Source organism: Streptomyces sp. NPDC054842, assembly GCF_053611025.1.
The window spans coordinates 55,387-111,231 of record NZ_JBSGZN010000020.1 but is presented as its reverse complement, the minus strand read 5'-3'; the positions used below and the strand labels follow the sequence as shown (position 1 = coordinate 111,231).

Below are 55,845 nucleotides of genomic sequence, written 5' to 3'. Positions count from 1 at the left end.
CGGGCGGGTTGACGCCGCAATTCGCAGGCACACGAAGGGATCTGTATCGCCCATGTACACAGCATCGTCCTCCGTGTCCGCTCCGCCCCGGTCGCTCCACTCCCGCCCGGCGGGCAGCGGCCCCTACCTCGACCCCGCGCGCCAGGCGGCGGCCCCCGTGCTCGGCGCCGGCAGGACGCGGCGTGTTCCGGGGCTCGGTGCCCAACCGCTCAGCGGGAGACTCGACTTGTCCGGCCCCCAGGGCGCGCAGCTGCGCACGGCGATCGCGTCGGTGCACCGGATCTGCCCGGAGTTCGCTCCGGTGCAGGTACTGCGCCGCAGCGGACGCTCCGTGCTCCTGGTCGGCACCACCGGCCGCAGCACCGCCGTCGCCAAGTGTTTACTGGACCACTCCCCCATCTGGGCGGAGCGGATCCGGCACGAAATAGCTGCCTACCGCTCGTTCGTCCGGCACCGGCCGCCGGTCCGGGTGCCCCGGCTGATCGCGGCGGACCCGGACAACTGCACCCTGGTCATCGAGCGGATGCCGGGACGGGTCGCCGCGCTCCAGCGGCACCCGGTCGAGACGCCGCCGCGCGCGGACATCCGGGCGGCCCTCAGCGCGATCTGCCGGCTGAACGCGTGGCGGCCGCCGGCGGGGACCTTCCATGCCCCGCTGGACTACGCGGAGCGGATCTCCCGCTTCCACGAGCTGGGTATGCTCACGGACCGGGACATGGGTGACCTGCAGAAGCTCGTGCACGGCATCGCGCATTCCACGGGCCGTCAGGGCATGGGCCAGTTCTGCCACGGCGACGCCCTCCTGTCGAACATCCTGCTCTCACCGGCCGGTCCGGTTCTGGTGGACTGGGAGCACGCGGGCTGGTACCTGCCGGGCTACGACCTGGCGACGCTGTGGGCGGTCCTCGGCGACGCTCCCATGGCGCGGCGCCAGATCAGCCAGCTCGCCCAGGCCGCGGGACCGGCGGCGCGCGACGCCTTCCTGGTCAACCTGATGCTGGTTCTGACCCGCGAGATCCGTACCTACGAGACGGCCGTGCAGCGTTCGATGCACGACACGGCCCCGGCGGCACCGGGACCGGCCCAACCGGGTGCCGCGCCGTCCGGCGAGGAACAGCGGCTGCTGCTGAGGCGGCTGCACGACGACTGCCAGATGGCCCGCAAGGCCGTCCGAGCGGCGGTCGGCACTCGCTGACGGGGGACGGCGGTCCGCGGTGCGCCCAGGACAGAGGCGTACCGCGGACCTTCGTCATGTCCGCGCGCGACCGGGTCCAATGGTCCACGCCACTGACGCCCCGCAGGCCGCCACGCCGCCGCCACGAAACTCCCTTCGACCGCCTCTGACATGGGAAAGAGGCCACTCCTGGGCATGATTGACGGATCGTCGGAGAGCGGGTACCACTGACCCACGTCGGGCCCGCCCCACCCACCGCGCTCGACCGTCCCAGGAGGCCGCATTGCGAGAATCCGCCACCTACCCCAGCGCCCCCGGCCCGTCCGGACGCGTACGCAGGACGGCGGTCGCGGTCGCCTCGGCGGCGCTGCTGCTGCCCCTGCTCGGCGCCGCCCCCTCCGGCACCTCCCCGTCCGGCACCGCGGCGCGGGAGCCCTCCGGGAGCCTGCGGGGCGCCTTCGCCGCCGCGTCGGCCGAGTACCGGGTGCCGCAGAGCGTGCTGCTGGGCGTCTCCTATCTCCAGTCCCGCTGGGACACGCACGGCGGAGCGCCGAGCGTCTCGGGCGGCTACGGGCCGATGCACCTCACCGACGCCCGCACCGCGCTCGCCGAGAGCGGGGCACGCCACCACTCCGAGGGCACGGAGGACGCCCGCGGCGACAGCTCCCGCGCTCCCCTGCTGCCCGAGGCGCGGGTGCCGCGGAACGCGGAACTGCCCGCGCGGCTGACGACGTTGCGGAAGGCGTCCGAGCTGACCGGCCTTGCGCCCGAGCGGCTGCGCACGGACGCCGCCGCCAACGTGGCGGGCGGCGCCGCGCTGCTCGCCGCCGCCCAGCGGCAGCTGGGTGAACCGCTGAGCGGCGACCCCGCCGACTGGTACGGGGCGGTGGCCCGCTTCTCGGCCGCGGACGACAGCGCCACCGCGGCGACGTACGCCGACGACGTGTACGACGTCATCCGCCGGGGCGAGCGGCGCACCACCGACACGGGAGAGCGGGTGGCGCTCGCCGCGCGGCCCGCGCTGCGGCCGGACACCGCGCAGCTGCGCGGCGCCGGTCTGCGCGAGGTCTCCGCCGAGGGCACCGAATGCCCGGCGAACGTGTCCTGCGAGTGGATCCCGGCGCCCTACGAGGAGTTCGGCGACGGCGACTACGGCAACCACGACCTGGGCGACCGGCCCGCGGCACAGCGCATCGAGTACATCGTCGTCCACGACACCGAAGGCGCCTGGGAGGGTGTCCTGAACATGGTCCAGGACCCGACCTACGTGTCCTGGAACTACACGCTGCGCTCGACCGACGGCCACATCGCGCAGCACGTGAAGGCCAAGGACGTCGCCTGGCACGCGGGCAACTGGTACGTGAACGCCAAGTCGGTCGGACTGGAGCACGAGGGCTTCCTCGCCTCCCCCGACGCCTGGTACACGGAGGCGATGTACCGCTCGTCGGCGCGGCTGGTGACCTACCTGGCCAAGAAGTACGACATCCCGCTGGACCGCCAGCACATCCTCGGGCACGACAACGTGCCGGGCCCGACCGCGTCGACCGTCCCCGGCATGCACACGGACCCGGGTCCCTACTGGGACTGGCAGCACTACTTCGCGCTGATGGGCCGTCCCTTCCACCGCACGGCCAAGGCCGGCGGCGGGCTGGTGACGGTACTGCCGAAGTACGCCGAGAACCAGCCGGTCTACACGGGCTGTGTCACCAAGGGCGAGCCCTGCGCGGCCCACGGTTCCAGCGAGGTGCGCCTGTACAGCCTGCCCGACGAGAGCTCGCCACTGATCAAGGACATCGGGCTGCGGCCCTCCGGGGGCGACTCGACGACCGACGTGAACGACATCGGCTCACGCGTCTCCACCGGCCAGCGGTACGCGGTGGCGGAGCGTGACGGCGACTGGACGGCGATCTGGTACCTGGGCCAGAAGGCCTGGTTCAGGAACCCGGTGAAGCAGCCCACGGCGGTGGACGCCTCGGGGCAGGTGGCGACTCCGAAGGCGGGCCTCACCGAGGTCCCGGTGTACGGACGCGCGTACCCCGAGAAGGAGGCGTATCCGGCGGGTGTGCCGGTGCAGGCCGTCTCCCCGCTGCCGTACAAGCTCCTGGCGGGCCAGCGCTACGCGGTCGGCGCCTCGGTGGCCGGCGAGTACTTCTACGCGCCGACCTTCGACACGGCCCCGCACAAGGTCGTGATCGGCAAGGACCGGTACTACGAGATCCAGTTCGGCCACCGGGTGGCCTTCGTCCGGGCCGCCGACGTGGAGCTCGTCGGCTCCGCCTCGTAGCGCGGTCACGCACGGAGAAGGGCCGGGTCCGCGTCGCCGCGGGCCCGGCCCTGTCATGTCCGGGGGTGCCTGCGCCCGGGCGCCGGGAGTCCCGGCCCGGGGGGTCAGCCCTGCTGGAACAGCTCCGCCGGCAGCGGCTTCAGCAGCGCGTACAGGTCGTCGGTGATGGGGCGGTCCCAGGCGGCGATGGTCACCAGGACGTTGTCACTGCGGTCGAACTGGACGCACGAGATCCGGCTCTCGGAGAGCTTCAGGCGGCGCACGATCAGCAGGTTGTCGCCCTGCATCACCGGCATGTCCTCGGCTCCGACGACCGTGACCTCCTCGTCGTTCTCCAGCGCGAGGAGGAGCTGCGCCACCTCGAAGGGAACCTCGTCCTCGCCGATGTCACGGGCCGGGGAGCCCTCCGGCAGATTGCCGATGATCATCGCGGGGCCGCGTCCGCCGAACAGGTCGTAGCGCAGGAAGACGCCCTGGCAGCTGCCGTCGGGGGCGGGAAGCAGGCCGGCGCCGAGATTGCCCGGCCAGTCGCCCGGGTCCATGGCCAGCACGTCGAAGTCGGGGCCGGCGGGTGTGGCGCTGCGGCGGCGGAGGAAGGACATGCCGCCATGGTACGTGCCCGGGCGGGTGCGGGGCCCTGGGGGCGCCGGGGCGGGCGGCCGGGAACACGGCCGGGGCGTCACCCAGGCCCACGGCGCACCACCCGTCACCGCGGTCCAGTCGGCGCGCACCCCCGGCCCCGGGACCCCTCGGCGTACGCGCCCCGGTCGCTCGCCGGCGGGCAGGACGGCAGCGGCGGGCGCCGCCCACCGCGGTCGGCGGCGGTGGCGCCGGGCAGGCGGGCGTACGCGGGGCCGCCGACCCCCTCCCCGCGGTGGGAAGGGGTGGCGGCGCCGGGCTCTCGGACATGAGGTCCGGGCTGGCGGGCGTGCGGTCCGGGCGGTCAGGTGAGGTCGAACTCGCCTTCGCGTGCCCCCGACACGAACGCGCCCCACTCCGCGGGCGTGAAGATCAGCGAAGGGCCCTGCGGGCGGCCGCTGTTGCGCATGGCGATGAAGCCCTCGACAAAGGCGATCTGGACGTCTCCCCGTCCTCGGCTGCTGGACTGCCACTCGGCGTTGCTGAGATCCAGCTCCGGCTTGTCCCAGCCCGCGAGCGGGTGCTGCTCGATGGTGCTTTCGGCCACGTCCGTGCTCCTCCCGGTTCGTCGTCCGCCGCCAGCCTAGCGATCGGTGCGGGTGGCGGACAGGCCACGTGAGGGGGACGGGTTCAGGAGGGCGGCGGCGCGGCGCCGACCAGCCACATGGAGAAGAACTGGGATCCGCCGCCGTAGGCGTGCCCCAGCACCCGGCGGGCCCCGTCCACCTGGTGCTCTCCCGCCTGTCCGCGCACCTGGAGCGCGGCCTCCGCGAAGCGGATCATGCCGGAGGCCCCGATCGGATTGGTGGAGAGGACCCCGCCCGACATGTTGACGGGCAGGTCGCCGTCCAGCTCCGTCACGCCGGACTCGGTGAGCTTCCAGCCCTCGCCCTCGGCGGCGAAGCCGAGGTTCTCCAGCCACATCGGCTCGTACCAGGAGAAGGGGACGTACATCTCGACGGCGTCGATCTCCCGGCGCGGGTCCGCGATGCCCGCCTGCCGGTAGACGTCGGCGGCGCAGTCCTTGCCGGCCTGCGGCGACACGAAGTCCTTGCCGGCGAAGAGCGTCGGCTCGCTGCGCATCGCCCCGCCGTGCAGCCAGGCCGGCGGCCTCGGTGAACGGGCCGCGCCCGCACGGTCGGTGAGGACCATCGCGCACGCCCCGTCCGAGGACGGGCAGGTCTCCGAGTAGCGGACCGGGTCCCACAGCATGGGCGAGGCCTGCACCTTCTCCAGTGTGATGTCGTGCTCGTGGAGGTGCGCGTACGGGTTCTTGAGCGCGTTGCGGCGGTCCTTGTACGCGACCAGCGAGCCGACGGTGTCGGGGGCGCCGGTCCGCCGCATGTAGGCACGTATGTGCGGGGCGAAGAAGCCGCCCGCGCCGGCCAGCAGGGGCTGCTGGAAGGGGACCGGCAGGGACAGGCCCCACATGGCGTTCGACTCCGACTGCTTCTCGAAGGCCAGGGTCAGGACCGTGCCGTGGACCCGGCCGGCGATCAGGTTGGAGGCGACGAGCGCGGTCGAGCCGCCGACGGAACCGGCCGTGTGGACGCGGAGCATCGGCTTGCCGACCGCGCCGAGGGCGTCGGCGAGATACAGCTCGGGCATCATGACGCCCTCGAAGAAGTCGGGCGCCTTGCCGATCACGACGGCGTCGACGTCGGCCCACGTCAGCTCGGCGTCGTCGAGGGCCCGCCGGGCGGCCTCGCGGACCAGGCCCGCGACGGAGACGTCGTGCCGGGCGGCCACGTGCTTGGTCTGGCCGATGCCTACGACGGCCACGGGCTCCTTGCTCATCGGGGGTCCCCTTCGAGTACGGCGACCAGGTTCTGCTGGAGGCAGGGCCCGGACGTGGCGTGGGCGAGCGCGCGGTCCGACTCCCCGCGGTGGACGCGGGCGGCGGCCTCACCGATGCGGATGAGCCCCGCGGCCATGACGGGGTGGGCGGCGAGCGGGCCCCCGGACGGGTTGACCCGGACGTCCGCGCCGAGCCGCAGCGCCTTGCGCAGGACCACCTCCTGCGAGGTGAACGGGGCGTGCAACTCCGCTGTGTCGACGGGCCGTTCGAAGGCGCCGGCCTTCTCGGCGGCGAGCCGCGCGGAGGGCGAGTCCGTCAGGTCGCGCACTCCGAGGGAGTGCGCCTCGATGCGGTGGTCGATGCCCCGGATCCAGGCGGGCCGTGCGCACAGCTCGCGGGCGCGGTCGCCGGCCGCGAGGACGACCGCCGCGGCCCCGTCCCCGACGGGCGGGCAGTCGCCGGTCCGCAGCGGGCGTACGGCGTAGTCGCCCTGCGGCACCGAACTTCGCAGCTGGGCATGAGGGTTGCCGGCCGCCGCGGCGCGGCAGCGGGACGCGACGGCGGCGAGCGCGCCCTCGTCGGTCTCACCGGCGTCGATGAGCGCCTGCGCCTGGAGGGCGGCGAGCGCGACCGAGTCCGGCCACAGCGGCGCCACGTAGTACGGGTCGAGCTGGCGGGTCAGGACGTCCCGTACGGAGCCGGGTGACGACTTGCCGTAGCCGTACACGAGGGCGGTGTCGGCGTCGCCGGTCAGCAGCTTGGTCCACGCCTCGTACAGCGCCCACGCGCCGTCCATCTCGACGTGGGACTCGGAGATCGGCGGCCAGGCGCCCACCCCGTCGAGCGCCATGGTGAAGGAGAAGGCGCGGCCCGCGAGGTAGTCCGAGGAACCGGAGCACGTGAAGTCGATGCCGCTGGTCCTCAGGCCGGTGCGGTCGAGGACCTCGTGCAGCACCGGGAGGAGCATCTCCACCTCGGAGAGCTCGTCGCTGGTGCGCCGGTGGTCGGTCTGCCCGAAGGCGACGACGGCGATCTCCCGCATCACAGCAGCTCCTTGTACGCCTCGTAGTCCGCGTCGGGTTCACCGGTGGGCCGGTAGTGGTCGGGGTACCGGCCCCCTTCCGTCCATACCGGTTCGACCCGCAGCCCCATGCGCACCTGGTCGTAGGGGATGCCCGCGATGCGGCCGTGCAGGGCGAGGTCGGCGCCGTCGAGGGCGATGTGCCCGTAGACGTAGGGCACGTCGATGTCGAGGTTCCGGGCCTTGATGTTGACGACGCAGTAGGTGGTGAGCGTGCCGCGCGGGCCGACCTCGACCTGCTCCGAGGTGGCGACCCCGCAGGTCGGGCACGCTCCCCGGGGCGGGACGTACACCTTGCGGCAGGACGGGCAGCGTTCACCGACCGTCCGCCGGCCGGCGAGGGCGTTGATGTAGGCGGTCTGGGCGCGGCCGGGCGAGTACACGTAGTCGAGGCGGGCGGGGGCGACGATGCCGGTCACCATGTCGTCGAACCGGCCGTCGTGGGCGGCCGGCCGGGCCGCGTCGGCCCGCCCGGACGTCCGGGTGCCGGTGCCGGGCCGCTCGTCGTGCGGTTGGAAGCAGGCGATGTCGGTGATGGCGCCGGAGCGTTCCGCCGCCCAGCGGACACGGACGCGCATGCCGGTGCGGACGGCCTCCGGTCCGGGGGCGTCGAGGGCGTGCAGCAGAGCGGTGTCGGCTCCGTCGAGCCGGACGAGCACCCAGGCGAAGGGAGTACTGAGGGGCTGGCCGCGCCGTGGCGCGTGGTTCCAGGCCCAGGTGGTGACGGTGCCGGTGGGGGCGACCTCGACGAGGTCGCGTATCTCCTCGGCGGTCACGGGGTCGTACTCGACGGGCGGGACGAGCGTCCTGCCGTCGGTGGTCCGCACCCCGAGCACGACCCGCTCGCGCAGGCCGGTGAGGAAGGCGCTCTGGACGGGTCCGAGCGAGCGGGTGAAGGGGAATTCGAGGACCAGGGGGGCTTTGAGGACTTCGGTCATCCCGGGTGGCTCCTTCGGGGGTCGAGCGCCGCGTCTCCTGCCGGAGGTCAGGCGCGCCGGAAGACGGGCGGGCGCTTCTCGGCGAAGGCCCGGGAGCCCTCCTTGGCGTCCGCGGTGCCGAAGACCGGCCAGCCGCGCTCCAGTTCGGCGGCCAGGGCGTCGGTCTCGCTCAGGCCGGCGCTCGCGTACACGGACGCCTTCACGGCCTCGACGGCCAGCGGGCCGCAGGCATTGACGCGTTCGGCGATCTCCAGTGCCTCGGTGAGCGCGGTGCCGTCGGGGACGACCCGGCCGATCAGCCCGACGGCGGCGGCCTCGGCGGCGGTGTACGGGCGTCCGGTGAGCAGCATCTCCAGGGCGTGGGTGTGCGGGATCTGCCGCGGGAGGCGGACCGTGGACCCGCCGATGGGGAACAGGCCGCGCCTGACCTCGAAGAGCCCGAAGGTCGCCGACTCCCCGGCCACGCGGATGTCGGTGCCCTGGAGGATCTCCGTGCCGCCCGCGACGCAGTGGCCCTCGACGGCGGCGATCACCGGCTTGCGGGGCCGGTGGTGGCGCAGCATGGCTTTCCAGTGCAGGTCCGGGTCCTTCTCCAGCCGGTCCCGGTACTGGTCCCCGTCCATCCCGCCGCCCGCCAGCGCCTTGAGGTCCATCCCGGCGCAGAACGTGCCGGCCGCCCCGGTGAGGACGACCGAGCGGACGGTGTCGTCCTCGTCGGCCTCGGTCCAGCCGTCGTACAGGCCGACCAGCATCGGCAGCGAGAGCGCGTTCTTGGCCTCGGGCCTGTTGAGCGTGAGCACCAGTGTGGCGCCTTCGCGCTGCACGGTGAGGTGTTCCGTCCCACCCATTGCCGTCCTCCCGTCTCAGGAACGAGAACAGGTTGCAGGAGGCGCCGGGCCAGTACAAGGGTTTCCTGACAGACAGTCAGATTTCTTCGGCCGGGGCCCTTCCCTGTTGGGTCCCGCTTTGCTCTGATGACCGACGAGCCGAGGGATACCGGGCACGCCCGGGGTCAGGAGGAGCGGTGGAGTACAACCTTGCCGACCTGTTCGAGTCGGTCGTCGACGTGGTCCCCGACCGCGAGGCACTCGTGTACATCGACCACCCCGGCACCGGCGCCGAACGCCGCCTGACCTACGCCGAGCTCGACGCGGCGGCGAACCGCGTCGCCCACCACCTGACGGACGCCGGCGTCCGTCCCGGCGAGCACCTCGGACTCCACCTCTACAACGGGGTCGAGTACGTGCAGACCGTGCTGGCCTGCCTGAAGGCGCGGATCGTGCCGGTCAACGTCAACTACCGCTATGTCGAGGACGAGTTGGTCCACCTCTACCGGGACGCGGACCTGGTGGGCCTGGTCTACGACGCCGAGTTCGCCGACCGTGTGGCGGCGGTGCTGCCGCGGACTCCCGCACTGCGGCACCTCGTCCGCGTCGGGACCCCCGCACCCGGCGCCGTCGCTCCTCCGGGGGTGGACTACACGGACGCCGAGGCGGCGGGCTCTCCCGCACGGGGGTTCCCGCCGCGGTCGGCGGACGACCAGTTCATCATCTACACGGGCGGCACGACCGGGATGCCCAAGGGCGTGATGTGGCGCCAGGAGGACCTGTTCTTCTCCGGACTGGGCGGCGGCGCGCCGACCGGGGAGCCGGTCCGCCGCCCGGAGGAGCTCGCCGAGCGCGTCACGGCGGGCGGCGACGGCATCACCTTCTTCCCCACTCCCCCGCTGATGCACGGCACCTCCACGCTCACCGCGTTCATCGGGTTCAACTTCGGCCAACGCGTCGTGATCCACCGCAAGTTCGTGCCCGAGGAGGTGCTGCGCACCATCGAGCGGGAGCGGGTCACCAGCGTGTCCCTGGTCGGCGACGCGATGCTGCGGCCCCTGATCGACGCGCTCGGCGGACCCCTCAAGGGCACCGACTGCTCCTCGCTGTTCAGCGTGTCCTCGTCCGGGGCGATCATGTCGGAGACGGTCCGCGAGCAGTTCCAGGCGCTCGTCCCGAACGTCATGCTGCTGAACAACTTCGGCTCCTCGGAGTCCGGCTTCAACGGCACGGCGACACCGGACTCGGGGCCGGACAGAGGCTTCCGGGTGCGCGTCAACGCCCGTACCCAGGTGGTCGATCCGGCCACCCACGAACCGGTCGCGATCGGCGAGCCCGGGCGCATCGCGCAGCGCGGTCACGTCCCCCTCGGCTACTACAACGACCCGGCGAAGACGGCCGAGACCTTCTTCCACAAGGGCGGTGAGCGGTGGGTGCTCCTCGGTGACATGGCGACGGTCGACGAGGAGGGCGTCGTCACCGTCCTCGGCCGGGGCTCCCAGTGCATCAACACCGGGGGAGAGAAGGTGTATCCGGAGGAGGTCGAGCAGGCGCTCAAGGCCCACCCGGACGTCTACGACGCGCTGGTCGCCGGGGTGCCGGACGCGACGTGGGGCAATCACGTGGCGGCCGTGGTCCAGTTGCGCCGGGGAGCGGCCGAACCGTCCCTGGAGGACATCCAGACGCACTGCCGCTCCCGCCTCGCGGGATACAAGGTGCCGCGCCAGCTCGTGATCACGGACAGCATCCGGCGGTCGCCGAGCGGGAAGGCCGACTACCGGTGGGCGCGCGGCGTAGCGGTGCGGGCGGACATCTAGGCCCGTGCGTACGGAGGGCGGCCGCCGGGACCCGGCGTAGTCTTTGCGCGCGGTTGACCGTGCGGATTGAACTGCGGGTGAAGGCGGGCCGTACGGAGGGTGGCGGTCCCGGCCTCGGGGCGGTTCCGCCGCGTCAGCACGGGCTTCGTACGGAAGGACCTTCGCGTGTCGCACATCACGCGCTCGCCGCAGCAGCCGGACACCGGTGGGGAGGCCGCCGACGCCGGCCCCGGCACGACGGCGGACGCCGCCCCCGGACCGGACACCCCGGCGGACGCCGGCGGGGGCGGCTCCCGGCGGTCGGCCGGACGTGACGGCCGGCCCGGCGCACAGGAGCCGGACGGCGGTGCCGGAGACGTCGACTCGGCACCGGAACCGGCCGACGACACGCAGGCGCCCGGCCCCGACGAGCCCGCCGGAGGCGGCGCGACCGACGGCGCCGTCTCGCCCGGAGAACCGCAGGCCGCACCGGACTCCGACGGCCACGGCCCCGCCGGCCCCCCGGACACCGGGACGGGCGACGACACCCCGGACGCCCGTGAACCCGCCGAGGGCGACGCGCCCGTGGAGTCCGCCGATGCCGGGGAGGGGGACGGCGCTCCCGTCCGGGCCGGCTGGTGGGGCTGGCGGCGCAGGTACCCGCGGGCGGCCCGGACCGTGACCGTCGGCACCACCGTCCTCGCCGGCGCCCTGGTGCTGTTCGCCCTCCTCGTGCCGAACCACCTCGACCGCCTCACGTTCGGCGCCTTCCTCCGCATCCCGGCCGAGGGCGTGCTCCTCGCCGGGCTGCTGCTCGTGCTGCCGCCGCGGGCGAGGCGGATCACCGCGTGGTGCGCGGGGACCGGCCTCGGTCTGCTGACCGTCCTGAAGTTCATCGACATGGGCTTCTACTCGGTGCTCGACCGGCCCTTCGACCTGGTCCTGGACTGGATCCTGTTCGACGACGCCGCGGAGTTCCTCAAGGAGTCCGTCGGCCGGACCGGCGCGCTGCTCGCCGTGGTCGCGGTCGTCGCCCTCGTCGTGGCCCTGCTCGTCCTGGTGGCCCTCGCCGTCGTCCGGATGAGCACCCTGATGGCCGGGCACCGCACGGTCGCCGCCCGGACCACCCTCGTCCTCGGCACCGCGTGGATCACCTGCGTGACGCTCGGCGTGCAGTTCACCGACGTCCCGGTGGCCGCCAAGCTCAACGCCAACCTGCTGGAGAACCGGGCGCACCAGGTCCGGGCCGGGATCCGTGACGGCCGGGTGTTCGCCGAGCAGGCCCGCGTCGACGCCTTCGCCGACACCCCGCCCGACCAGCTGCTGACCGGACTGCGCGGCAAGGACGTCCTGTTCACGTTCATCGAGAGCTACGGACGTTCCGCGATCGAGGACCCGGCGATGGCCGACCAGGTCGACGCCGTGCTGAAGGACGGCACCGCGTCGCTGGAGGCCGCCGGGTTCTCCTCGCGCAGCGGCTGGCTGAAGTCGCCGATCGCCGGTGCGGGCAGCTGGCTGGCCCACTCCACCTTCCTGTCCGGCCTCTGGATCAAGAACCAGCAGCGCTACCGGAATCTCACCTCCAGCGACCGCGCGACACTGACCGGCTACTTCCAGAAGACCGGCGCCTGGCGCACGGTCGGCATCGTGCCCGGGGTGCGCCGCGCCTGGCCCGAGGGCAAGTTCTTCGGCCTCGACCACATCTACGACTCCGAGCACCTCGGCTACGAGGGCCCGTACTTCAGCTGGACCCCGGTACCCGACCAGTTCAGCCTGGAGGCCTTCGAGCGGCTGGAGCACGGCAAGAAGGACCGGAAACCGATGATGGCGGAGATCATCCTGGCCTCCAGCCACAACCCGTGGGCGCCGATCGCCCGCATGGTGGACTGGGACGACCTCGGCGACGGATCGGTCTTCGAGCAGATCGAGAAGGAGGGCAAGGACCCCAAGGAGGTCTGGAAGAACCCGGAGGACGTGCGCACCGAGTACCGGCGGGCCATCGAGTACTCGCTGCACAGCCTGATCGAGTACATGGAGCGCTACGGCGACGAGAACACCGTGCTCGTCTTCCTCGGCGACCACCAGCCGAACCCGACGGTCACCGGCAGCGGCGCGAGCAAGGACGTGCCCGTCACGGTCGTCGCGCACGACCCGAAGGTGCTGGAGAAGATCTCCGGGTGGAACTGGACGGAGGGCCTCAAGCCCGCCGAGGACGCGCCGAGGTGGGGCATGGACAAGTTCCGCGACCGGTTCATGACGGCGTACGGCCCCCATCCCGGCTCCGCCGCCCCGGCCCCGACGCCCTGACCGGCGCACGCGTGCCGGGGCCGGCCCCGCACACCCCTTGACGATCCGCCCGGGCCCCTGAATTACTGATCCCGAACAGCACGACCGAATGATCGGTCGCCCGTAATGACGCGGTTGTCGAGGGAGATGTCCCATGGCGGATTCCACGGACTCCAGGCTCGCGGCGGACCCCGGGGGCCCGCTGGACGAGGCCGAGCGGCTCGACCTCCCGGCACTCCGGGCCCTGCAACTGGAGCGTCTGCGGGCGTCGCTGCGGCACGCGTACGAGAACGTGCCCTTCTACCGTGAGTCCTTCGACAAGGCGGGCCTGCACCCCGAGGACTGCCGCTCCCTCGCCGATCTGGCCCGTTTCCCGTTCACCACGAAGGCGGACCTGCGTGAGCACTACCCGTACGGCATGTTCGCCGTGCCGCGGGAGCGGGTCCGCCGGCTCCACGCGTCGAGCGGCACGACCGGGCGCCCCACGGTCGTGGGCTACACGGAGAACGACCTGTCCATGTGGGCCGACATGGTGGCCCGTTCACTGCGGGCCGCGGGCGCCCGTCCCGGGGACGTCGTGCATGTGGCGTACGGCTACGGCCTGTTCACCGGCGGACTCGGCGCGCACTACGGCGCCGAGCGGCTCGGCTGCACGGTGATCCCCGCGTCCGGTGGCATGACGGCACGTCAGGTCCAGCTGATCCAGGACCTGGAGCCGCGGATCATCATGGTGACCCCCTCGTACATGCTGACCCTGCTCGACGAGTTCGAGCGCCAGGGCGTCGATCCGCGCGGCACCTCGCTCCGGGTGGGCGTGTTCGGCGCCGAGCCGTGGACCGAGGAGATGCGGCGCGAGATCGAGGAGCGGTTCGCCATCGACGCGGTCGACATCTACGGCCTGTCGGAGGTGATCGGCCCGGGGGTCGCCCAGGAGTGCGTGGAGACCAAGGACGGCCTGCACGTGTGGGAGGACCACTTCTATCCCGAGGTCGTCGATCCGCTGACGGGCGAGGTGCTGCCGGACGGCGAGGAGGGCGAGCTGGTGTTCACCTCGCTCACCAAGGAGGCCATGCCCGTGATCCGTTACCGGACGCGGGACCTGACCCGGCTGCTGCCCGGCACCGCGCGGGTCTTCCGCCGCATGGAGAAGATCACGGGGCGCAGCGACGACATGGTGATCCTGCGCGGGGTCAACCTCTTCCCCACGCAGATCGAGGAGATCGTGCTGCGGACGCCGGGCGTCGCACCGCACTTCCAGCTGCGCCTCACCCGCGAGGGCCGCCTCGACGCGCTGACGGTGCGCGCCGAGGCCCGGTCCGGCGCCTCAACCGAGGCACGCGAGGACGCGGCCCGGGCCATCACGAGGGCGGTGAAGGACGGCATCGGGGTCTCGGTGACGGTGGAGATCGTCGAACCGGAGTCCCTGGAGCGGTCGGTGGGGAAGATCAGGCGGATCGTCGATCTGCGTCCCCGCTGACCGCGGTCACGATCCGGCAACGCCCCTCTCGCGAGGACGACGGAGGCGAACGTCCGGCGCGCCCGGCACGTCGAAGTGGTGTTCCGGGGGTTCCTGCGCGCAGGCCCCGCCCGTCCCGTCGCCCCTGGGGGGATCCATGCCTGCGTACACCCGGCGCACCGTCGACCTGTTCCTCTTGCTGGCCCTGAGCGCCGGCACGGCCGGTGTCCTGGCCGGCTGCGGCGACGAACGGCAGGCCGGCTCCCACCGGGCGCGGGCGTCGCAGGACCGCGCCCGTGAGGTCGCCGAGGCGTGGGACGGGTCGGAGGAGGCGCGGGCGTGGCGGACGGGGTACCACCCGGTCGGAGACCTCGTCCGACTGCCCGACCACGCCTTCCGCAGCGACGCCGACAAGCGCGCGTACGTCGCCGGAGTCTTCGTGCTGGCGGGCGAACTGCCGCCCGCGCCGCGCAGGCCGGGGCAGGTGCGGTGGCGGAACGGCGACTCGCTCACGCTGCCGCTCCTCGACGCGCGCGAGACCTACGGGCAGGTGGCACGCGGCGGCGACCAGGGGCCGCACCTCACGGTGACCGGGGCGGAGCTGGGCGAGATGACGGTGGACACCAGCCGGGGCCCGGCCACCGTCCCGGCCTGGCTGTTCACCCTGAAGGGGTACGACACCCCGCTCGGGCGGGTGGCCCTGGACTCCTCGAAGACGCCCCGTCCCCCGATCGGCCCGGCCGGCGGGACCCCGACCGACGACCTGGCTCCGCTCCTCGGCCTGGCCGGTACGGCCGGGGACGGGCGGTCCGTCACCGTGATGGCCGGCCACGGCTCCTGCGACGACGGCCCCGCCGTGGACGTCCTGGAGACGAAGGGCAGCGTGGTGCTGTCCGCGTACGTCGTCGGGGCGGACGACGGCCCCTGCACGTCGGACCTGCGGTCCAAGGAGGTGACGGTGAAGCTGGACCGGCCGCTGGGCGACCGGCTGCTGCTCGACGCGTTCACGGGCCGCCCGGTGCCCCGCGAAGAACGCAAGGGGACCGCGGCGAGCGGGAGTTGAGCGTCAGGATTCGCCGAACCGGTCGCGCAGCTCCCGCTTGAGGATCTTGCCGCTGGCGTTGCGCGGCAGCCCGTCCACGAACAGCACGCGCTTGGGCGCCTTGAAGTGGGCGAGCTTCTCCCGCGCGTGGGCGAGGAGTTCGCCCTCGGTGACCTCGCCGCGCGGGACGACGACCGCGGTGACGGCCTCGATCCAGCGCTCGTCGGGCAGGCCGATCACCGCGACCTCGGCGACCCCCTCGTGCGTGTAGAGCGCGTCCTCCACCTGGCGCGAGGCGACCAGCACGCCCCCGGAGTTGATGACGTCCTTCACGCGGTCGACCACCGTGAAGTACCCGTGGGCGTCCCGCACGGCCAGGTCCCCGGAGTGGAACCAGCCGTCCCGGAAGGCGTCCGCCGTCTCCTCCGGCTTGTCCCAGTACCCCTCGCACAACTGGGGTGAGCGGTACACCACTTCGCCCGCCTCGCCGTCGGGGGCGTCCTTGCCGGACTCGTCCACGACGCGCGCCTCGACGAAGAGGACCGGCCGGCCGCAGGAGTCCATCCGCCCCTTGTGCTCGTCGGGCCCGAGGACCATGGCGAGCGGGCCGATCTCGCTCTGCCCGAAGCAGTTGTAGAAGGCCAGCCCCGGCAGCCGCTCCCGCAGCCGCTCCAGCACGGGCACCGGCATGATCGACGCCCCGTAGTAGGCCTTGCGCAGGCCGCTGAGGTCGCGGGTGGCGAAGTCGGGGCGGTTGGACAGGCCGATCCACACCGTGGGCGGCGCGAACAGGCTGTCCGCCCTGCCCTGTTCGACGAGGTCGAGGATCCGCTCGGCGTCGGGCGCGTCGAGGATGACGTTCTGCGCGCCCACCGCGAGGTACGGCAGCAGGAACACGTGCATCTGGGCCGAGTGGTAGAGCGGCAGGGAGTGCACGGGCCGGTCCCCGGCCTGGAGGTCCAGGGCGGTGATGGCGCTCAGGTACTCGTGCACCAGGGCGCGGTGGGTCATCATCGCGCCCTTGGGGAGCGCGGTGGTGCCCGAGGTGTAGAGGAGCTGCGTCAGGTCCTCGCCGCGGGGCTCGGGACCGTCGTACGGGTGGGCCGCCGGGAGCCGGGCGAGCAGCGAGTCGTCGGTGTCGCGCAGCGGCAGGACGCGGGTGCCGTCGGGCAGGTTCGGGGCGAGGTCCTGGTCGGCGAGCACGAGTCCGCAGCCGGACTGGCCGACGATGTAGGCCAGGTCGTCGCCGGTCAGGTTCTGGTTGACGGGTACGTGCACGAGGCCGGAGCGCGCGCAGGCCAGGAAGCCGATCAGGTAGGCGTCGGAGTTGTGGCCGTAGGCGCCCACCCGGTCGCCGCGCTCCAGGCCGGTGCCGAGCAGGACGCTCGCGGCGCGGGACACCGCCTCGTCGAGTTCGGCGTAGGTCCAGGAGCGGTCGCGGTAGTGGACCGCGACGCGCTCGGGGGTCCGCCGGGCGCTGCGCCGCAGCACCCCGTCGACCGTGACGCTTCGTCCCGCCGTCATGCCCGCTCCTTCGTCCGTCGTGCCCTGGCGTGATCCTCGTCGGGCCGTACGACCGGGGTCAAGCATCCGGCACCGTGGCGGGCACGGCGAGCACCGGCGGGGACGCCCGCGGTCCCGCCCATGACGGCAGGGCGGGAGCGGGACCGGGGCCGCGTCACACCGCCCGGGTGCGTCCCGCCCAGTAGGGGTCGCGCAGGCGCCGCTTGTACAGCTTGCCGTTGGGGTCGCGGGGCATCGCCCCGATGAAGTCGACGCTCTTGGGCCGCTTGTATCCGGCCAGCCGCCGCGCGCAGTGCTCCAGGATGTCGGCGGCGAGTTCCGGGGTGGGCTCGTGGCCGGGGGCGGGCTCGACCACGGCCTTGACCTCCTCGCCCCAGTCGTCGTGCGGGATCCCGAAGGCCGCGGCGTCCGCGACGGCGGGGTGGGCGAGCAGTTCCGACTCGATCTCGGCCGGGTAGATGTTGACCCCGCCCGAGATGATCATGTCGATCTTGCGGTCCCGGAGGAAGAGGTAGCCGTCCTCGTCGAGACATCCCAGGTCGCCCACGGTGAAGAAGTCGCCGATGCGGTTCTTCCGCGTCTTGGTCTCGTCCTTGTGGTACGCGAATCCGCCGGTGCTCATCTTCATGTACACGGTGCCGAGTTCACCGGCGGGCAGCCGCTTGCCGTCGTCGTCGAAGACGGCCAGTTCGCTGATGGGCCACGCCTTGCCGACGGTGCCGGGCTTCTTGAGCCAGTCCTCGGCGGTGGCGAAGGCGCCGCCGCCCTCACTGGCGGCGTAGTACTCCTCCACGCACGCGCCCCACCACTCGATCATGGCCCGTTTCACGTGGTCGGGGCAGGGCGCGGCGCCGTGGATGGCGTGCCGCATCGAGGACACCTCGTAGCGCGCCCGTACGTCCGCGGGCAGGGCCAGCAGCCGGTGGAACTGGGTGGGGACCATGTGGGTGTGCGTGCACCTGTGCGTGTCGATGAGGCGCAGCATCTCCTCCGGCGTCCACTTCTCCATCAGCACCAGGCGGTGGCCGATGTGCAGGGAGGCGCCCGCGAACTGGAGGACGGCCGTGTGGTAGAGCGGCGAGCAGACCAGATGGACGTTGTCGTCGAACGGCTTGATGCCGAAGATGCCGAGGAAGCCGCCGAGGTGAGTCTCCTCGGGCGGCCTGCCCGGCAGCGGTCGGCGGATGCCGCGGGGCCGGCCCGTGGTGCCCGAGGTGTAGTTCATGACCCAGCCGAGGGTGCGGTCGTCCGGCGCCGACCCGCGCCGCCCTTCGAGGAGTTCCGCGTACGGGCGGAAGCCGCGGACGTCGCCGACCGCGTACCGGTGGCCGGCGGGGAGGGCGGCCTCGTCGGCGGCCTGGCGCGCGGCGTCGGCGAACCGTTCGTGGGCGATGAGCACCTTGGCGCCGGAGTCCGAGACGATCCAGGCGATCTCGGGGCCGACGAGGTGGTGGTTGACGGGGACGAGGTAGAAGCCGGCCTGGGAGGCCGCCAGATAGGCGGTGAGGAACTCGACACCGTTGGGCAGGACGACGGCGAAGGCGTCGCCGCGTTCGAGTCCCGCGGCGCGCAGTCCGCGGACCAGCCGGTTGGCGTCGGCGTGCAGGCGTCCCGCGGTCCACTCCTCGCCGTCCGGCGCGACGAGGACGCCGCGCCCGGGGTCCGCGGCGGCCTGGGCCCAGAAGCCGTTGGGGGGCGGGGTCACGGTGCTCAAGACGGGGTGCTCCTTCCCGCGATGCGGTTGATGCGGTCGACGGCCTTCTCGAAGCCGCGGGTGAGGTCGTCGAAGACCGCCTGGACGGGGCGTTCGTGGTTCATCCGTCCGACGATCTGTCCCACGGGGGTGCCGAGCAGCGGCTCGACCTCGTACTTCTGGATGCGGGAGAGCGCGTCGGCGACCAGCAGGCCCTGCAACGGCATCGGGAGGGTGCCGGGCCCGCTCGGGTCGTCCCAGGCGTCGGTCCACTCGGTGCGGAGCTGGCGCGCGGGTTTGCCGGTCAGGGCGCGGGAGCGGACGGTGTCGCCGGAGCCGGCGGCGAGGAGCTTCTCCGTGACCGCCCGGGAATGCATGTCGGCCTCCGTGGTGGTCAGCCAGAGGGAGCCGAGCCACACGCCCTGGGCGCCGAGTGCGAGGGCCGCCGCCACCTGCCGGCCGCTGCCGATGCCGCCCGCCGCGAGCACGGGCAACGGGTCGACGGCGTCGACGATTTCGGGGGTGAGGACCATCGTGGCGATCTCCCCGGTGTGGCCGCCCGCCTCGTAGCCCTGGGCGACGACGACGTCGATGCCGGCCTCGGCGTGCTTGCGGGCGTGCCGGGCGCTGCCCGCGAGGGCCGCGACGAGCACGTCCCGGTCGTGGGCGCGCGCGACGACGTCGGCGGGCGGCGAGCCGAGGGCGTTGGCGAGCAGGGCGATCGGGTAGTCGAAGGCGACGTCGAGCTGGTCGCGGGCCACCTGCTCCATCCACCCGGTGATGCGCCAGCCGGACGCCTCTCCGTCGGCGAGTTCGGGCACGCCGTACTTGGCGAGGGTGTCGGCGACGTACTGCCGGTGCCCCCGCGGGATCATCGCCTCGACGTCGGCCTCGGTGACGCCCTCCACCTTCCTGGCGGGCATGACGACGTCGAGACCGTAGGGCCTGTCGTCCACGTGGGCGTCCAGCCAGTCGAGGTCGCGCCTGAGGTCGTCGGGGGCCGTGTAGCGGACCGCGCCGAGCACACCGAATCCGCCCGCTCTGCTGAGGGCGGCGGCGACGGCGGGGAACGGCGTGAAGCCGAAGACGGCGTGCTCGACTCCCAGAGTGGTGCTCAGCTCCGTCTGCATGGCCGCAGGATGCCGCAGAGGCCCGGACGAGGGAAGACATTTTCTGATGCTCCGTCAGTTTTCTGCGGTCGGGCCCGGCACCGCCCGGCAGGGTTGACACACCCGTCGCCTGACAGGAAAGTTTCACCGCGCGAGGCGAAACCGGAAAGATACTTTCAGGCGGCGCGGCAGGAGGCTCCTCGGTGACCGAAGACGCAGCGGGCAGAGCGACCGGCGGGCCGACCCGTCGCCAACTGGGCCGACACGCCCTGGCCGTGGGCGGCGCCCTGGCCATCGCCCCCTTCCCCGCCGGGCCGGCGGCCGCCACCGGACCGGGCCGGCGTCACCCGACGCTGCGCCACGGCTCCGCCGAGCGGGCCGGACTCCTGTCCGGGCACCTGCGCCAACTCGTCACCGACGCCGAGGCGTTCCTCGGCCCCTCCCCCAAGCACCCCTGGTACGCGGGCGCGGTGCTCCTCGCCGGCCGCGGCGGCACCGTGGCCCTGCACCGGCCGATCGGCAAGGCGGTGCGCTACTCGGCGTACGACGAGAAGACGGACACGGGCGTCGAGTTCCCGCCCGAGCGGCAGATCGCGATGGCCGAGGACACCGTCTTCGACCTCGCCTCCGTCTCCAAGCTGTTCACCTCGATCCTCGCCGTGCAGCAGATCGAGCGCGGCGCACTGGAGCTCGGCGCGCGCGTCGCGTCGTACCTGCCGGATTTCGCGGGCGGCGGCAAGCAGGACGTCACGATCCGCCAACTGCTCACCCACACCTCAGGATTCCGCGCCTGGCTCCCCCTCTACGCCGCGCCGACCCGCGAGGCGAAGCTCCGGCTCATCTGGGACGAGGCCCCGCTGAACCCGCCGGGCAGCCGCTACCTCTACTCCGACCTCAACCTGATCTCCCTCCAGCTCGTCCTGGAGGAGGTCACCGGCCGGGCACTCGACACGCTCCTGCACGACGAGATCACCGCCCCGCTCGGCATGCACCGCACCCGCTACAACCCGCCCGCCGCCTGGAAACCCCGGATCGCGGCCACCGAGGACGCGCGCCCGCCCTGGTCCGGGCTGGACCGCGGGCTGGTCTGGGGCGAGGTGCACGACGAGAACGCGTACTCCCTCGGCGGCGTCGCCGGGCACGCCGGTGTGTTCTCCTGCGCGTGGGACCTCGCGGTGCTCGGCCGCACCCTGCTCAACGGCGGCGTGTACGGGGCGGCGCGCATCCTCAAGCCCGAGTCGGTGGAGCTGATGTTCACCGACTTCAACACGGCCTTCCCCGGCGACGAGCACGGCCTCGGCTTCGAGCTCTACCAGCACTGGTACATGGGCGCGATGGCCACCCCGCGCACCGCCGGGCACACCGGCTTCACCGGCACCTCCGTCGTCCTCGACCCGACGACGGACTCGTTCCTCGTCCTGCTGGGCAACTCGGTTCACCCGGTGCGGAGTTGGCGGTCCGGGTCCGCGCCCCGGGTGGCCGCCGCCGACCACCTGGCGCGCGCCGTGCCGGTCCGCCCCGCGCGTGGCCGCACGGCCTGGTTCTCCGGCATGGCGAGCGCGACGACGGCGACGCTCACCCTGCCCGCACTCGACACGACGGCGGCGTCCACACGGCTGCGCTGCTCCGTGTGGTGGGACACCGAACCCCAGTCGGACGGCCTGTTCCTGGAGTCCTCGGCGGACGGGGGCGCGACCTGGCTGCCCGTCCCGTTCACGACCGTACGGCGCGACGAGGAGCCACGGGACCATCCGGCCGGCTCGGTCACCGGCTGGTCGGGCCGCGTCTGGCACCGGCTCCACGCCGGCCTGCCCCCGGGCCGCGGACTGAGGCTGCGCTGGCGGTACACCACCGACCGCCTGTACTCCGGGCGCGGTGCCTACGTCGACGCGCTGCGCGTCGAGGCGGACGACCGCGTCGTCTTCGACGGCGCACGGCCCGCGGACGCCGCACGCGTCGAGGCGGCGGGCTGGTCGCCCTCGGCGGACTGACCCCGCCGCACAGGGCCCGCACACGACCGCAGGGGCGGCGCCGGTCCGGTGCGGCCCCTGCGCCCGCCCTGGCCGCGACGGCCCGTCTAGCGCGGCCCGCCCCGCTCCAGCGACTCCAGTACGGCCATCGCCGCGTTGTGCCCGGGGACGCCGCTCACGCCGCCGCCGCGGACGGCGCCCGCCCCGCACAGCAGGACGTTGGCGTGCCGGGTCTCCACACCCCACCGTCCGGTGCCCTCCTGCGCGTACGGGAAGGCGAGGTCGCCGTGGAAGATGTTGCCGCCGGGCAGCCGCAGGTCGCGTTCCAGGTCGAGCGGGGTCCTGGCCTCGATGCACGGGCGGCCCTCGGCGTCGGTCGCGAGGCAGTCCGCGAGCGGCTCGGCGAGGTACGCGTCCAGCTCCGCGAGCGTCGACTTCAGCAGCTCGGCGCGGGCACCGTCGTTGTCCGCGGCGAAGAGCCGGGCCGGGGTGTGGAGGCCGAACAGCGTGAGGGTCTGGTAGCCCTCGTCGGCCAGTGCGGCGCCGAGGATCGTGGGGTCGGTCAGCGAGTGGCAGTAGATCTCCGAGGGCGGCGCGGCGGGCAGGGAGCCGGACGCGGCCTGGGCGTGCGCGGTGGCCAACTGCTCGTACCCCTCGGCGACATGGAAGGTGCCGGCGAACGCCTCGCGCGGGTCCACGGACGTGTCGCGCAGCCGCGGCAGCCGCTTGAGCAGCATGTTCACCTTGAACTGGGCGCCCTCGGCGGGGGCCGGGGGCGCGTCGCCGACGAGGGCGGCCAGCTCCTGGGGCGAGGCGTTGACGAGGACGTGCCGGGCCGCGACGACGGCTTCCCCGCCGTCCGCGCCGCGGTGGGTGACCTCGGCGGCCCGTCCGTCCGTCTCGATCCGCACCACCTCGCGGCCGGTGGCGAGGACGGCACCGGCGGCACGGGCGGTGGTGGCGATCGCGTCCGTCAGCGCGCCCATGCCGCCGACGGGGACGTCCCAGGCGCCGGTCCCGCCGCCGATCACGTGGTAGAGGAAGCAGCGGTTCTGCCGCAGGGAGGGGTCGTGGGCGTCCGCGAAGGTGCCGATGAGCCCGTCGGTGAGCACCACGCCGCGCACCAGGTCGTCGGCGAAGGTCTCCTCGATGGCGACGCCGATGGGCTCCTCGAAGAGGGTCCGCCAGGCGTCCTCGTCGTCGACGCGCCGGCGCAGCTCCTCGCGGGTGGGCAGCGGCTCGGTGAGGGTCGGGAAGACCCGCTGGGCGACGCCGCCCGTCATGCCGTAGAAGCGCTGCCACGCCGCGTACTCGCGGTCGGCTCCGGTCAGCCGCGCGAAGGCCTCGCGGGTGCGGCGCTCGGCGCCGCCGACGAGCAGCCCGGTGGACCGCCCGTTGCGCTCCGCGGGGGTGTACGAGGAGACGGTGCGCCCGCGGACCCGGAAGTCCAGGCCGAGGTCCCGCACGATCTTCCGGGGCAGCAGACTGACCAGGTACGAGTAGCGCGACAGGCGTGCGTCGACGCCGGCGAACGGCCGGGTGGAGACGGCGGCGCCGCCGGTGGCCCCCAGCCGTTCGAGGACCAGCACGGACCGCCCGGCCCGGGCCAGGTAGGCGGCGGCGACCAGTCCGTTGTGACCGCCGCCGACGATCACGGCGTCATATCCCTCGTGTGCAGACATGGTTCTTCGTAGCACGCGATGATCAGGCCGGGCCAGAGGCGTGCGGACGAGCCGCCGTACGGCGGACGGGCGCCGGGCGCCGGGCGCCGGACGCCGGACGCGGCGGTGACCGTCCGCCCCGGGCGCCGGGAGCTGCGGGACGAGCCGTCCGTCGGCCGCGGGGATGCCGGCCCGCCTCCCGGGCGACCCTCCGGCCGGCTCCCCCGCAGCCGCGTCCGCGTCCGTCCCCCGCGCGCGGCTTCCGGCGCCTCCCTTCGGTACTGTCGGGGCGACAGGTCCGCAGCAACCGATGACGGAGTCAGCCGTGAGGGCGAGGCGTCACGTACGCGCGGCGGGTGCCGTGGGGCATCTGCTGCTCGTCGTCGTGCTCGCCCTGGGCGTCTTCGTGATGCACACCGTCGGCCATCCCCGCGAGTCGTCCCACGCCACGACGAGCACCGTGTCCCACGCGCGGACGATGCCCGCGGACACCTCGCACGCGGCCGACCCGGGTCACCCGACGCAACCCGCCTCCCTCGGTGGCGTTCCCGGTGCCGCCGACCTCCCGGCCACGTCGCCCTCGCCCTCCTCGCACGAACCCGCCATGACCATGGACATGCTCTCGCTGTGCATGGCGGTGCTGTTCGGCGCGTGGGTGATCACCGCGCTGCTCGCGTCGGCGTTCGCCCGCCGCGGGGAGCGGGAGGCCGGACACCTCGCCCGGACCGTCGGCGTACCGCGGCCCGACCCGCCGCCCCGCGCGCCCGATCTCACCCGTCTGTCGGTTCTGCGGCTGTAGGCCGTAGCGCTTCCCGCCGGGCGCGCGCCCCAGCGCTCCCGCGGTTTCGCCTACGCCAAGAACAGCCGAAGAACCAAGCACACGAGGTGGATTCACCATGACCTTCCACACCCGCGCCCAGCGCCGCACGCCCGTCCGCCGAGCCGTCGCCGCGGGCGCCCTCGCCGCCGGCGCGCTGCTCCTCACCGCCTGCGGAGGCGACGGAGGCACCGGCGGTACGGCCCACGGCGGCCACGCCGGCTCCGCGTCGGCGAGCGCCCGCTCCGGCTCCTTCAACGACGCGGACGTCACCTTCGCGCAGATGATGATCCCGCACCACGAGCAGGCGCTGGAGATGGCCCGGCTCGCCCCCGGCCGAGCCTCCGACCCGGAGGTGAAGAGGCTCGCCACGAAGATCGAGAAGGCGCAGGCCCCCGAGATCCGGACGATGAAGGGGTGGCTCACGTCCTGGAACGAGCCGACCGCCATGGGCTCCATGCCCGGCATGTCCCACGGCAGCGACGACGGCATGATGTCCGACGCGGACATGGCGCACCTGACGGACATGAAGGGCGCCGGGTTCGACAGGATGTTCACCGAGATGATGATCGACCACCACCGCGGTGCGATCGGCATGGCCGAGGAGGAGCGGAAGAACGGTGAGAACGCCGACGCCGTGAGGACGGCCGGCGACATCGTCACCAGCCAGTCCGCGGAGGTCGAGCAGCTGAAGGGCATCCTCGGCCGGCTCTGACCACGGCCACGGCGGGCCGGACGTCCGGCCCGCACAGACACGGCCGCCCCGCCGCCCGGGCTCCGCACCGCTCACCCGGAAACCCGGGCGGCGGTGCCACCGGCCCGCCGCGGGGCACTCGTTCTCAGCGGCTCTCCGAGGGCCTCGCCCACCGGATCACGAAGCCGCCCACGAGTGCGACTTTCGCCAGGACGACGGCCGGCAGCCCTCCGACGGCCCAGCCGGTCCATCGCCAGTGCGCCCGCAGGACGCGTCCGAGCCCCAGGTGCACGACCAGGACGGCCACGACGACGGCCGACAGAGCCAGCACCTTGACATGACGCCAACGCGGCGCCGGCACCCCGTCCGGCGCGGGGGCGGCGGAGGACGGCACCGATGAGTCCAGCGCCCCGATGGCGGGCGGGCCCGCGGCGTCCGGCGGTCCCACGGAGGGCGGAATCGAGATGCCCGGCCCGCTCCCTGGCGGCCAGCGTCCCCTGTCTACCGGCGCACTCTGGGCATGCCCAGGCCGATCCACGCGATGATCTCGCGCTGGATCTCGTTGTTGCCGCCGCCGAAGGTGAAGATCACCGCCGAGCGGTAGCCGCGCTCCAGTTCGCCGTGGAGGACGGCGCCCGCCGAGCCCTCCTTCAGGGCACCCGGCGCGGCGACGATCTCCATCAGCCAGGCGTAGGCGTCGCGGCGCGCCTCGGACCCGTACACCTTGACGGCGGAGGCGTCGTGCGGAGTGATGGTGCCCTCCTGGACGGCGTTCACCATCTGCCAGTTGAGGAGCTTCATGGCGTCGAGCCGGGTGTGCGTCTGGGCGAGACGCCGCCGCACCCAGGGCAGGTCGACGACGCGCCGGCCGTCGGCGAGCTTGGTCTCCATCGCCCAGCGCTGTACGTCGTGCAGGGCGCGGATCGCCATCGTCCCGTGGGCGGCGAGGGTCACCCGCTCGTGGTTGAGCTGGTTGGTGATCAGCCGCCAGCCCTTGTTCTCCTCGCCGACCCGGCGCGAGGCGGGGACGCGGATGTTCTCGTAGTGACTCGCCGTCGTGTCGTGCGAGGCGAGGGTGTTGATGAGGGTGCAGGAGTAGCCCGGGTCGGAGGTCGGCACGAGGAGCATGGTGATGCCCTTGTGCGGCGGCGCGGCCGGGTCGGTGCGCACGGCGAGCCAGACCCAGTCGGCGGTGTCGCCGTTGGTCGTCCAGATCTTCTGGCCGTTCACCGTGTAGTGGCCGGTCGCCTCGTCCCCCTCCCGTACCGCCCTCGTCCTGAGCGCCGCCAGGTCCGTGCCCGCGTCGGGCTCGCTGTAGCCGATGGCGAAGTCGATCTCGCCGGAGAGGATCTTCGGCAGGAAGTACGCCTTCTGCTCGTCCGTGCCGAACCGCATGATGGTCGGGCCGACCGTGTTGAGCGCCATCAGCGGCAGCGGCACCCCTGCCTGTGCCGCCTCGTCGAAGAAGATGAACTGCTCCATGGGGCTCAGCCCGCGCCCGCCGTACGCCGCGGGCCAGCCCACGCCGAGCCAGCCGTCCGCGCCGAGGCGGCGGACGGTCTCCCGGTAGAAGCGCTTCTGCGCCGCCGGCTCACCGCGGCGGGCGTAGGCGGGGTCCGGCACCAACCGGGCGAAGTAGCCGCGCAGTTCGGTCCGCAACCGCTGCTGCTCGGGCGTGTATTCGAGATGCACGGCGCCTCCTGGCTCCCAGGGGATCGGCAGGTCCCACCCGGACTCGACGGCGCACACAGTAGAACTCGTTCCAGAAATTGGGAATGCCGATGACGTGCCGGGAGGGCGGTGGCACGTCACGCCGCTCCCGGCGAGGGCGCGCGCGACCACTGCCGCCGCCGTACCGCCCATGTCCCGGACGACGTGCCGGACGTAGCATGCGAGGAGTTCCGGGAACCGGCCCACCGACCGGTTTCCGGACCGTGCTGGAAGCGGCCCGACCACGAACCTGGACCGACTCGCCTCATGAAGACCCACAGACACGAAGCGGGGACCGGCCCGACGGCCCCTCCCCCGACTCCTCCTCCCAGACCTGCGCTGAATCGTTCCCGCATCGCCGCGGCGGCGCTGGCGCTGATCGACGTCAACGGCCTGCGCGCCTTCTCGATGCGCAAGCTCGGCGCGGGTCTCGGGGTCGACCCGATGGCCGCGTACCGCTACTTCGAGGACCAGGACGCGCTTTTCGACGGCGTCGCAGAACTGCTCTTCGCCGAGGCCGACTTCGACTCGCTGCCCTGGGAGGAGTCCTGGCGGGCCGTGGCCGGCCAGTACTGCGGGCGGCTGCGGGCCGTCCTGCTCGACCACCCGAACGCCGTCGCGGTCTTCGCGACGCACCCGGTGCGCTCACGAGCGGCGGCGGACGTGTGCGCACGGCTCACCGGGCACCTCACGGCCGCGGGGTTCGGCCCGTCGCAGGCGGACCGTGTCGCGCGCTGCCTGCGGGAGTTCACCGTCGGGCACGCGCTGGGCCTGACGGTTCCGCGTCCCGAGGCGGAGGGCGCCGACGACAATCCCGCCGCACGGTTCGAGACCGGCCTCACCGCGATGCTGGACGGCTTCGAACGACTGAGGTGAGGCGCGCGCACGCGGAGCACCGGCACGACTCCGGCTGGACGCGGCGCTCCGTACGAGCGAACGGGCCCCGGTCGCCCGGGGCCCGTCGTTCACGCACGCTCAGGGCGCCGCGGAAGCCGCCGGGGCGGCGGACGCCTTCTCCTTGCCCTGCCCCGGCATCCGGGGCGTCCCGTTGACCGTCAGCCGGTGGGCCAGTTCGCCGAAGACCAGCCCGAAGGAGGTCCACAGCGTCACCTGGATCGCCAGCGCCGCGAGCCGGAACTGCCAGAGCAGGGTGCCCGAGAAGTCCTTCGGCACCTCGTCGAACGACGGCAGGAACGCGTACGCCAGACCCACCGCGGCGACGAAGAACGCCCCCGCCGCCAGGGTGGCGTTCCAGTTGCCCAGGCGTGGCGCGAGGCGCTTGCCCAGGATCACGGTGGCGACCGCGAGCAGCACGCTGAGCACGATCATCAGGAAGTACAGCGTCGTGCGCTTGCCGATGGTGTCGGCGTCGCCCACCGACGGCGGATTCGCCGGGTACTTGAGGAACGGCACGACGTACACCGCGACGAGCCCCGCCGTCGACAGGAGCAGCGCGCTCGCGCGCGGCCCGAAGCGGCCGATCCGGCCGAGGGCGAAGCAGTACGCGAGGGCCGCGATGCCGCCGAAGGCGACACCGTAGACGAGCACGCCGGTGGCCAGGCCACCGGTGGACTGCATGGTGCGGGTCACCGCCTCCACGCCGTGCTCGTGATGGTGCGCGTGCGACTCCTCGTAGGCGATCGCGGCGTCCACCCGCGACTCGCCGAGGGCGTACGCGACGACCAGGGCGAGCACGCCGGCGGCGAGACCCGCCAGCATGCCGCGCACCAGCAGGTTTCTCACTGTTGCCGAGTTCATCGACTCGTACGCTTCCCTGTCGCCGTCAGTGGCAGGGGAAGCCGAGCAGGTGGCGGGCGTCGTGCACCCACTCGTGCACGTTTTCGCCGGAGACGAGCGAGGTGGCGCCCTGTTCGGCGCCGACGAAGTAGAGCAGGACCAGCATCAGGATGCCGAAGAAGACCGCCCAGGGGGCGATCGCGCTGATCGGCAGCTTCGCGGGAACGGCGGTGGGCGTGACGGCCGGCTGAGCGACGGACTGCGCCATGTGGCAGGACCTCCTGGGGAACTCGCGTCCCATCGTGGTGGTGCACAGGACGACGGCTGCGGGTCTGACTTGCCGGGCGCTCACCACCCCTGGAGGGGGCGGCTCCTGCCTGGCTTACAGTGGCGCGACCGTGCCGGATTCTCACCGGGCTTCCGCCGGACCGTCGTCAATATCGTCGAGACCGTACCGCGAAGCGGAGGCCCGGCCAAGGGCGCACGAGGCCGGCCGTGTGCGCCCCGCGGTGCCGACGGGTCGTCAACTCGCCTGCCGGGTGCGGGGATTGAGTGCGGGAGCGGCGACATCACGACCACGAAAGCGGATCCATGACGACCCGAGTGACCTTGATCTCAGCGGCGTCCAGCAGGGCCCTGCGTGAGGCGCGCTTCGACGACGGCTGCCCGGCCGAGGAGGCCGGTCTGCGGCTCGCCCGGGCCGCCGCCGGCACGCTCCCGTCGGGGGGTGAGCGGTGGGTCTCCCCCAGCGCGCGCTGCCGTGACACCGCGGGGGCGCTCGGGCTGGACGCCGTGGAGGTGGCCGGGCTGGCCGGTCTCGACGTGGGCCGCTGGCGCGGCGCGACGCTGGACGAGGTGGGCGCGAGGGAGCCGGACGCGGTCGTGCGCTGGCTGGCCGACCCGGAGTCCGCGCCGCACGGCGGGGAGTCCGTGCGGGACCTCTGCGACCGGGTCGCCGGACGGCTGGGCGCGGCGGCGCTGCTCTCGGGGCGGGTGCTGGCCGTCGTGGAGCCGGAGGTCGTACGGGCGGCGGTGGTGAGGGCGCTCGGGGTACCGGAGACGGCGTTCTGGCGGATCGACGTACCGCCGCTGACCGCCACGGAACTCAGTGGCCGCGCGGACCGCTGGAACGTCCGGGTCGGCCGCCCCCTCACGGGCGACGCCGCCGACTGAGTCCGCCGTCGGTCCGGACGGTGACGGGGATCGCCGTCGGCACGGACGGCGACGGGGGTTGCCTCGGCGCGGACGGCACCCGGGATCGGCGCGGCACGCTCGTCGCGGAGGGCGACGCGGCGCGGCTTGGCACGCTCGGCGCGGGCGGCGACGCGGCTCGGCTGGGCCCGGACTGCACATCAGCTCGGCGCGGATGGCAACCGACATCGGTCCGGCACGGACGGCAACCGGGATCAGCTCGGCGCGGAGAACCGCGTGACGCTGGCCCGTACCGCGCTCAGGCCCCGTTCGACGCCGGGCATGCCGGGGACGCCGAAGGTGCTGCCCGGAGTGGTGAACGGGGAGAGCCCCGTCTCAGCGGAGCGTCGCCATGAAGTCCGTGCACGCCTGGGCGCACTCGCGGCACGCCTTCGCGCTGTCCTGCGCGCCGGGGTGGTCGTCGAAGACGTCGGCGCACTCCAGGCAGACGTCCCGGCACCACTCCAGCTGGACCCGCATGCCCGCCTCGTCCAGGCCCGCCTGCTCGGACAGCATCCGGCACGTCGCGTCGCACACCTCGGCGCACATGATGCCCTTGCGGCGGACGAGTTCCTGTTCCTTCGGCCCGTCCGGTTCCATGAGGCTCGCGCGCAGAGCGCACGCCCGTGCACACTCCGTGCACGACTGCGCACAGGCGAAACGGTCCTCCAGGAACCGGAAGAGCTCCTGCTCAGATGTCATTGAGGTCACCTGGTCCGGGTTGCCCCGGTCCCCCTTGTCAAACGCGGCGCCCGCGGGTCCGCCACCGAGACGGCGACCGACCGCCCGGAATGGTTCATTCCGGTTCGCCCCCGGGCCGGGGGGTACTCGCGCGCCACGTACACCCGAGGGACGGATGCGCCATGAGCACACCAGGGATCGACTTGGCGGCGGAGCGCGGTCTGCTGGCCGGCTTCGCACCGCTTGTGATCGGAGTGGCCGTCGCGGCACTGCTGGCCGGCGCGATGTGGATGGACAGCCGGATACGCGGCAGGGAGAACGACCGGCCGCGGGCCGAGGAGCAACCGAAACTTCCCGAGAGCGGCCCGGTCTTCGAGGTCAGCGAGAACCGCGAGCCGGACGAGGTGCCCCGCGGCAGCCGCCGACTGACGCCGTACGAACTGGCGGCGCACGGCAACGTCGCCTCGCGGGCGAGCCGGGACCGGACCCGGCAGCGCTGGAGCCGCGGTTCCAGCGGCTCCTTCGGCAGCGGGGGCTCGGGCGCCCACTGAGCGCCCCGGCGCCGCGCGTGCGGCGTCCGGGTGAGTGCCGCAGCCTCACCGCCACCGGGAGCCCGACCACCGGGTGTGCCCCGGTGGTCGGGCACGTCCTGCCGCGAGCCGGCCTACGCGGCGGGACGGGAGCGGGTGCCCCGGGGCCGGGAGGGTGTCGGCGAGCCGTGTCACGGCAGGCCCTCGGCTCGCGCCGCGCTTCTGCGAACGCACTGTTTCCGTCGTGCGAACATCGCGCCGAAGGGGAGGACACGCGTCCTCGGCCGGGGTGACCATGCAGGTCCACGGGCGTCCGCACCCCGTGCCGTCCCCGCGAGGAAGCGCCATGAGCCTGCCGTCCGCCACTTCGAGGTGGGAGTCCGAGAGCTGGAACGCCGCAGCGGCGGTCGGGCTGCGCGAACTGATGTCCGCCGAACTGGCCCCCCGCTACGCCCCCGTCGAGCACCGGCGGGTCCGTGCGCCGCAGCCGTCGGCGGACGAGATCGTCGTCACCTGGGTCGGCTACGCGGACGACGTCCCGGTGGCGACCGCGTCCCTGCGCAGGCTGCCTGACCGGTACGAGGTCAAGCGGGTGTTCGTGCACCGCGACCACCGCGGCCGCGGCCTGGCCAGGGCGGCCCTCGGCGCCGTCGAGTCCACGGCGCGGCGGCTCGGCGTCGAGCCGCTGTGGCTCCAGACGGGCGCCCTGCAGCCGGAGGCCCGGGCCCTCTACGCGCGGGAGGGCTGGCACCAGGTGCCGCCCTACGCGCCGTACGACCGCAATCCGTTCAGCGTGTGCTTCAGCAAGGTCCTCACACCGCGCCCCGGCGGCGGCGCCGATGTCGTCTGAGCGCGCCGGGACCGCCGCGCCCCCGCCCCGGCCGTCCGCTCCCCTCACCGCCGCGCGGCCGACCGCTCCCCCGCGCCCGCGCCCGGGCCGCGTGACCGTGCTCGTGACCCGCCGGTACGTCGACCACGCGCGCGTCACCACCACCGCCTGTCCCGGCGCCGCCTGAGCCCGCCCGGGAGCCGGCGCCCGAAGCCGTGTCCGCTCCCGTCCTCCCCGCACTCGTGGCGCGTCCCTGACGGGCGCCGCCGTGCGCTGCCCTCACCCGCCCCGGACCCGTCCCACGCGCCCTCGCGCACGCACAAGGGAGAACCATGAGCCAGCCGATCGACTCCGTCACCGCAGGTCACACCCCCGAGGAGGAACCGGCCCGGCCCGGCACCCCGGCCTGGTCGTTCGAGACCAAGCAGGTCCACGCCGGCGCCGTGCCGGACCCGACGACCGGGGCGCGGGCGGTGCCGATCTACCAGACCAGCTCGTTCGTCTTCCGCGACACCCGGCACGCCGCCGACCTGTTCTCCCTCGCCGAGCCCGGCAACATCTACACGCGCATCCACAACCCCACGCAGGACGTCTTCGAGCAGCGCGTCGCCGCGCTGGAGGGCGGTGTCGCCGCCGTGGCCCTGGCCTCCGGGCAGGCGGCGGAGACCCTGGCGATCCTGACCGTGGCGAGCGCCGGCGACCACATCGTCTCCAGCACGTCCCTGTACGGCGGCACGTACAACCTGTTCCGTCACACCCTGCCGAAGTTCGGCATCGAGGTGTCCTTCGTCGACGACCCGGACGACGCCGAGGCGTAGCGAGCGGCGATCCGGCCCACCACCAAGGCGCTGTTCGCGGAGACCCTGGGCAATCCGCGCGGCAACGTCCTCGACGTCCGGGCGGTCGCGGACGTCGCCCACGCGGCGGGCCTCCCGCTGATCGTGGACAACACCGTGCCCACGCCGTACCTTCTGCGGCCGATCGAACACGGCGCCGACGTCGTCGTCCACTCGGCGACCAAGTTCCTCGGCGGGCACGGAACCACCATCGCCGGTGTCGTCGTGGACGGCGGCACCTTCGACTTCGGCGCGCACGCCGACCGCTTCCCCGACTTCAGCGAGCCCGACCCCAGCTACCACGGGCTGCGGTACTGGCCCGCGCTCGGACCCGGGGCCTTCGCGGTCAAGCTGCGGGTGCAGCTGCTGCGCGACCTCGGCCCCGCGCTGTCCCCGCACTCCGCGTTCCTCCTCCTGCAGGGCGTGGAGACGCTCAGCCTGCGCATCGAGCGGCACTCGGGCAACGCCCAGGCCCTGGCCGAATGGCTGGAACAGCGCGACGAGGTGGCGGCCGTCCACTATCCGGGGCTCGCGTCCAACCGGTGGCACGAGGCCGCCCGGCGGTACCTGCCGCGCGGCGCGGGCGCGGTGCTGGCCTTCGAGCTGCGGGACGGTGTCGAGGCCGGGAAGCGGTTCGTGGACGCGGTCGAGCTGTTCAGCCACCTCGCCAACATCGGTGACGTACGCAGCCTCATCATCCATCCGGCGTCCACGACGCACAGCCAGCTCGACGAGGAGGGCCTGCGCGCCACCGGGACCGCGCCGGGGCTGGTGCGCCTGTCGGTCGGCATCGAGAACCTGGCGGACCTGAAGGCGGACCTGGAGGCCGGTTTCCGGGCGGCGAAGGGCGCGTCCTGAGCACGGTACCGACGACGTCGCCGCTCCCCCTCCCGCCGGCCTCGGGTGCCTGGCGGGAGGGGGACCCGCCCGGGCGGCGCCATTGGCACGTCCGGGAGAAGCCGCTGCTCCTGGAGGCGGGCGGTGAACTGCCCGGGGTGCGCCTGGCGTTCGAGACCTGGGGGCGGCTCGCGCCGGACCGGTCCAACGCGGTGCTGGTGCTGCACGCGCTCACCGGCGACAGCCACGTGGCCGGTCCCGCCGGGCCCGGCCATCCGACGCCGGGCTGGTGGGACGGGCTCGTGGGCCCCGGCCGGGCACTCGACACGGACCGCTGGTTCGTCGTCGCCCCGAACGTGCTGGGCGGCTGCCAGGGCAGTACGGGTCCGTCCTCCCGGCGGCCCGACGGACGGCGCTGGGGCGGTTCCTTCCCGTTCCTGACACAGCGTGACCAGGTGGCCGCCGAAGCCGGATTGGCGGACGCGCTGGGCATCGGCAGGTGGGCGCTGGTGGTCGGCGGCTCGATGGGCGGGATGCGTGCCCTGGAGTGGGCCGTGTCGTACCCGGAGCGTTCGGCGGCGCTCCTCCTGCTGGCGACCACCGCCGCGGCGGGCGCCGAGCAGATCGCGTGGGCCGCGGCCCAGGTCCACGCCGTGCGCGCCGACCCGCTGTGGCGCGGCGGCGACTACCACGACGCCGGGCCCGGTGGCGGTCCGCACGCGGGGCTCGGCCTGGCGCGCCGTCTCGCCCACGTCACCTATCGCAGCGAGCCGGAGCTGCGGGCCCGCTTCGGGCGCGCTCCGCAGGACGCGGAGGACCCGTGGCACGGCGGCCGGTACCGGGTCGAGTCGTATCTGGACCACCATGCCGCCAAGCTGGTGCGGCGCTTCGACGCGGGCAGCTATGTCGTGCTGGCCGAGGCCATGAACAGTCACGACGTCGGTCGGGGCCGCGGCGGTACGCGCGCCGCGCTCCGCCGGGTGACCGCCCGCACCCTCGTCGCCGCGGTGGACTCCGACCGCCTCTATCCGCCGTACCAGCAGGCCGAGTTGGCCGCCGGGATCGGCTCGGCGGACGCTCTGCGCACGGTCGACTCGCCGTACGGCCATGACGGTTTCCTCATCGAGGTGGCGCAGGTCGCCGCGCTGGTCCGGGAATTGCTGGACTAGGGCCCGTCTCTTGGAAGGGTGGCGCGAAGGGGCTGCATGCCAGATCGATAACCTGTGTCGGCGTCGGCGGCATGGTGCGAAACTTCAGGCCATGACCTCACCCGAACTCAGTGACCTGGACTATCTCCGGGAGATCGAGCGGCTCGCCAACCGCGTCACTGTGGAGGCATCCAACGAAGGATGGCTTTCGTTCCAGGCTGACCCGGACGAAGCAACACCGCTTCAGCGCAGCGTGAACGAGCTTGCCCGGGCTCTGCGCCACTACCACTTCGAGAGTGATGGCTGCCTGGACGAGGACCGGTCTCGGGTTCGCCTCGTCGGAGCCTCGGTGTTGAAGCCCGGGGTCATGCCGGCCGGGGTGGAGGACGCGTACGAGGAGGTATGCGCACGGATCGGCGTCGACCCCAGGCCGGAGGGCTGGGCGCTGTGGAACACCTGGAGCGGCGGAGACCTGAAGGTGACCATGGTGGTGTCCGCCGTCGAAACGACTGAGGGGCTGTTCGAGAACTGGACGCGCGGGAGAGCACTCGACCCGGTGTCACCGCTGCCCTCCCAGATCGCCCTCGTCCGCCAGGGATGGATAGGACCAATGACGTTCTCACCTCGGGGCGTCAACCGGACTGGCCTTGGCGGGCGGCCACTGACCTAGGCTCCGGCCTTGGTCCGGGTCGTGTCCACATGAGAATTGCAGCGAGGTGCAGTGCGGCCTGGTAGGCCAGCCGGTGCGGTACTTCCACGCGATGACCTCCAAGGTCCGACGATGGTCGGCCCATCGCCGACCACGGACCGGATCAGCCGGCATCAACGGCTCGATCCGATCCCACATCGCATCAGTGATCATGAACCGGACGGACACATCCGATCAACCGACGAGCAGATCAAGGAGACACGCTCCAGGGCCCGTCGTTCGCATCGGGTCGGCCGGCCGACGACATGTCGGTCACGGCCGGCCGACCCGGTCCGGACGAGGGACCCCGGAGCGGCGGCCTTCTCCGTGTCAGGACGCCACGCGGTGCGCCTCCGTGTCGGCGCGCCGGGCGGTGGGCTCGGCCAGGCCGAGGTGGTCGCGCAGGGTCGTGCCCGTGTAGTCGTGCCGGAAGACGCCGCGTTCCTGGAGGAGGGGCACGACGCGGTCGGCGAAGGGGTCGAGACCGCCGGGCGTGAGGTGCGGGACGAGGATGAATCCGTCGGCGGCGTCCGCCTGGACCAGGGAGTCGATGGACGCGGCGACCGTGGCCGGGGAGCCGATGAAGGTCTGCCGGTTGCCGGTCTCGATGACGAGGTCGCGAATGGACCACTTGTTGGCGGCGGCGAGCTCCCGCCACTCCCTGGCGGTGGCGAGGGGGTCGCGGTACATCCGGACCTGGGCGCGGCCCCGGGCGACGGTGTGCTCGCCGGGGTCGGGGTCGATGTCGGGCAGCGGGCCGTCGGGGTCGTAGCCGGACAGGTCGCGGTTCCAGACGAACTCCAGGTGCTTGATCGCGGTCGCTCCGCTGACCTGGAGGCGGCGCACCTCGTGGGCGGTCTCCTCCGCCTCGGCGTCCGTGTCGCCGAGGACGAAGGTCGCGGCGGGCAGGATCAGCAGCTGGTCGTGGGTGCGGCCGTGGCGGGCCAGCCGTCCCTTGACGTCGCTGTAGAACGCGCGGCCCGCCTGGAGGGTGCCGTGCCGGCTGAAGATGGCGTCCGCGTCGGCGGCGGCGAACTCGCGCCCCTCCTCGGAGTCGCCGGCCTGGAAGATCACGGGGCGCCCCTGCGGACTGCGCGGGACGTTGAACTGCCCCTGGATGTCGAAGTGCTGCCCCCGGTGCACGAAGGCGCCGGCCCGCGCGTCCCGCAGGAAGGTGCCGCTCTCCCGGTCGGCGGCGATCTCGTCCCCGTGCCAGGAGTCGAAGAGTTCGTGGGCGGTGGCGAGGAACTCCCTGGCCCTGGAGTACCGCTCCTCCTGCGGGAGGAAGCCGCCGCGGCGGAAGTTCTCGCCGGTGAAGGCGTCCCAGGAGGTGACGACGTTCCAGGCGGCCCGCCCGTCGGAGAGGTGGTCGAGGCTCGCGAACTGCCGGGCCACTTCGTAGGGTTCGTTGAAGGTGGAGTTGATGGTGCCGGTCAGGCCGAGGCGGTCGGTGACGGCGGCGAGGGCCGACAGGACGGTGAAGGTGTCGGGGCGGCCCACCACGTCCAGGTCGTAGATGCGGCCGCCCTGTTCGCGCAGCCGCAGTCCCTCGGCGAGGAACAGGAAGTCGAACTTGGCGCGTTCGGCGGTCCGGGCGAAGTGCGCGAACGAGGCGAACTCGATGTGGCTCCCCGCGTCGGGGTCGCTCCACACGGTCGTGTTGTTGACGCCGGGGAAGTGGGCAGCGAGGTGGATCTGCTTCAGCGGCTTGTCGGACGAGGTGGTCGACGGCTTGCTCATGGCTGGAAGTCCTCGGGCTCAGGCGGTGGCGTAGCGGTTCGCGGGGCGGGCGAGGCCGAGCAGGCCGCGCAGGGTGTCGCTCTCGTACGCGTGCCGGAACACCCCGCGGCGCTGGAGTTCGGGCACCAGGCCCCGGGTGATCGCCGGCAGGTCGTGGCCGGCGACGGCGGGGCGCAGCCGGAAGCCGGACAGGCCGGCCTCCGTCAACTCCTCCAGCCGGTCGGCCAGTTGAGCGGGTGTCCCGGTGAAGACGGGGGCGTCGCCGGTGTACGGGTGTCCCGCGAGGTCGTCCAGGCGGTCCCGGCGGGCGGTCGCCGCGGCCGGGTCGTCGTCGAGGAAGACCAGGAGGTCGCCGAAGAGGTGGAGCGGCTCCTCGGCGCGTCCGGCGGCGACCCGGGCGGTGCGGGCGGCGGTGACGAGCTCGCGGGCCCGGCCGGCGTCGTGCGGGGCGAGGAACCCGAGGTCGGCGGACGTGGCGAGCAGGTGGAAGGGGGCGCCCGAGGGGGTCTGGTGGGCCAGGACGCCGACGAGTGGTTGGCCCTGCGGCGGCCGGGGGGTGATCGAGGGCCCCTTGACGCTGAAGTGCCTGCTCTCGAAGTCGATGTAGTGCAGCTTGTCGCGGTCGATGAAGCGGCCGGTGGCGGTGTCGCGGATCTCCGCGTCGTCCTCCCAGCTGTCCCAGAGCCGGCGCACCGCCTCGATGTGGTCGGCGGCCTCCTCGAAGAGCCCGGCGGCCGATTCCCGTGCGGCGGGGTCCTCGTGGCCGTCGGCGGGCGGTGCGGGGATCGTACGGCGGCCGAAGTGGGCCGCCTCGTCCGGCCGGGCCGACACCTGGACGCGCAGGCCCGCGCGGCCGTTGCTGACGTAGTCCAGGGTGGCGATGGCCTTGGAGACGTGGAACGGCTCGGTGTGCGTGGCGACCACGGACGGGACCAGTCCGATGTGCCGGGTGAGCGGGGCGACGCGGGCGGCGACGAGCACCGCGTCGAGCCGGCCGCGCACCTGGTCGGTGCGTCCGTCGGGACCGTTCGGGAGGGAGGACTGGGGTCCGAGGGAGTCCTCGATGGTGACGAGGTCGAGCAGGCCGTGTTCGGCCTCGGTGACGAGATCGGCCCAGTAGCGCGCGGTGAACAGGTCGTGGGGGCGGGCCACGGGCTCGCGCCACGCGGCCGGGTGCCAGCCGGCGCCGTCGAGCGCGACGGCGAGGTGCAGCGGGGAGTTCGGGGACACGGAGGGGTGCCTTCCTGGTCGACCATGGGAGATCGCCGGCCCTCGTCGGGTGGGGCCGGCGGCGCGGGTGCATGGTCAGGGACGACAGAGCGCGGCGGCCACGCGCAGCAGGTCGATGTGCGGCCGGGAGTAGAGGCGGACGCAGCCGCGCGGGGAGAACGTCACCACGGGACGGCGGAGCGCGGACGACGCGACGCGCATCGCTCCCACCTCCGCCTCCGCACTCGGTGCCCTCCAGGGCGCCAACCACCTGGCCGCGCCCTTTGTTCCGCCGAACTGTACGCCGGGCCGCGGGAGTCGGGGGCTCCGCCGACCACGTCGTGAGACGCCGCGGACGCCTTCTTGACGCTCCCCCGGGGCGCGGCGAGACTGACGAGGACGGTCACGATTGTCAGCGCCCCGCGAGTGTCCGCACTCGTACGGTCATCGGCCCCGGCCCGCTGGCAGGCAACCCTTCCACCGCGACGGGGTGCCCCGGGTGACGACCGGGTTCCGCCGGTGCGGCGGGACAAGCGTGGTCTCGCGTTGCGCGAGCCCCGAGCGTGGACCGGTGGGAATGCCCAGGAACGACCTGACGAGGCGCCTGCACATCGATCTGCTGCGTGTCTCCAGCGCGTACTAGGGACCGTCCGGACCTCCCCGCCCTCGCCCGCGAGGCACCTTCGCGCATCGGGTCCGCCGTCCCGGCGTGCCCGGCGACGAGCCGGCACCGCACGTGAGCGGGGCCGCCCCGGTGCGGCGAGCGTGCGTGTCCGACGTCGCGAGGCGGACGGGAGAGGCCGGACAGGCCCTGGTTCCGGCGATCCGGACCGGTACGCAAGAGCGGTCACTCCGTTTCGTCACGGCGCCCACGAGGCAGCCGGGACTTCCTCAACCATGGAGAGTCATGCCCGAGACCCTGTCGCACGCCGCCGGCACGAGCACCCCCCGCACCGGCACGCCCGAGCCCGGACCCGCCGACCGGACCGGATCCGGCGCCTGTTCCCGCGGCTCGGGCGCGCCCGGCACCCCGTGCTCCGCGGAGGCCGCCGACGCGGGCGCCCCGGCACGGTGTGCGTCGTCCTTCCGCGCGACCGCGCCGCTCGACGGACTGCCCCGCCCCCGCGGCGCCGGTTCGGCCGGCGCTCAGCAGCGCGTCCACAGCCGGATCGGCGACGGTCTCGCCGGCGGTTTCTACCCGGCCCCGCACCGCTATCAGCTGTACCTGTCCCCGGACTGTCCGCGCTCGCTGCGCGTCGCGGTCACGGTCCACCTGCTGGGCCTCGGGGACTTCGTCGCCACCCTTTCCGCCGAGCCCGGCGGCCCGGACAGGACCGACGCCCTGCGCGGGGCCTACGAGGCCACCTGGCACCACTACGACGGCCCGCTCGCCGTGCCCGCGCTGTGCGACCGGTGGACCGGACGGGTCGTCAGCAACCACACGCCGGACATCCTGCGCGACCTGGCCCGGCTGGCGGACCGCACCGGAGGGGAAGCCCCCGCGCTGCGTCCGCGGGCCCTCGCGGCGGACATCGACGCCCTGCGGGAACTCCTCGACGCGGACGTCACCCCGGCCGCGCAGCCGGGGCGGCGGTCGGCCGCGCTGGCCCTGCTCGACGGGCGGCTCGCCTCGGCGCCGTACGCCTTGGGCCACGAGCTGAGCGCCGCTGACGTGGACCTCTGGGTGGCTCTCGTCCATCTCGACAGCCCCGGCGCCCTCGGCCCGTACGAGCACCTCCGGGGTTATGTGCGGCGGCTCGGAGCCCATCCGGCATTCCGCGGGAAGACGGGCCGGAGCGACGGGACGGGCGTCCCACCACTCCGGCGACGGTAGTCCCGGCCGGCGGAGGCGCCGCCTCCGCCGGCCGTCAGCCCTCCGCCACCCGTTCGTTCCTCCGCCGCGTCCGCCGCCCGTCAGCCCTCAGCGGCCTCCATCGCCTCCCGGGAGATCCGGTCGAACTGCGCGGCCATCGCCTCCTGGAGCGCCTGGGCGGCCGACAGCGGGCGGACCATCACCGTGAAGTCGTCGATCCTGCCGTCCTCGTCGAGGTGCAGGAAGTCGCAGCCCTCGATCTCCTTGTCGCCCACCTTCGCCCGGAAGATCAGCGCGTGGTCGGCGCCGTCGGCGTCCCCGATCTCGCGGACGTAGCGGAAGTCCGTGAAGACGCGCGTGACGCCCCGGACGATGGCCGCGGTGATCGCCCTGCCGGTGTACGGCTTGAAGACGACCGGGCTGGTGAACACCACGTTCTCGGCCAGCAGTGCCTCGATCGCGGCGTGGTCGCCGGCCTCCACCGCCTTGCGGAAGGGATGCATCGCGCCCACCTCTCATAGTCAACTAATTGATTAGGTGTGGAAGAGATTACTCGCGTCGGCGGCCGGCAATCTAGCCTTACGGGCATGGCATTGCGCAACGCGGTCCTGGCCGCGCTTCTGGACGGCGAGGCGTCGGGGTACGACCTGGCCAAGGGGTTCGACGCGGCGATCGCCAACTTCTGGATGGCGACGCCCCAGCAGCTGTACCGGGAACTCGACCGCATGGCCTCCGATGGGCTCATCGAGGCGCGGCTCGTGCGCCAGGAGCGCCGGCCGGACAAGCGGATGTTCTCGCTGACGGAGGCCGGGCGCCGCGCGCTGCGCGAGTTCACCGGCGCCCCGCCCCGGCCCACGGCCATCCGGGACGAGCTGCTGGTCAAGGTGCACGCGGTGGACGAGGGCGACCCGGACGCCGTACGCGCGTCGATCACCGAGCGGCTGGAGGGGGCCCGCGCGAAGCTGGCCCGCTACGACCGGCTGCGCGCCCGCCTCCTCGACGGGCGGACCGAGGACGCGTACCTGGCCGAGGCGGAACGGGTCGGGCCGTACCTGACGCTGATGCGGGGCCGTTCGTTCGAGCGGGAGAACATCGCCTGGGCGGAGCGGGCGCTGCGCGTCCTGGAGCAACGGGCCGCCGTGCGCGGGTAGTTCCGGGAGCCGGCCCACGACCGTCCTCCGACGGCGGCGGCCGGCCGTGTCCGTCGGGGCGGCAGGCGGGTATTCCCCTCCACCCATTGGATGTCCTATGGGCGTGAGTGGCGTGCCTATTGGTCACCTATGGGGCGGTCGGCCTACCTTCGCGGTATGTCGAAGATTCTTTTTGTGATGACCGGCGCCGACCACTGGACCCTCGCGGACGGCAGCAAGCACCCGACCGGCTACTGGGCCGAGGAAGCGGTCGCCCCGTACGAGGCGTTCACGGCCGCGGGCCACGAGATCGTGGTCGCCACGCCCGGCGGGGTCGTCCCGACCGTGGACCGGGCGAGCCTCGCTCCCGAGGCCAACGGCGGACAGGGGAACGCCGACCGGATCGCCGGGGTCCTGGACGCGATGGACGAGCTCCGCAAGCCGGTCCGCCTGGAGGACGTGCGCCTCGACGACTACGCGGCCGTGTTCTACCCCGGCGGGCACGGCCCGATGGAGGACCTCGCGGTCGACGCGGTCTCCGGGCGGCTGCTGACCGACGCGCTGACGTCGGGCAAGCCGCTCGGCGTGGTCTGCCACGCCCCCGCCGCGCTGCTGGCCGCGCAGGGCGAGGACGGCCGCAACGCCTTCGCCGGATACCGCCTGACCGGCTTCACCAACGCGGAGGAGACGCAGGCCGGACTCGCCGACAAGGCGAAGTGGCTGCTCCAGGACCGTCTCGTCGAGGCGGGCGCGGACTTCCAGGAGAGCGAGCCGTGGGCGCCGCACGTGGTGGTCGACCGCAATCTGGTCACCGGCCAGAACCCGTCCTCCTCCGCCCCGCTGGCCGCGGAACTGCTGAAGAAGCTCGGCTGAGAAGCCCCTCCGCCCCCTGAACCGGGCCGGGATCCCGCCGCCCTCACGGGCGCCCGGGTCCCGGCCCGCCGCGCTGCCCGGGCGGGTCCTGGCCGAACCGAACCGAAGCGGGGCCGACAAGCTGACCGCCGCGGGCCATGGACGGCTTGGCCCCGCTGCCCGGGACGCCCGCGAACCCCTACGGCCGGTTCGTCCTGATCGTGCCGACGCCGGGCGGGCACCCGGACCCTCCGGGCCCCGGTACCTCATCACCGAACCCGGCCCGGCTACCGCCTCACCCCCGACATCCGGCCTGACTCCCCGCACGCGCTCCGGTCACCGAGGGCTACCTGTCCGCTCGATGCAGCCGTACGAGCACCCGGCCGATGCGTCCGGATCGCCGCCGCACGTGACCACCGCCTCCCGAGCGCCGATACTGCAAGAGGCTGATCTCATCAGGAGGTACCCATGAAGATGCTCATCAACGTGGCGGAGACAGTGGTCGCGGACGCCCTGCGGGGCATGGCGGCGGCTCATCCGGAGCTGACGGTCGACGTGGAGAACCGGGTGATCGTCCGGCGCGACGCCCCGGTGGCCGGAAAGGTCGGGCTCATATCGGGCGGCGGTTCCGGGCACGAACCGCTGCACGGCGGATTCGTGGGTCCGGGCATGCTGTCGGCGGCCTGTCCGGGCGAGGTCTTCACCTCGCCGGTGCCGGACCAGATGCTGCGCGCGGCGGCCGCCGTGGACAGCGGCGCGGGCGTGCTGTTCATCGTGAAGAACTACACGGGTGACGTGCTCAACTTCGACATGGCCGCGGAACTCGCCGAGGACGAGGGCATCCAGGTCGCCAAGGTCCTCGTCAACGACGACGTCGCCGTCACCGACAGTCTGTACACGGCCGGCCGGCGCGGCACCGGCGCGACCCTCTTCGTCGAGAAGATCGCCGGGGCCGCCGCCGAGGAGGGCGCCCCGCTGGAGCGGGTCGAGGCGCTCGCCCGGCAGGTGAACGAGAGCTCCCGCAGCTTCGGGGTGGCCCTGGCCGCGTGCACCACGCCCGCCAAGGGCAGCCCCACCTTCGACCTGCCGCCCGGGGAGCTGGAGCTGGGCGTCGGCATCCACGGCGAGCCGGGCCGGGAGCGGCGCGCGATGATGACCTCGCGGGAGATCGCCGACTTCTCGGTGCACGCCGTCCTGGAGGACCTCGATCCGCGCAGCCCCGTCCTGGTGCTGGTCAACGGCATGGGGGCGACCCCGCTCCTGGAGCTGTACGGCTTCAACGCGGAGGTGCAGCGGGTGCTGGCCGAACGCGGTGTCGCCGTGGCCCGCACCCTCGTCGGGAACTACGTCACCTCCCTGGACATGGCGGGCGCCTCGGTGACCCTGTGCCAGGTCGACGAGGACCTGCTGCGCCTGTGGGACGCGCCGGTGAAGACCCCGGGTCTGCGCTGGGGCATGTGAGGGGGGCAGGCATCCGGTCAACGTCCGTACCACGCAAGGAGACCCTGTGCTCGACGCCGACTTCTTCCGACGCTGGATGACGGCCACCGCCGCCTCCGTGGAGCGCGAGGCCGAACGGCTCACCGCGCTGGACTCACCGATCGGCGACGCCGACCACGGGAGCAACCTCCAGCGCGGCTTCACCGCCGTGGTGGCCACGCTGGACAAGGAGGCCCCGGACACACCCGGCGCCGTCCTGACCCTCGCCGGCCGGCAGCTGATATCGACGGTCGGCGGCGCGTCCGGCCCGCTGTACGGCACCCTGCTGCGCCGTACGGGCAAGGCGCTCGGGGACGCCGCCGAGGTCACCGAGGAGCAGCTCGCGGAGGCCCTGCGGGCCGGCGTGGACGCGGTGATGGCGCTGGGCGGAGCCGCGCCCGGCGACAAGACCATGATCGACGCGCTGGTGCCGGCCGTGGGCGCCCTCGGGGAGTCGGGGGCCGGGGGCGGGGGGGGACCCGAACCCCCACCGCCCGGCAGGGCCCCCACCCACGGGGGGCGAGCACGGGGCCACCCCCCCCCACCCGGCGCCGGGCGGGGGCCCCCCCCCCCCCCCCCGGCGGGGGGCACCCGCGCGGCGCCGGGCCCCCCCCCCCCCCACGGCGCCGAGGCGACGACGCCGCTCCAGGCGCGCAAGGGCAGGGCCAGCTACCTGGGCGAGCGCAGCATCGGGCACCAGGACCCGGGCGCCACGTCCTCCGCCCTGCTCCTGGCCGCACTCGCGGAGGCGTCCGGTGAGTGACGACGAACTGGTCGGGATCGTCCTGGTGTCGCACAGTGCCGCCGTGGCCGCCTCGGTGGCCGAGCTGGCGGTGGGCCTGGCGGGCGGCGGCACGACCGCCCCCGTCGCGCCCGCCGGCGGCACGGTGGACGGCGGCCTGGGCACCAGCTCGGAGCTGATCTCCACGGCTGCCGCCTCCGTGGACCGGGGCGCCGGGGTCGCCGTCCTGATGGACCTCGGCAGCGCGGTCCTCACGGTGAAGGCGCTGCTCGCGGAGGGCGACGAGCTGCCGGAGAACACCCGGCTGGTCGACGCGCCCTTCGTCGAGGGAGCGGTGGCGGCCGTCGTCACGGCCTCGGCGGGCGCGGACCTCGCGGCGGTGGAGGCCGCGGCGGCCGAGGCGTACGCGTACCGGAAGGAGTGACGGGCGGGGTCGCGGCGGAAGCCGGGTACGGGCGGCGCCGGCCCCTCCCGGGCCGGTGACCGGCCGCACCCGCGTACGGCAGGGCGGCGGCGGCGCGCGGGGTGCCCGGCGCCGCCTGCCCGGCGCGCTCAGTCCCGGTTGGCGTCGAGGAACGTGCGCGCCAGCGCCTTCCCCCGGGTGACCGCGGCCCGCTGGTCCTCGATCGGGGACACCACCGAGTCCTTGAACACGATGTACGTGACCCCCGAGGGCGCGCCGCCGCCCCGCGGGTCGGTGCGGATGCCGAGGCCCCGGGCGGCGGCGTAGGAGGCCTCACCGATGATGTCGCGGGGGCCGACGTCGCCGACGACCGCGTACTGGACGCGGTCGCGGTAGACGACGGCCGCGACGGAGCCGCCCCGGATCCCGTGGTCGCGATGGTTCCAGACGGGGCCGGGGGCCGGTACGACGATGTAGGGCAGGGTCTCGGCGCTCAGATAGCGTCCGTCGGACTGCGGGAAGGCGGTCATGGACGAGAAGAGCGGGTCGGTGCGCCGGTTGCAGCGGGGGCCGGGCCGCCCGTCGCAGTCGATGTCCAGGTCGCTCTTCCAGAACACGGCTCCCCGCTTGCCGCACACCGCGATGTCCGCCGGGGCGCCGTCGTCACTGCGGTAGCGGCCTTCCGAGACCGGCGCGCAGTCGCGCACCGCGGCCAGCAGGTCGGCGGCGCGCACGGACTCCTCGCGCGCCGCGGGCCGCTGGGGCCCGGCGGCGGGGACGGCCGCGGGGACGGCGGGCGGCGGCTTCGCCGGAAGCGTGGTGGGGGCGAGCAGGGCGGCGCCGGCCGCGGCCAACGTCAGCGACTGGACACGCACGATGAAAGACCCTCTCCTGGGCGACACTGACGGGCACTCACCCAAATCTGGGGCGGGTCACGGACAGCGGCCACCGGTGAGGGTCCGGACGGTGCACGGCGAGGTCGCGCCCCGGACACCTGTCGTGCTGGGCGCGGTGCCGGTCCGGCCGTCACGCGGGGGTGGCCGGCCGAGGGGCCGGACCTGGTGGGCCCGGCCCGCTCGGCCGCCCTCTCCGGCGCGGATTCAGCGACGACAGCGGCCCGCGCCGATGGACATGAACTCCCGTGGAGGGAAGGCGAGTTCACGCCGCGTCGGAGTTCAGCATACGGAGCCGCCCGCGGGCCCGGCGAACGGCTCCCCTTCCCGCCCGCCCCCTTGATGTGACCGCGCCAACATGGCATACAGGTACAGACCAATCCCGTCGAGGGAAGGCAGTGCCGTGCGACGCACACCCATTCCGGTGATCTGCGGCTCGCTGCTCCTGGTGGCTTCCTGCGGCTGGGGCGGCCAGGACCGGGAGCGGGGCGGCCGGCTGCCGTCGGCCCCGGCGGGCGTCACGGCGGCGGCGGGCAGCGCGACCAGCGTGCACGTCATGTGGAACCTGGCCACCGGCGATCCCGAGGTCGGCCGGTACGAGGTGTACGCCGGCACCCGGAAGGTGAAGGAGGTGGCGGGTACGGAGCACATGGTGGACATCACCCGGCTCACCCCGGCCACCACCTACGTCTTCACGGTCCGGGCGCGGGCCGCGGGAGGCGACGCCGGTCCTCCCAGCAGGCGGGTACGGGCCACGACGCCCGCGGCGGGCGCCGCCGACCACCGCGCCCCGACCCGCCCCGGCCGCCCTCGCGGCGAGGCGGCCGGCGGCCGGGCGGTCCAACTGTCCTGGGAGAGGTCGGCGGACGACCGGCGCGTCGCCTCGTACGACATCTACCAGGGCGGCTCGAAGATCCACAGCGTGGGCGGCGGGCAGACGGCCGCCGTGGTCACCGGACTGCGCCCGGGGACCCGCTACTCGTTCACCGTGCGGGCGCGCGACGCGGCCGACAACGTCTCGCCCGCCAGCGAGCCGGTCCGGCTGACCACGGCCGCGGGGCGCGACGACGGCCGGGGGACGGCGCCCACGGCCTTCCGCGCCGCCACCCACCGCGCGGACGGCGCGTACTACATCGACCTGTCCTGGGACCCTCCGGAGACGGACGGCGTGATCACGGAGTACCGGATCGTGCTCGACGGGCGCGTCGCCACCTCGCTCGTGTGGGGCGGCACCCCGCCGGCCGGGCGGGCCTCCCACAGCTTCTACGTCGGACGCGAGGCCGGGGCCGTCCACCGCGTGCGGATCAGGGCGAAGCTGCCCGACGGCACCTGGGGCGGGCTCTCGGCCGAGCGGACGGTGACGACGGGATCCGGGCGATAGGGCGATACTAGGGTTGCCTTCATGCCCCATAGGGAATCCGATGCCTCGCCGCTGGACCTCACCCAGCTGCGCACCTTCCTCGCCGTGCACCGCGCCGGCTCGTTCACCGCCGCCGCGCGGCTGCTGGGGCTCTCCCAGCCGACGGTGACGACCCAGATGCGGGCACTGGAGGAGCAGCTCGGCCGGGAGCTGTTCGAGCGGCAGCCGCGCGGGGTGGCGCCCACGGCGGTGGCGGACGAGCTGGCCGCGCAGGTGGCGGCACCCCTCGACGCGCTGGCGGCGGTCGCCGAGCGCGGCGGACCCGGCGCGGACCAGACGCCCGAGCCGGTGCATCTGGCGGGCCCGGCGGAGCTGCTGTGCACGCGTGCCGTGCCCGCGCTGGCCCCGCTGACCGACCGGGGCGTACGGCTGCGGGTGAGCACGGGGCTGACCGACGAGCTGCTGGACGGGCTGCGCGGCGGCCGCTTCGACCTCGTGATCGCCACGACCCGGCCGCGCGGACGCTCCCTGACGTCCGCTCCGCTGGGCGACGAGGAGTTCGTGCTGGTCGCCTCGCCCGCGTGGGCCGAGCGCATCGGTCCCGAGCGGGTCGCCGCGGAGGGGGCGGCGGCCCTGCGCGGGGTGCCGCTGGTGTCGTACGCGGAGGACCTGCCGATCGCGCGCCGCTACTGGCGGCACGTCTTCGGGGTCCGTCTCACCGGACAGGCGGCGGTCACGGTGCCGGACCTGCGCGGGGTACGGGCGGCGGTGACCGCCGGTGCCGGGATCAGCGTGCTCCCCCGCTACCTGTGCCTGGAGGAGCTGGAATCGGGGGCGCTGGTGCCCCTGCTCTCGCCCGAGGACCCGCCGATCAACACCGCCTACCTCGTCCGGCGCCCCGGGGCCCCCGACAATCCGCATGTCGCGCTGGTCCGGGAGCGGCTGCTCCAGGCCGGCCGCACCTGGTGAGCGCGGCGCGCGCGGGTGGCCGGGTCGGCCGTCCGGAGGAGTTCGTCACCTGCCCGGTCCCCCTCCGCGTGCGGTACCGGTCCGGGGCGCGTTGGCTTCCCCTGAGGCAGCACGGCCGCTTCCCGATCAAGGCGGCTCATGGGATGTACCGCCACCGTGCCGCTGGAGGGCAAGTCCTATGCGTTCAACTCAGATATTCCTCCGCTCCGGCCTGACCGTGGCCGCAGCCGCCGCGCTTCCCCTCACCCTGGCCGCCCATCCGGCCGCCGCTTGGGGTGCGGGCATCTCGGTGAGCACCAGCGGCTCCACGGTCACCGTCACCACCAGCGCCTGCTCGGGCAGCGGCGGCAGCTTCGGCAACGCCTCGCTGCTCACCAGCAGCCAGTCGAGCTTCGCCCAGGGCCGCCAGGCGGCGCTGACCGGGACCAGCAACAGCCAGATGGCCAGCTGGTCGGGCGTGCGCTCGGGCACCTACACGGTCATCGTGGTCTGCCAGAACGGCACCACGGCGGGCACCCAGTCCATCGTCGTCACGGCTCCGACGATGTCGCCCACGGCCTCCCCCTCGCGTGGCGTCATGGGCGGAGTGGGCGGCGCCAGCAAGGACTACGGCACGCTCACCCTGGCCGGCGGCGGTGCCCTGGTGGCCGCGGGCACCGTGGCGGCGGCGTGGTTCCTGCGCCGGCGCTCGAAGCCGCACCGCCTCTGACCGCGGGTACGGTGCCGGTCACACGGGCGGCCGTCGGTCGGCTCCGGCCGGCGTGACGGCCTCCTGTGCGTGGCCTGACCGCTGCTCGTCCGCCTGCTCGAACTCCGCCAGCGCGTCGGTCAGCCACCGGGTCCAGAACGTCTCCAGGTCGATCCCGGCCCGCAGGACGAGGTGGCGCAGCCGGTGCTCGGGACCGTCCTTGCCGGGCGGGAAGTCGCGCTCCTGGATCTCCTGGTACTCCGCCAACTGGCTCCGGTGCAGGTCGAGATGGCGGCGCAGATCCGCCTCGATGCCGTCGGTGCCGACGACCGCGGAGGCCCGCAGCCGCAGCAGCAGGGTGTCGCGCAGCGGCTTCGGGTCCTGCGGTGCGGCGGTCCAGCGGGCCAGTTCGGCGCGGCCCGCCGCCAGCACCTCGTAGCTCTTCTTCTGCCCGCGGGCCGGCTGCTCGGCGGGCAGCGCGCGGATGAACCCCTCGGCCTCCAGCTTTCCCAGCTCGCGGTAGATCTGCTGGTGCGTCGCCGACCAGAAGTAGCCGATCGACTTGTCGAACCGCCGGGTCAGTTCCAGCCCCGACGACGGCTTCTCCAGCAGGGCGGTGAGGATCGCGTGCGGCAGTGACATGGCCTCATCCTAGGGAGGGCCGCCCGGCGGGCCGCCCTCCGTCTTCTCGTCCCGCGGCCTGCCGGGCGGCGGGCCCGCGTCCGCCGGCGGTTCGCCCCTCCGCCGCGGTCGGCGGAGCGGGAGAACCGTGGCGCGGGGTCGGACACGGCCTAGAGTGCCGCCGCCAGTTCCGTGCCCTGCTTGATGGCGCGCTTGGCGTCCAGTTCGGCGGCCACGTCGGCGCCGCCGATGAGGTGGACGCTGCGGCCCGCGGCGCTCAGTTCCTCGTAGAGGTCGCGCCGCGGCTCCTGGCCGGTGCACAGCACGACGGTGTCGACCTCCAGGACCTGGCTGAGGCCGTCCACGGTGATGTGCAGCCCGGCGTCGTCGATCCGGTCGTACTGGACGCCCGGCACCATGCTGACGCCGCGGTGCTTGAGTTCGGTGCGGTGGATCCAGCCGGTCGTCTTGCCGAGTCCGGCGCCCACCTTGGTGGCCTTGCGCTGGAGCAGGTGCACGGTGCGCGGCGGGGCGGGGCGCTCCGGTGCGGTGAGGCCGCCGGGGGCCCGGTAGTCCATGTCGACGCCCCAGTTCCGGAAGTACGTGGCCGGGTCCTCGCTCGCCTTGTCGCCGCCGTCGGTGAGGTACTCGGCGACGTCGAAGCCGATGCCGCCGGCCCCGAGGACTGCCACCCGGTCGCCGACGGGGGCGCCGTCGCGCAGCACGTCGAGGTAGCCGACGACGCTCGGGTGGTCGACACCGGGGATGTCGGGGGTGCGCGGGCTGACGCCGGTGGCGACGACGACCTCGTCGAAGCCGGAGACGTCCCCGGCGCAGACGCGAGTGTTCAACCGGACGTCCACGCCGTGCAGTTCGAGCTGGGTGCGGAAGTAGCGGATCGTCTCGTCGAACTCCTGCTTGCCGGGGACCTTGCGGGCCACGTTGAGCTGGCCGCCGATCTCGCCCGCGGCGTCGTAGAGGGTGACGTCGTGACCGCGTTCGGCCGCGGAGACGGCGCAGGCGAGTCCGGCGGGACCCGCGCCCACGACGGCGACGCGCTTGCGCAGCCGGGTCGGCGCCAGCACCAGTTCCGTCTCGTGGCAGGCGCGCGGGTTGACCAGGCAGGAGGTGATCTTGCCGCCGAAGGTGTGGTCCAGGCAGGCCTGGTTGCAGCCGATGCAGGTGTTGATGGCCTCCGGGCGGCCCGCCGCGGCCTTGGCGACGAAGTCAGGGTCGGCGAGCATCGGACGCGCCAGCGACACCATGTCGGCGTACCCGTCGGCGAGCAACTGCTCGGCGATCTCCGGGGTGTTGATGCGGTTGGTGGTGACCAGGGGCACCGATACGGCACCCATCACCTTCTTGGTGACCCAGGCGTACGCGCCGCGCGGCACGGAGGTCGCGATGGTCGGGATCCGCGCCTCGTGCCAGCCGATACCGGTGTTGATGATCGTCGCGCCGGCCGCCTCCACCGCCTTCGCCAGGGTGACGACCTCCTCCAGCGAGGATCCCCCGGGCACCAGGTCGAGCATGGACAGCCGGTAGATGATGATGAAGTCGTCGCCGACCGCCTCGCGGACCCGCCGGACGATCTCGACGGGGAAGCGCATCCGGTTCTCGTACGAGCCGCCCCAGCGGTCCTCGCGCCTGTTGGTCTGCGCGGCGACGAACTCGTTGATGAGGTAGCCCTCGGAGCCCATGATCTCGACGCCGTCGTACCCGGCCCGGCGTGCCAGGACGGCCGCTCGCGCGTAGTCGGCGATGGTCTGCTCGACCTCGGCGTCGGTGAGCTCGTGCGGCGGGAAGGGACTGATCGGCGCCTGGAGCGGGCTGGGGGCGACCAGGTCCTGGTGGTAGGCGTACCGCCCGAAGTGGAGGATCTGCAGGGCGATCTTCCCGCCCTCGCGGTGGACCGCCTCGGTGATGCCGGCGTGCTGCTCGGCCTCTTCCTCGGTGGTCAGTTTCGCGCCGCCCTCGTAGGGCCGTCCCGCGTCGTTGGGGGCGATGCCGCCGGTGACGATGAGCCCGACGCCGCCGCGGGCCCGGGTGGCGTAGAACTCCGCCATCCGCTCGAAGCCGCGCTCGGCCTCTTCCAGGCCCACGTGCATGGAGCCCATGATCACGCGGTTGGGCAGCGTGGTGAATCCCAGGTCGAGCGGGTTCAGCAGGTGCGGGTAACGGCTCATGGGGCCCTCCGTGCGCGGTGTGGTGAGTCTGTTGTAGACGACCGCACCGCGCTTGTGCAACTAGTTGCATAACCGGAGGGACCCAGCTCACACGGCGCCTTCGGGTCAGGCCGGCCGAACGCCGAGCACGACGTGGGCCTCCATCTCCTCGGACACCGCCAGGCGGGCGGTCAGGCCGCCGCGGGTGAACGCCTCCATGGCCGCGGGCGCCTGGAGCTCGCTCGTCTCCACGAGGAGGCAGCCGCCGGGCGCGAGCCAGTGGGCGGCCCCGGCGGCGACGCGGCGCAGGACGTCCAGACCGTCCGCGCCCCCGTCGAGCGCCACCAGCGGCTCGTGGTCCCGCGCCTCCGGGGGCAGCAGGCCGACCTCGCCGGTCGGGACGTAGGGCACGTTCGCGGCCAGCACGTCCACCCGGCCGCGCAGGCCCTCCGGCAGCGCGTCGAACAGGTCACCCTCGTGGACCCGGCCGCCGAGGGCGGCGAGGTTGCGGCGGGCGCAGCGCACCGCGGCGGGGTCGATGTCGGCGGCGTGCAGTTCGGGCCGGCCGAGGGAGACGGCCAGGGCGGCGCCCACCGCGCCGGAGCCGCAGCACAGGTCCACCACGACCGCGGCCTCCGGGGCGTGGGCGACCGCCTGGCGGACCAGGAACTCGGTGCGGCGGCGGGGCACGAAGACACCGGTGTCCACGGTGATGCGCAGTCCGTGGAACTCGGCCCAGCCGACGACGTGTTCCAGGGGCAGTCCGGCGACCCGGCGCGCCACCATGGCGGCGACCTCGTCCCGGTCACGGGCGGTGGAGAGGATCAACTCCGCCTCGTCCTCGGCGAATACACAGCCGGCGGTACGAAGTGCGGCGACTACGGCGGAAGGTGCGGCAAAGGGCATGGGGAGAGAGGGCCTTTCGAGGAACCGAAGGGCGCTCCCGCGACCGCCTAGAGCAGGCGACCCGCGTTGCCTGGAAGTGAGAGCACCCGGCCTGACACAGCGGTAATGGGTCTCACCTCCTGGCGACTTGTCGGTTGGGGCCGTCCACAACCGCGAGGCCACATTACAGGAAACGATCAGACGGCGACCGACTCCTCCAGCTCCTCCTCGGCCTCCTCGTCCGGGACCGGAGCGGGGGCCGAGGACGCCGTTTCCGGCACCGGCCCGGCGCCCGGGACGGCCCGCCGGGCGCGCGCCCGCTCGGCCGCGCCCGCGACCGCGGTCAGCAGCAGACCGGCCAGGAGCCAGGCGACGAGCGTCCCGGCGGCTCCGGACAACCCGTCGCGGCCGAAGTAGAGGAGACCGCGGACGCCCTCCACGAATCCCGCGCCGTTCCAGAACGCGTGCAGCGTGCCGAAGAAGCCGTTCTGCAGCTCGGGCCGGAACAGGCCGCCCGAACTGGTGAAGTTGAGCATCACGAACAGCACCATCATGGCGAGGGTGGTCCACCGCCTGAGGAAGGTGTGGAGCCCGACGCCGATGAACAGGATGCCCGCGGAGTACAGCCAGCTCATGCCCCACACGCCCGCGAGGTCGTGGTGCGCGAGGTGGAAGACCGGGCCGGCGAGCAGCGCGCCGATGGCACCGACGACGCCGGACACACCGACGGCCAGCAGGCTCCGTATCCGCAGGGGCAGGGCCGCGCCGGCGGCGCCGATCGCGGCGACGGACGCGTAGGAACCGATGCTCAGCGCGACGAGCAGGAAGAACAGGCCCTGGCCCGTCGGGTCGTCGCCGACCGTCGGCGCCACGTCGGTGACCTTCAGGGGTTCGCCCTGCCGGGCGGCGAGCGGGGTGAAGACCTTCTCGACGGACAGGGCGCCCATGTCCGAGGAGGCGGTCGCGACGAGCAGTTCGGGCGCCCGGCCCGGAGCGTAGGCGCCGGTGATGTCGCGGGACCGCAGGAGGGCGACCGCCTCGGGGCGGCTCGCGACGGTCCGGACGTCCAGCGCGTCCCCGGCCCCGTCCTTGACGGTCTGGGCGAGGACCTTCGCCTCGGGGCCGGCGCCCACGACGGCGACGGGCAGGTGGTTCGGCTCCGGGGTGGCGAAGGCGCCCAGGTAGGCGAGCCCCATGCCGAGGCACATCAGCAGCGGGGTGACCAGGTGCGTGAGCACATGGCGCAGGGCGGGCGAGCGCAGGCCGGCGACCACGGGGCCTCCATTGGTTGGCATATACAACTCCCTATCCAGTTGTACTATACAACCAGAAGAGCGAGGGAGTCGCCGTGACCGCGTCCGAAGAGCCCGCCGTCCCCGGCAGGGACGGTGCCGAGAACGTCGCCGAGGGCCTTGGCGCCCCGGCGCATCAGGATGTCCGCCGGGCCCGCGGGGCGGACGTCCCCCGCTCCGCGGACGCCGCCGTCGAGACCATCCAGCGCGAGATGACGGCGTTCGCCCGGCGCGCCCGGGCCTCGGCGGGGCGCATGCACCCCGAGCTGTCCCTGGTGTCGTACACCCTGCTCGGGCACTTGGAGGAGCGGGGCGGCTGCCGGGCCACCGACCTCGCCGCGCACTACGCGCTCGACAAGTCCACCGTGAGCCGGCAGGTGGCCGCCCTGGAGCGCGCCGGGCTCATCGAGCGGCGCCTCGATCCCGACGACCACCGCGTGCAGGTGCTGCACCTGACACCGGCCGGCGGCGCGCTGCTCGGCCAGGTGACGGAGAGCCGCCGGACCGCGTTCCGCGAGCGGCTCGAAGGCTGGCCCAAGGACGACCTGGCGCGGTTCGCCGCGTACCTGCTGCGGTACAACGACGCGGGGTCCGGCACCCCGGAGGGCGACCCGTCCGCGGGCTGATGCACCGCGGCCCGGGGCGGACGCGCCCCGCGCCACCGGTTCGCCGTCCTCGGCGACCGGGGCTCCACGGGGCCCCGTTCGGCCCGGCCGCTCACGTCATACGGCGGCCGGGGTCTGCCCGTCGGGCGCGTGCTCCGGCACCCGGGCCGCCATGAAGCGGGTGGTGCGCCGCAGCCGGAAGCCGAGTGCCTCGTAGAGCCGGATGGCACCGGTGTTGCCCGCGCCGGTGTGCAGGAACGGGGTCTCCCCGCGTTCGCGGACACCGTGCGCGACGGCCAGGACGAGCCGCCCGGCCAGGCCCTTGCCCCGGAAGGCGGGGTCGGTGCAGACCGCGCTGATCTCCGTCCAGCCCGGCGGGTGCAGCCGCTCCCCCGCCATCGCGACCAGCGCGCCGCCCCGGCGGATACCGAGGTAGGTGCCGAGCTCGACGGTGCGGGGCAGGAACGGCCCGGGCCGGGTGCGCCGGACCAGGTCCAGCATCTCCGGCACGTCGGCCGGTCCCAGGCGTACGGCCTCCGGGTCCGGCGCCGCGGGAATGCCGTCGTCGACGAGCTGGACGCCCTCCAGGCTGAAGGTCACTTCCCAGCCCTGCGGCGTCCGCCCCTGGAAGCCGGCCAGGGGCGCCTCCCCGCCGGGGCCGACCAGCGCGGCCAGATCCGTCCAGTCGTCGGCGTCGGGCTCGTCCGGGAGGGCCAGCCACGGCGACACGTCGGTCGGGTAGCGCAGGACCCGGCCGCGGCGCTCGGCGAAGTGGGCGTGCGGCCCGGTCAGCGAGGCCAGGGCCGGGTTGTCCAGGACGTGCCGCGCCTGAGCCCTGTCGGCGTCCGCACCCGGGAGCTGCCGCTCGGTGCTCGCCCCGGCGCTCACGCGGAGACCTCGATCACGGTCTTCCCGCGCGCGTGGCCGTCCTCGACGAGGCGCAGCGCCTCGCCCGCGCGGTCCAGGGGGAACGTCCGCGTGACGAGGGGGTCGAGGCCGCCGTCGGTGACGAGCCGGGCGACCTCGTCGAGCACGGCGGCGGTGCGGGCCCGGGCGACGGCCGCGCCGCCCAGGCGTGCCACCGTCTCCCGGTCGGCCCCGGTGATCAGCTTCGAGCCGTCCGGCAGCAGCGTCGCCGCCGCTTCGAGGACCTCGCCGCCGACCAGGTCGAAGACCGCGTCGACGCCGCCCGGCGCGGCGGCCCGCACCCGCTCGGCGAGCCCCGGCCCCGAGGGGACGTGCACGGCGCCGAGGGACTCGACGAGGTCCTTCTTGCCCTCGCTCGCGACGCCGACCGCGCGCAGCCCGAAGGCACGGGCCAGCTGGAGGGCCGCGACTCCGACCCCGCCGCCCGCCCCGGTGACCAGCACGGTCCTCCCGGGGCTCAGACCGAGCTGGCGTAGCCCGTCGTACGCGGTCGCCGCGGCCACCGGGAGCACGGCGGCGTCCGTGAAGGACAGCGCGGCCGGCTTGTGGGCGGTCACCGCCACCGGCAGCACGGCGTACTCGGCGTAGGCGCCGGCCACCGGGTTGCCGAAGACCTCGTCGCCGACGGCGAAGCCGGTCACCCCGGCCCCGGTCTCCTCGACGACGCCGGCGGCCTCGTTGCCGAACACCGCGGGCAGCTCGCGTGCGGGGGCGCCGGGACGGCGGTAGCCGGTGCGCTGCTTGAAGTCGACGGGGTTCACACCGGCCGCGCGCACCGCGACCAGGACCTCGCCGGGGCCGGGCCTCGGCCGCTCCCGGTCCACGAGGGTCTCGGTCTCCGGGCCGCCGTACCGGGTGAACACGTACGCCTTGGGCATGGACTGCCTCACTCTCCCTTCGCTGCCGCCGGTCGGGGACCCACCGGCGTCGGCATCTGTGGCAAGGGAGATCACGACACCGCTATTCCCGGTGCCGCGCGGTGTTCACACGGCCGCAACGATCTCGGCCGCCGTCCACAGGGGCGCTGGTCGGAGCCCCGGTCCGCGTACGGTTGAATGCGTACGCACGGATCGCCGCGGGTGCCCGCCCGCGGACG

General features: G+C 73.7%; 51 protein-coding genes, 2 pseudogenes and 2 riboswitches. Of the genes and pseudogenes, 26 read left to right on the top strand and 27 right to left on the bottom strand.

Annotated elements, in window-relative coordinates; translation table 11 throughout:
• Positions 1–52: 52 nt before the first annotated feature.
• Both ACWGIS_RS18100 and ACWGIS_RS18095 read left to right on the top strand, forming a co-directional pair.
• Positions 53–1,195, top strand: coding sequence for an aminoglycoside phosphotransferase family protein (locus ACWGIS_RS18100; protein ID WP_453363415.1), 1,143 nt, complete (start codon positions 53–55; stop codon positions 1,193–1,195).
• 262 nt (positions 1,196–1,457) lie between these two features.
• On the top strand, positions 1,458–3,458 hold the full coding sequence (locus tag ACWGIS_RS18095; RefSeq protein WP_453363414.1) for an N-acetylmuramoyl-L-alanine amidase: 2,001 nt from the start codon (positions 1,458–1,460) through the stop codon (positions 3,456–3,458).
• A gap of 104 nt (positions 3,459–3,562) precedes the next feature.
• Here ACWGIS_RS18095 and ACWGIS_RS18090 read toward each other — a convergent pair whose 3' ends face one another.
• From ACWGIS_RS18090 to ACWGIS_RS18065, 6 genes are all read right to left on the bottom strand, one after another.
• Positions 3,563–4,060: a hypothetical protein gene (locus tag ACWGIS_RS18090; RefSeq protein WP_453363413.1), complete on the bottom strand. Its 498-nt coding sequence runs from the start codon at positions 4,058–4,060 to the stop codon at positions 3,563–3,565.
• A 341-nt stretch (positions 4,061–4,401) separates the two neighbouring features.
• Positions 4,402–4,644 carry a DUF397 domain-containing protein gene (locus ACWGIS_RS18085; protein ID WP_329297972.1) on the bottom strand — a complete coding sequence of 81 codons (243 nt, stop codon included), beginning with the start codon at positions 4,642–4,644 and terminating at the stop codon, positions 4,402–4,404.
• Positions 4,645–4,727: 83 nt separating this feature from the next.
• On the bottom strand, positions 4,728–5,894 hold the full coding sequence (locus tag ACWGIS_RS18080; RefSeq protein ID WP_453363412.1) for a thiolase domain-containing protein: 1,167 nt from the start codon (positions 5,892–5,894) through the stop codon (positions 4,728–4,730).
• The gene (locus ACWGIS_RS18075) at positions 5,891–6,937 is read right to left on the bottom strand and encodes a thiolase domain-containing protein (RefSeq protein ID WP_453363411.1); all 1,047 of its coding nucleotides are present in this window, start codon (positions 6,935–6,937) and stop codon (positions 5,891–5,893) included. Before ACWGIS_RS18075 ends, ACWGIS_RS18080 begins: the two co-directional genes overlap by 4 nt.
• Positions 6,937–7,914 (bottom strand): Zn-ribbon domain-containing OB-fold protein, encoded by a 978-nt coding sequence (locus ACWGIS_RS18070; RefSeq protein ID WP_453363410.1) that lies wholly within the window; start codon positions 7,912–7,914, stop codon positions 6,937–6,939. Before ACWGIS_RS18070 ends, ACWGIS_RS18075 begins: the two co-directional genes overlap by 1 nt.
• Before the next feature lie 47 nt (positions 7,915–7,961).
• Positions 7,962–8,762, bottom strand: a complete 801-nt coding sequence (locus ACWGIS_RS18065) for a crotonase/enoyl-CoA hydratase family protein (RefSeq protein WP_453363409.1) — start codon at positions 8,760–8,762, stop codon at positions 7,962–7,964.
• 176 nt (positions 8,763–8,938) lie between these two features.
• Between ACWGIS_RS18065 and ACWGIS_RS18060 the strand changes: the two genes are divergently transcribed.
• From ACWGIS_RS18060 to ACWGIS_RS18045, 4 genes are all read left to right on the top strand, one after another.
• Positions 8,939–10,558 (top strand): acyl-CoA synthetase, encoded by a 1,620-nt coding sequence (locus tag ACWGIS_RS18060; protein ID WP_453363408.1) that lies wholly within the window; start codon positions 8,939–8,941, stop codon positions 10,556–10,558.
• A gap of 165 nt (positions 10,559–10,723) precedes the next feature.
• Positions 10,724–12,844: a sulfatase gene (locus ACWGIS_RS18055; protein WP_453363407.1), complete on the top strand. Its 2,121-nt coding sequence runs from the start codon at positions 10,724–10,726 to the stop codon at positions 12,842–12,844.
• 133 nt (positions 12,845–12,977) lie between these two features.
• Positions 12,978–14,300 (top strand): phenylacetate--CoA ligase PaaK, encoded by a 1,323-nt coding sequence (paaK, locus tag ACWGIS_RS18050; protein ID WP_453363406.1) that lies wholly within the window; start codon positions 12,978–12,980, stop codon positions 14,298–14,300.
• 136 nt (positions 14,301–14,436) lie between these two features.
• The gene (locus tag ACWGIS_RS18045) at positions 14,437–15,342 is read left to right on the top strand and encodes a hypothetical protein (protein ID WP_453363405.1); all 906 of its coding nucleotides are present in this window, start codon (positions 14,437–14,439) and stop codon (positions 15,340–15,342) included.
• A gap of 3 nt (positions 15,343–15,345) precedes the next feature.
• Here the strand turns inward: ACWGIS_RS18045 and ACWGIS_RS18040 are convergent, their stop codons facing one another.
• The 3 genes from ACWGIS_RS18040 to ACWGIS_RS18030 all read right to left on the bottom strand — a co-directional run bounded on the left by ACWGIS_RS18040 (position 15,346) and on the right by ACWGIS_RS18030 (position 19,668).
• Entirely contained in the window at positions 15,346–16,845 is a 1,500-nt protein-coding gene (locus ACWGIS_RS18040; RefSeq protein WP_453363404.1) for an acyl-CoA synthetase, read from the bottom strand.
• Positions 16,846–16,999: 154 nt separating this feature from the next.
• The gene (locus ACWGIS_RS18035; protein ID WP_453363447.1) at positions 17,000–18,550 is read right to left on the bottom strand and encodes an acyl-CoA synthetase; all 1,551 of its coding nucleotides are present in this window, start codon (positions 18,548–18,550) and stop codon (positions 17,000–17,002) included.
• Between the two features lie 5 nt (positions 18,551–18,555).
• Positions 18,556–19,668, bottom strand: a complete 1,113-nt coding sequence (locus ACWGIS_RS18030) for a nitronate monooxygenase (protein WP_453363403.1) — start codon at positions 19,666–19,668, stop codon at positions 18,556–18,558.
• 182 nt (positions 19,669–19,850) lie between these two features.
• On the opposite strand from ACWGIS_RS18030, the gene ACWGIS_RS18025 reads away from it, so the two are divergent.
• The gene (locus ACWGIS_RS18025; RefSeq protein ID WP_453363402.1) at positions 19,851–21,638 is read left to right on the top strand and encodes a serine hydrolase; all 1,788 of its coding nucleotides are present in this window, start codon (positions 19,851–19,853) and stop codon (positions 21,636–21,638) included.
• An 86-nt stretch (positions 21,639–21,724) separates the two neighbouring features.
• Here the strand turns inward: ACWGIS_RS18025 and ACWGIS_RS18020 are convergent, their stop codons facing one another.
• A complete protein-coding gene (locus tag ACWGIS_RS18020; RefSeq protein WP_453363401.1) occupies positions 21,725–23,299 on the bottom strand; it encodes a phytoene desaturase family protein in 1,575 nt (524 codons plus the stop codon).
• Between the two features lie 304 nt (positions 23,300–23,603).
• Here ACWGIS_RS18020 and ACWGIS_RS18015 point away from each other — a divergent pair, with 304 nt between their 5' ends.
• Positions 23,604–24,077 (top strand): DUF6153 family protein, encoded by a 474-nt coding sequence (locus tag ACWGIS_RS18015; protein ID WP_453363400.1) that lies wholly within the window; start codon positions 23,604–23,606, stop codon positions 24,075–24,077.
• A 97-nt stretch (positions 24,078–24,174) separates the two neighbouring features.
• Positions 24,175–24,810 carry a DUF305 domain-containing protein gene (locus ACWGIS_RS18010; RefSeq protein ID WP_453363399.1) on the top strand — a complete coding sequence of 212 codons (636 nt, stop codon included), beginning with the start codon at positions 24,175–24,177 and terminating at the stop codon, positions 24,808–24,810.
• A 124-nt stretch (positions 24,811–24,934) separates the two neighbouring features.
• Here ACWGIS_RS18010 and ACWGIS_RS18005 read toward each other — a convergent pair whose 3' ends face one another.
• Both ACWGIS_RS18005 and ACWGIS_RS18000 read right to left on the bottom strand, forming a co-directional pair.
• The gene (locus ACWGIS_RS18005) at positions 24,935–25,120 is read right to left on the bottom strand and encodes a hypothetical protein (protein WP_453363398.1); all 186 of its coding nucleotides are present in this window, start codon (positions 25,118–25,120) and stop codon (positions 24,935–24,937) included.
• A 170-nt stretch (positions 25,121–25,290) separates the two neighbouring features.
• A complete protein-coding gene (locus tag ACWGIS_RS18000) occupies positions 25,291–26,481 on the bottom strand; it encodes an acyl-CoA dehydrogenase family protein (RefSeq protein ID WP_453363397.1) in 1,191 nt (396 codons plus the stop codon).
• A gap of 285 nt (positions 26,482–26,766) precedes the next feature.
• Here ACWGIS_RS18000 and ACWGIS_RS17995 point away from each other — a divergent pair, with 285 nt between their 5' ends.
• Positions 26,767–27,375, top strand: a complete 609-nt coding sequence (locus ACWGIS_RS17995; RefSeq protein WP_453363396.1) for a TetR/AcrR family transcriptional regulator C-terminal domain-containing protein — start codon at positions 26,767–26,769, stop codon at positions 27,373–27,375.
• 99 nt (positions 27,376–27,474) lie between these two features.
• Here the strand turns inward: ACWGIS_RS17995 and ACWGIS_RS17990 are convergent, their stop codons facing one another.
• The gene (locus ACWGIS_RS17990) at positions 27,475–28,257 is read right to left on the bottom strand and encodes a CbtA family protein (RefSeq protein ID WP_453363395.1); all 783 of its coding nucleotides are present in this window, start codon (positions 28,255–28,257) and stop codon (positions 27,475–27,477) included.
• 25 nt (positions 28,258–28,282) lie between these two features.
• A complete protein-coding gene (locus ACWGIS_RS17985) occupies positions 28,283–28,504 on the bottom strand; it encodes a CbtB domain-containing protein (protein ID WP_355794397.1) in 222 nt (73 codons plus the stop codon).
• A 37-nt stretch (positions 28,505–28,541) separates the two neighbouring features.
• Positions 28,542–28,684: riboswitch (cobalamin riboswitch) on the bottom strand.
• Positions 28,685–28,827: 143 nt separating this feature from the next.
• On the opposite strand from ACWGIS_RS17985, the gene ACWGIS_RS17980 reads away from it, so the two are divergent.
• A complete protein-coding gene (locus ACWGIS_RS17980) occupies positions 28,828–29,409 on the top strand; it encodes a histidine phosphatase family protein (protein ID WP_453363394.1) in 582 nt (193 codons plus the stop codon).
• A 354-nt stretch (positions 29,410–29,763) separates the two neighbouring features.
• Here ACWGIS_RS17980 and ACWGIS_RS17975 read toward each other — a convergent pair whose 3' ends face one another.
• Positions 29,764–30,129 carry a four-helix bundle copper-binding protein gene (locus ACWGIS_RS17975; RefSeq protein ID WP_453363393.1) on the bottom strand — a complete coding sequence of 122 codons (366 nt, stop codon included), beginning with the start codon at positions 30,127–30,129 and terminating at the stop codon, positions 29,764–29,766.
• A gap of 161 nt (positions 30,130–30,290) precedes the next feature.
• Between ACWGIS_RS17975 and ACWGIS_RS17970 the strand changes: the two genes are divergently transcribed.
• The 5 genes and pseudogenes from ACWGIS_RS17970 (at position 30,291) to ACWGIS_RS17950 (ending at position 34,958) form a co-directional block, all read left to right on the top strand.
• Positions 30,291–30,659: a DUF6479 family protein gene (locus ACWGIS_RS17970; RefSeq protein ID WP_453363392.1), complete on the top strand. Its 369-nt coding sequence runs from the start codon at positions 30,291–30,293 to the stop codon at positions 30,657–30,659.
• Between the two features lie 325 nt (positions 30,660–30,984).
• Positions 30,985–31,488 (top strand): GNAT family N-acetyltransferase, encoded by a 504-nt coding sequence (locus tag ACWGIS_RS17965; RefSeq protein WP_453363391.1) that lies wholly within the window; start codon positions 30,985–30,987, stop codon positions 31,486–31,488.
• A 311-nt stretch (positions 31,489–31,799) separates the two neighbouring features.
• Positions 31,800–33,161 (top strand): annotated as a pseudogene (locus ACWGIS_RS17960) (bifunctional o-acetylhomoserine/o-acetylserine sulfhydrylase).
• Positions 33,158–34,309: a homoserine O-acetyltransferase MetX gene (metX, locus tag ACWGIS_RS17955; protein WP_453363446.1), complete on the top strand. Its 1,152-nt coding sequence runs from the start codon at positions 33,158–33,160 to the stop codon at positions 34,307–34,309. Before ACWGIS_RS17960 ends, metX begins: the two are co-directional and overlap by 4 nt.
• Before the next feature lie 91 nt (positions 34,310–34,400).
• A complete protein-coding gene (locus ACWGIS_RS17950) occupies positions 34,401–34,958 on the top strand; it encodes a hypothetical protein (protein WP_453363390.1) in 558 nt (185 codons plus the stop codon).
• Positions 34,959–35,009: 51 nt separating this feature from the next.
• Here ACWGIS_RS17950 and ACWGIS_RS17945 read toward each other — a convergent pair.
• From ACWGIS_RS17945 to ACWGIS_RS17930, 4 genes and pseudogenes are all read right to left on the bottom strand, one after another.
• Positions 35,010–35,165 (bottom strand): annotated as a pseudogene (locus ACWGIS_RS17945) (transposase); the annotation flags it as partial.
• Positions 35,166–35,306: 141 nt separating this feature from the next.
• Positions 35,307–36,716, bottom strand: a complete 1,410-nt coding sequence (locus ACWGIS_RS17940; RefSeq protein ID WP_453363389.1) for an NtaA/DmoA family FMN-dependent monooxygenase — start codon at positions 36,714–36,716, stop codon at positions 35,307–35,309.
• Between the two features lie 18 nt (positions 36,717–36,734).
• Positions 36,735–37,946: an LLM class flavin-dependent oxidoreductase gene (locus tag ACWGIS_RS17935; RefSeq protein ID WP_453363388.1), complete on the bottom strand. Its 1,212-nt coding sequence runs from the start codon at positions 37,944–37,946 to the stop codon at positions 36,735–36,737.
• Between the two features lie 75 nt (positions 37,947–38,021).
• Positions 38,022–38,147 (bottom strand): putative leader peptide, encoded by a 126-nt coding sequence (locus ACWGIS_RS17930; protein ID WP_453363387.1) that lies wholly within the window; start codon positions 38,145–38,147, stop codon positions 38,022–38,024.
• Between the two features lie 179 nt (positions 38,148–38,326).
• Positions 38,327–38,467: riboswitch (SAM riboswitch) on the top strand.
• Positions 38,468–38,832: 365 nt separating this feature from the next.
• Here ACWGIS_RS17930 and ACWGIS_RS17925 point away from each other — a divergent pair.
• Positions 38,833–39,759: a glutathione S-transferase C-terminal domain-containing protein gene (locus tag ACWGIS_RS17925; protein WP_453363386.1), complete on the top strand. Its 927-nt coding sequence runs from the start codon at positions 38,833–38,835 to the stop codon at positions 39,757–39,759.
• An 80-nt stretch (positions 39,760–39,839) separates the two neighbouring features.
• Here ACWGIS_RS17925 and ACWGIS_RS17920 read toward each other — a convergent pair whose 3' ends face one another.
• Positions 39,840–40,241 carry a nuclear transport factor 2 family protein gene (locus ACWGIS_RS17920; protein ID WP_453363385.1) on the bottom strand — a complete coding sequence of 134 codons (402 nt, stop codon included), beginning with the start codon at positions 40,239–40,241 and terminating at the stop codon, positions 39,840–39,842.
• An 84-nt stretch (positions 40,242–40,325) separates the two neighbouring features.
• Here ACWGIS_RS17920 and ACWGIS_RS17915 point away from each other — a divergent pair, with 84 nt between their 5' ends.
• From ACWGIS_RS17915 to ACWGIS_RS17895, 5 genes are all read left to right on the top strand, one after another.
• Positions 40,326–40,889: a PadR family transcriptional regulator gene (locus ACWGIS_RS17915; RefSeq protein WP_453363384.1), complete on the top strand. Its 564-nt coding sequence runs from the start codon at positions 40,326–40,328 to the stop codon at positions 40,887–40,889.
• A 156-nt stretch (positions 40,890–41,045) separates the two neighbouring features.
• Positions 41,046–41,741, top strand: a complete 696-nt coding sequence (locus ACWGIS_RS17910; protein WP_453363383.1) for a type 1 glutamine amidotransferase domain-containing protein — start codon at positions 41,046–41,048, stop codon at positions 41,739–41,741.
• Between the two features lie 447 nt (positions 41,742–42,188).
• On the top strand, positions 42,189–43,181 hold the full coding sequence (dhaK, locus tag ACWGIS_RS17905; RefSeq protein ID WP_453363382.1) for a dihydroxyacetone kinase subunit DhaK: 993 nt from the start codon (positions 42,189–42,191) through the stop codon (positions 43,179–43,181).
• 46 nt (positions 43,182–43,227) lie between these two features.
• Complete coding sequence (gene dhaL / locus ACWGIS_RS17900) at positions 43,228–43,962, top strand: dihydroxyacetone kinase subunit DhaL (RefSeq protein ID WP_453363381.1); 735 nt, start codon at positions 43,228–43,230, stop codon at positions 43,960–43,962.
• On the top strand, positions 43,955–44,365 hold the full coding sequence (locus tag ACWGIS_RS17895) for a PTS-dependent dihydroxyacetone kinase phosphotransferase subunit DhaM (RefSeq protein ID WP_453363380.1): 411 nt from the start codon (positions 43,955–43,957) through the stop codon (positions 44,363–44,365). The genes dhaL and ACWGIS_RS17895 overlap by 8 nt, the downstream gene beginning before the upstream one ends.
• A 128-nt stretch (positions 44,366–44,493) precedes the next feature.
• On the opposite strand, the gene ACWGIS_RS17890 is transcribed toward ACWGIS_RS17895, so the two are convergent.
• Positions 44,494–45,219, bottom strand: a complete 726-nt coding sequence (locus ACWGIS_RS17890) for a glycoside hydrolase family 75 protein (RefSeq protein WP_453363379.1) — start codon at positions 45,217–45,219, stop codon at positions 44,494–44,496.
• A 421-nt stretch (positions 45,220–45,640) separates the two neighbouring features.
• On the opposite strand from ACWGIS_RS17890, the gene ACWGIS_RS17885 reads away from it, so the two are divergent.
• From ACWGIS_RS17885 to ACWGIS_RS17875, 3 genes are all read left to right on the top strand, one after another.
• Positions 45,641–46,618, top strand: a complete 978-nt coding sequence (locus ACWGIS_RS17885; protein WP_453363378.1) for a fibronectin type III domain-containing protein — start codon at positions 45,641–45,643, stop codon at positions 46,616–46,618.
• A gap of 21 nt (positions 46,619–46,639) precedes the next feature.
• On the top strand, positions 46,640–47,566 hold the full coding sequence (locus ACWGIS_RS17880; RefSeq protein ID WP_453363377.1) for a LysR family transcriptional regulator: 927 nt from the start codon (positions 46,640–46,642) through the stop codon (positions 47,564–47,566).
• A 178-nt stretch (positions 47,567–47,744) separates the two neighbouring features.
• Entirely contained in the window at positions 47,745–48,275 is a 531-nt protein-coding gene (locus ACWGIS_RS17875) for a hypothetical protein (protein WP_453363376.1), read from the top strand.
• Between the two features lie 18 nt (positions 48,276–48,293).
• Here the strand turns inward: ACWGIS_RS17875 and ACWGIS_RS17870 are convergent, their stop codons facing one another.
• From ACWGIS_RS17870 to ACWGIS_RS17855, 4 genes are all read right to left on the bottom strand, one after another.
• On the bottom strand, positions 48,294–48,896 hold the full coding sequence (locus tag ACWGIS_RS17870) for a PadR family transcriptional regulator (RefSeq protein WP_453363375.1): 603 nt from the start codon (positions 48,894–48,896) through the stop codon (positions 48,294–48,296).
• 149 nt (positions 48,897–49,045) lie between these two features.
• Positions 49,046–51,061, bottom strand: coding sequence for an FAD-dependent oxidoreductase (locus ACWGIS_RS17865; RefSeq protein ID WP_453363374.1), 2,016 nt, complete (start codon positions 51,059–51,061; stop codon positions 49,046–49,048).
• A 105-nt stretch (positions 51,062–51,166) separates the two neighbouring features.
• Positions 51,167–51,946, bottom strand: coding sequence for a putative protein N(5)-glutamine methyltransferase (locus ACWGIS_RS17860; RefSeq protein ID WP_453363373.1), 780 nt, complete (start codon positions 51,944–51,946; stop codon positions 51,167–51,169).
• A gap of 176 nt (positions 51,947–52,122) precedes the next feature.
• Entirely contained in the window at positions 52,123–53,220 is a 1,098-nt protein-coding gene (locus ACWGIS_RS17855; protein ID WP_453363372.1) for a hypothetical protein, read from the bottom strand.
• A 209-nt stretch (positions 53,221–53,429) separates the two neighbouring features.
• Between ACWGIS_RS17855 and ACWGIS_RS17850 the strand changes: the two genes are divergently transcribed.
• Entirely contained in the window at positions 53,430–53,843 is a 414-nt protein-coding gene (locus tag ACWGIS_RS17850) for a MarR family winged helix-turn-helix transcriptional regulator (RefSeq protein ID WP_453363445.1), read from the top strand.
• A gap of 96 nt (positions 53,844–53,939) precedes the next feature.
• Here ACWGIS_RS17850 and ACWGIS_RS17845 read toward each other — a convergent pair whose 3' ends face one another.
• Both ACWGIS_RS17845 and ACWGIS_RS17840 read right to left on the bottom strand, forming a co-directional pair.
• Positions 53,940–54,638 carry a GNAT family N-acetyltransferase gene (locus ACWGIS_RS17845; RefSeq protein ID WP_453363444.1) on the bottom strand — a complete coding sequence of 233 codons (699 nt, stop codon included), beginning with the start codon at positions 54,636–54,638 and terminating at the stop codon, positions 53,940–53,942.
• Positions 54,639–54,706: 68 nt separating this feature from the next.
• Complete coding sequence (locus tag ACWGIS_RS17840) at positions 54,707–55,627, bottom strand: NADP-dependent oxidoreductase (RefSeq protein ID WP_453363371.1); 921 nt, start codon at positions 55,625–55,627, stop codon at positions 54,707–54,709.
• Positions 55,628–55,845 lie beyond the last annotated feature (218 nt).

Excerpts from the sequence above, each read along its gene's own strand:
- ACWGIS_RS18100 (WP_453363415.1), top strand. The coding sequence starts at position 53 with ATGTACACAGCATCGTCCTCCGTGTCCGCTCCGCCCCGGTCGCTCCAC.
- ACWGIS_RS18090 (WP_453363413.1), bottom strand. The coding sequence starts at position 4,060 with ATGTCCTTCCTCCGCCGCCGCAGCGCCACACCCGCCGGCCCCGACTTC.
- ACWGIS_RS18080 (WP_453363412.1), bottom strand. The coding sequence starts at position 5,894 with ATGAGCAAGGAGCCCGTGGCCGTCGTAGGCATCGGCCAGACCAAGCAC.
- ACWGIS_RS18075 (WP_453363411.1), bottom strand. The coding sequence starts at position 6,937 with ATGCGGGAGATCGCCGTCGTCGCCTTCGGGCAGACCGACCACCGGCGC.
- ACWGIS_RS18070 (WP_453363410.1), bottom strand. The coding sequence starts at position 7,914 with ATGACCGAAGTCCTCAAAGCCCCCCTGGTCCTCGAATTCCCCTTCACC.
- ACWGIS_RS18065 (WP_453363409.1), bottom strand. The coding sequence starts at position 8,762 with ATGGGTGGGACGGAACACCTCACCGTGCAGCGCGAAGGCGCCACACTG.
- paaK (WP_453363406.1), top strand. The coding sequence starts at position 12,978 with ATGGCGGATTCCACGGACTCCAGGCTCGCGGCGGACCCCGGGGGCCCG.
- ACWGIS_RS18045 (WP_453363405.1), top strand. The coding sequence starts at position 14,437 with ATGCCTGCGTACACCCGGCGCACCGTCGACCTGTTCCTCTTGCTGGCC.
- ACWGIS_RS18040 (WP_453363404.1), bottom strand. The coding sequence starts at position 16,845 with ATGACGGCGGGACGAAGCGTCACGGTCGACGGGGTGCTGCGGCGCAGC.
- ACWGIS_RS18030 (WP_453363403.1), bottom strand. The coding sequence starts at position 19,668 with ATGCAGACGGAGCTGAGCACCACTCTGGGAGTCGAGCACGCCGTCTTC.
- ACWGIS_RS18020 (WP_453363401.1), bottom strand. The coding sequence starts at position 23,299 with ATGTCTGCACACGAGGGATATGACGCCGTGATCGTCGGCGGCGGTCAC.
- ACWGIS_RS18010 (WP_453363399.1), top strand. The coding sequence starts at position 24,175 with ATGACCTTCCACACCCGCGCCCAGCGCCGCACGCCCGTCCGCCGAGCC.
- ACWGIS_RS17995 (WP_453363396.1), top strand. The coding sequence starts at position 26,767 with ATGAAGACCCACAGACACGAAGCGGGGACCGGCCCGACGGCCCCTCCC.
- ACWGIS_RS17990 (WP_453363395.1), bottom strand. The coding sequence starts at position 28,257 with ATGAACTCGGCAACAGTGAGAAACCTGCTGGTGCGCGGCATGCTGGCG.
- ACWGIS_RS17985 (WP_355794397.1), bottom strand. The coding sequence starts at position 28,504 with ATGGCGCAGTCCGTCGCTCAGCCGGCCGTCACGCCCACCGCCGTTCCC.
- ACWGIS_RS17980 (WP_453363394.1), top strand. The coding sequence starts at position 28,828 with ATGACGACCCGAGTGACCTTGATCTCAGCGGCGTCCAGCAGGGCCCTG.
- ACWGIS_RS17975 (WP_453363393.1), bottom strand. The coding sequence starts at position 30,129 with ATGACATCTGAGCAGGAGCTCTTCCGGTTCCTGGAGGACCGTTTCGCC.
- ACWGIS_RS17970 (WP_453363392.1), top strand. The coding sequence starts at position 30,291 with ATGAGCACACCAGGGATCGACTTGGCGGCGGAGCGCGGTCTGCTGGCC.
- ACWGIS_RS17965 (WP_453363391.1), top strand. The coding sequence starts at position 30,985 with ATGAGCCTGCCGTCCGCCACTTCGAGGTGGGAGTCCGAGAGCTGGAAC.
- ACWGIS_RS17950 (WP_453363390.1), top strand. The coding sequence starts at position 34,401 with ATGACCTCACCCGAACTCAGTGACCTGGACTATCTCCGGGAGATCGAG.
- ACWGIS_RS17940 (WP_453363389.1), bottom strand. The coding sequence starts at position 36,716 with ATGAGCAAGCCGTCGACCACCTCGTCCGACAAGCCGCTGAAGCAGATC.
- ACWGIS_RS17930 (WP_453363387.1), bottom strand. The coding sequence starts at position 38,147 with ATGCGCGTCGCGTCGTCCGCGCTCCGCCGTCCCGTGGTGACGTTCTCC.
- ACWGIS_RS17925 (WP_453363386.1), top strand. The coding sequence starts at position 38,833 with ATGCCCGAGACCCTGTCGCACGCCGCCGGCACGAGCACCCCCCGCACC.
- ACWGIS_RS17920 (WP_453363385.1), bottom strand. The coding sequence starts at position 40,241 with ATGCATCCCTTCCGCAAGGCGGTGGAGGCCGGCGACCACGCCGCGATC.
- ACWGIS_RS17915 (WP_453363384.1), top strand. The coding sequence starts at position 40,326 with ATGGCATTGCGCAACGCGGTCCTGGCCGCGCTTCTGGACGGCGAGGCG.
- ACWGIS_RS17910 (WP_453363383.1), top strand. The coding sequence starts at position 41,046 with ATGTCGAAGATTCTTTTTGTGATGACCGGCGCCGACCACTGGACCCTC.
- dhaK (WP_453363382.1), top strand. The coding sequence starts at position 42,189 with ATGAAGATGCTCATCAACGTGGCGGAGACAGTGGTCGCGGACGCCCTG.
- ACWGIS_RS17880 (WP_453363377.1), top strand. The coding sequence starts at position 46,640 with ATGCCCCATAGGGAATCCGATGCCTCGCCGCTGGACCTCACCCAGCTG.
- ACWGIS_RS17875 (WP_453363376.1), top strand. The coding sequence starts at position 47,745 with ATGCGTTCAACTCAGATATTCCTCCGCTCCGGCCTGACCGTGGCCGCA.
- ACWGIS_RS17870 (WP_453363375.1), bottom strand. The coding sequence starts at position 48,896 with ATGTCACTGCCGCACGCGATCCTCACCGCCCTGCTGGAGAAGCCGTCG.
- ACWGIS_RS17865 (WP_453363374.1), bottom strand. The coding sequence starts at position 51,061 with ATGAGCCGTTACCCGCACCTGCTGAACCCGCTCGACCTGGGATTCACC.
- ACWGIS_RS17860 (WP_453363373.1), bottom strand. The coding sequence starts at position 51,946 with ATGCCCTTTGCCGCACCTTCCGCCGTAGTCGCCGCACTTCGTACCGCC.
- ACWGIS_RS17855 (WP_453363372.1), bottom strand. The coding sequence starts at position 53,220 with ATGCCAACCAATGGAGGCCCCGTGGTCGCCGGCCTGCGCTCGCCCGCC.
- ACWGIS_RS17850 (WP_453363445.1), top strand. The coding sequence starts at position 53,430 with ATGACGGCGTTCGCCCGGCGCGCCCGGGCCTCGGCGGGGCGCATGCAC.
- ACWGIS_RS17840 (WP_453363371.1), bottom strand. The coding sequence starts at position 55,627 with ATGCCCAAGGCGTACGTGTTCACCCGGTACGGCGGCCCGGAGACCGAG.